General features: G+C 69.4%; 47 protein-coding genes and 2 pseudogenes (1 of these 49 only partly in view). 30 read left to right on the top strand and 19 right to left on the bottom strand.

Annotated features, from left to right (window positions below; genetic code table 11):
- Positions 1-623 carry the 5' portion of a DUF6807 domain-containing protein gene (locus ACYVF6_RS28625; protein ID WP_460525702.1) on the bottom strand. It extends 223 nt beyond the left edge of the window, so 623 of the gene's 846 nt are visible here — the first part of the coding sequence; its start codon is at positions 621-623; the stop codon falls past the left edge of the window.
- A gap of 106 nt (positions 624-729) precedes the next feature.
- Between ACYVF6_RS28625 and ACYVF6_RS28620 the strand changes: the two genes are divergently transcribed.
- The 7 genes from ACYVF6_RS28620 to ACYVF6_RS28590 all read left to right on the top strand — a co-directional run bounded on the left by ACYVF6_RS28620 (position 730) and on the right by ACYVF6_RS28590 (position 11,103).
- Positions 730-1,824, top strand: coding sequence for a pectate lyase family protein (locus ACYVF6_RS28620; protein ID WP_460525700.1), 1,095 nt, complete (start codon positions 730-732; stop codon positions 1,822-1,824).
- A 90-nt stretch (positions 1,825-1,914) separates the two neighbouring features.
- Positions 1,915-3,234 carry a sensor histidine kinase gene (locus ACYVF6_RS28615; protein WP_460525699.1) on the top strand — a complete coding sequence of 440 codons (1,320 nt, stop codon included), beginning with the start codon at positions 1,915-1,917 and terminating at the stop codon, positions 3,232-3,234.
- Positions 3,231-3,905, top strand: coding sequence for a response regulator transcription factor (locus ACYVF6_RS28610; RefSeq protein ID WP_460525698.1), 675 nt, complete (start codon positions 3,231-3,233; stop codon positions 3,903-3,905). Before ACYVF6_RS28615 ends, ACYVF6_RS28610 begins: the two co-directional genes overlap by 4 nt.
- A gap of 92 nt (positions 3,906-3,997) precedes the next feature.
- Complete coding sequence (locus ACYVF6_RS28605) at positions 3,998-4,402, top strand: VOC family protein (RefSeq protein WP_460525697.1); 405 nt, start codon at positions 3,998-4,000, stop codon at positions 4,400-4,402.
- Between the two features lie 104 nt (positions 4,403-4,506).
- On the top strand, positions 4,507-7,029 hold the full coding sequence (locus ACYVF6_RS28600; RefSeq protein WP_460525696.1) for a tetratricopeptide repeat protein: 2,523 nt from the start codon (positions 4,507-4,509) through the stop codon (positions 7,027-7,029).
- Between the two features lie 21 nt (positions 7,030-7,050).
- Complete coding sequence (locus ACYVF6_RS28595; RefSeq protein ID WP_460525695.1) at positions 7,051-7,902, top strand: PhzF family phenazine biosynthesis protein; 852 nt, start codon at positions 7,051-7,053, stop codon at positions 7,900-7,902.
- 138 nt (positions 7,903-8,040) lie between these two features.
- A complete protein-coding gene (locus tag ACYVF6_RS28590) occupies positions 8,041-11,103 on the top strand; it encodes an endo-1,4-beta-xylanase (protein ID WP_460525694.1) in 3,063 nt (1,020 codons plus the stop codon).
- Here ACYVF6_RS28590 and ACYVF6_RS28585 read toward each other — a convergent pair.
- The 5 genes and pseudogenes from ACYVF6_RS28585 to ACYVF6_RS28565 form a co-directional block, all read right to left on the bottom strand.
- Positions 11,074-12,312: an McrC family protein gene (locus ACYVF6_RS28585; RefSeq protein ID WP_460525693.1), complete on the bottom strand. Its 1,239-nt coding sequence runs from the start codon at positions 12,310-12,312 to the stop codon at positions 11,074-11,076. The genes ACYVF6_RS28590 and ACYVF6_RS28585 overlap by 30 nt on opposite strands.
- The gene (locus tag ACYVF6_RS28580; RefSeq protein WP_460526580.1) at positions 12,309-15,218 is read right to left on the bottom strand and encodes an AAA family ATPase; all 2,910 of its coding nucleotides are present in this window, start codon (positions 15,216-15,218) and stop codon (positions 12,309-12,311) included. The genes ACYVF6_RS28585 and ACYVF6_RS28580 overlap by 4 nt, the downstream gene beginning before the upstream one ends.
- A gap of 351 nt (positions 15,219-15,569) precedes the next feature.
- Positions 15,570-15,716 (bottom strand): annotated as a pseudogene (locus ACYVF6_RS28575) (hypothetical protein); the annotation flags it as partial.
- A gap of 169 nt (positions 15,717-15,885) precedes the next feature.
- A complete protein-coding gene (valS, locus tag ACYVF6_RS28570; RefSeq protein WP_460525692.1) occupies positions 15,886-18,387 on the bottom strand; it encodes a valine--tRNA ligase in 2,502 nt (833 codons plus the stop codon).
- Positions 18,388-18,586: 199 nt separating this feature from the next.
- A complete protein-coding gene (locus tag ACYVF6_RS28565; RefSeq protein ID WP_460525691.1) occupies positions 18,587-19,159 on the bottom strand; it encodes a winged helix-turn-helix domain-containing protein in 573 nt (190 codons plus the stop codon).
- 59 nt (positions 19,160-19,218) lie between these two features.
- Between ACYVF6_RS28565 and ACYVF6_RS28560 the strand changes: the two genes are divergently transcribed.
- The 5 genes from ACYVF6_RS28560 (at position 19,219) to ACYVF6_RS28540 (ending at position 22,831) form a co-directional block, all read left to right on the top strand.
- Positions 19,219-20,463, top strand: coding sequence for a transglutaminase domain-containing protein (locus ACYVF6_RS28560; protein ID WP_460525690.1), 1,245 nt, complete (start codon positions 19,219-19,221; stop codon positions 20,461-20,463).
- A gap of 12 nt (positions 20,464-20,475) precedes the next feature.
- Complete coding sequence (locus ACYVF6_RS28555; RefSeq protein WP_460525688.1) at positions 20,476-21,729, top strand: transglutaminase-like domain-containing protein; 1,254 nt, start codon at positions 20,476-20,478, stop codon at positions 21,727-21,729.
- Between the two features lie 109 nt (positions 21,730-21,838).
- Entirely contained in the window at positions 21,839-22,069 is a 231-nt protein-coding gene (locus ACYVF6_RS28550) for a hypothetical protein (protein ID WP_460525687.1), read from the top strand.
- Entirely contained in the window at positions 22,066-22,431 is a 366-nt protein-coding gene (locus ACYVF6_RS28545) for a hypothetical protein (protein ID WP_460525686.1), read from the top strand. Before ACYVF6_RS28550 ends, ACYVF6_RS28545 begins: the two co-directional genes overlap by 4 nt.
- On the top strand, positions 22,424-22,831 hold the full coding sequence (locus ACYVF6_RS28540; protein ID WP_460525685.1) for a hypothetical protein: 408 nt from the start codon (positions 22,424-22,426) through the stop codon (positions 22,829-22,831). The genes ACYVF6_RS28545 and ACYVF6_RS28540 overlap by 8 nt, the downstream gene beginning before the upstream one ends.
- Here the strand turns inward: ACYVF6_RS28540 and ACYVF6_RS28535 are convergent.
- Together ACYVF6_RS28535 and ACYVF6_RS28530 are read right to left on the bottom strand one after the other, a co-directional pair.
- Positions 22,807-23,520, bottom strand: a complete 714-nt coding sequence (locus ACYVF6_RS28535) for a protein phosphatase 2C domain-containing protein (RefSeq protein WP_460525684.1) — start codon at positions 23,518-23,520, stop codon at positions 22,807-22,809. The genes ACYVF6_RS28540 and ACYVF6_RS28535 overlap by 25 nt on opposite strands.
- 14 nt (positions 23,521-23,534) lie before the next feature.
- Positions 23,535-24,665: a ClpX C4-type zinc finger protein gene (locus ACYVF6_RS28530; protein WP_460525683.1), complete on the bottom strand. Its 1,131-nt coding sequence runs from the start codon at positions 24,663-24,665 to the stop codon at positions 23,535-23,537.
- Positions 24,666-24,772: 107 nt separating this feature from the next.
- Between ACYVF6_RS28530 and ACYVF6_RS28525 the strand changes: the two genes are divergently transcribed.
- The 8 genes from ACYVF6_RS28525 to rodA all read left to right on the top strand — a co-directional run bounded on the left by ACYVF6_RS28525 (position 24,773) and on the right by rodA (position 34,610).
- Positions 24,773-27,415: a valine--tRNA ligase gene (locus tag ACYVF6_RS28525; RefSeq protein ID WP_460525682.1), complete on the top strand. Its 2,643-nt coding sequence runs from the start codon at positions 24,773-24,775 to the stop codon at positions 27,413-27,415.
- Complete coding sequence (locus tag ACYVF6_RS28520) at positions 27,416-28,792, top strand: bifunctional folylpolyglutamate synthase/dihydrofolate synthase (RefSeq protein ID WP_460525681.1); 1,377 nt, start codon at positions 27,416-27,418, stop codon at positions 28,790-28,792.
- A gap of 218 nt (positions 28,793-29,010) precedes the next feature.
- Positions 29,011-29,337 carry a DUF4233 domain-containing protein gene (locus tag ACYVF6_RS28515; protein WP_460525679.1) on the top strand — a complete coding sequence of 109 codons (327 nt, stop codon included), beginning with the start codon at positions 29,011-29,013 and terminating at the stop codon, positions 29,335-29,337.
- Between the two features lie 117 nt (positions 29,338-29,454).
- Positions 29,455-30,483: a rod shape-determining protein gene (mreB, locus tag ACYVF6_RS28510; protein ID WP_460525678.1), complete on the top strand. Its 1,029-nt coding sequence runs from the start codon at positions 29,455-29,457 to the stop codon at positions 30,481-30,483.
- Entirely contained in the window at positions 30,480-31,211 is a 732-nt protein-coding gene (gene mreC / locus ACYVF6_RS28505; RefSeq protein WP_460525677.1) for a rod shape-determining protein MreC, read from the top strand. The genes mreB and mreC overlap by 4 nt, the downstream gene beginning before the upstream one ends.
- Positions 31,208-31,726: a rod shape-determining protein MreD gene (gene mreD, locus ACYVF6_RS28500; protein WP_460525676.1), complete on the top strand. Its 519-nt coding sequence runs from the start codon at positions 31,208-31,210 to the stop codon at positions 31,724-31,726. Before mreC ends, mreD begins: the two co-directional genes overlap by 4 nt.
- Complete coding sequence (locus ACYVF6_RS28495; protein WP_460525675.1) at positions 31,717-33,483, top strand: peptidoglycan D,D-transpeptidase FtsI family protein; 1,767 nt, start codon at positions 31,717-31,719, stop codon at positions 33,481-33,483. Before mreD ends, ACYVF6_RS28495 begins: the two co-directional genes overlap by 10 nt.
- On the top strand, positions 33,480-34,610 hold the full coding sequence (gene rodA, locus ACYVF6_RS28490; protein WP_460525674.1) for an FtsW/RodA/SpoVE family cell cycle protein: 1,131 nt from the start codon (positions 33,480-33,482) through the stop codon (positions 34,608-34,610). Before ACYVF6_RS28495 ends, rodA begins: the two co-directional genes overlap by 4 nt.
- Here the strand turns inward: rodA and ACYVF6_RS28485 are convergent.
- The 6 genes from ACYVF6_RS28485 to ACYVF6_RS28460 all read right to left on the bottom strand — a co-directional run bounded on the left by ACYVF6_RS28485 (position 34,519) and on the right by ACYVF6_RS28460 (position 41,391).
- Positions 34,519-35,814 (bottom strand): MFS transporter, encoded by a 1,296-nt coding sequence (locus ACYVF6_RS28485; RefSeq protein WP_460525673.1) that lies wholly within the window; start codon positions 35,812-35,814, stop codon positions 34,519-34,521. The genes rodA and ACYVF6_RS28485 overlap by 92 nt on opposite strands.
- Positions 35,815-35,877: 63 nt before the next feature.
- Positions 35,878-37,236 carry an alkaline phosphatase family protein gene (locus tag ACYVF6_RS28480; protein WP_460525672.1) on the bottom strand — a complete coding sequence of 453 codons (1,359 nt, stop codon included), beginning with the start codon at positions 37,234-37,236 and terminating at the stop codon, positions 35,878-35,880.
- 33 nt (positions 37,237-37,269) lie between these two features.
- On the bottom strand, positions 37,270-38,127 hold the full coding sequence (locus ACYVF6_RS28475) for a carbohydrate ABC transporter permease (RefSeq protein ID WP_460525671.1): 858 nt from the start codon (positions 38,125-38,127) through the stop codon (positions 37,270-37,272).
- Positions 38,127-38,999 carry a carbohydrate ABC transporter permease gene (locus tag ACYVF6_RS28470; RefSeq protein ID WP_460525670.1) on the bottom strand — a complete coding sequence of 291 codons (873 nt, stop codon included), beginning with the start codon at positions 38,997-38,999 and terminating at the stop codon, positions 38,127-38,129. Before ACYVF6_RS28470 ends, ACYVF6_RS28475 begins: the two co-directional genes overlap by 1 nt.
- A complete protein-coding gene (locus ACYVF6_RS28465; protein WP_460525669.1) occupies positions 38,999-40,300 on the bottom strand; it encodes an ABC transporter substrate-binding protein in 1,302 nt (433 codons plus the stop codon). The genes ACYVF6_RS28470 and ACYVF6_RS28465 overlap by 1 nt, the downstream gene beginning before the upstream one ends.
- 74 nt (positions 40,301-40,374) lie before the next feature.
- Positions 40,375-41,391, bottom strand: a complete 1,017-nt coding sequence (locus ACYVF6_RS28460; RefSeq protein WP_460525668.1) for a LacI family DNA-binding transcriptional regulator — start codon at positions 41,389-41,391, stop codon at positions 40,375-40,377.
- A gap of 90 nt (positions 41,392-41,481) precedes the next feature.
- On the opposite strand from ACYVF6_RS28460, the gene ACYVF6_RS28455 reads away from it, so the two are divergent.
- Entirely contained in the window at positions 41,482-42,258 is a 777-nt protein-coding gene (locus ACYVF6_RS28455; RefSeq protein WP_460525667.1) for an MBL fold metallo-hydrolase, read from the top strand.
- A gap of 196 nt (positions 42,259-42,454) precedes the next feature.
- Here ACYVF6_RS28455 and ACYVF6_RS28450 read toward each other — a convergent pair whose 3' ends face one another.
- Positions 42,455-42,790: a winged helix-turn-helix domain-containing protein gene (locus tag ACYVF6_RS28450; RefSeq protein WP_460526578.1), complete on the bottom strand. Its 336-nt coding sequence runs from the start codon at positions 42,788-42,790 to the stop codon at positions 42,455-42,457.
- Positions 42,791-42,945: 155 nt separating this feature from the next.
- Between ACYVF6_RS28450 and ACYVF6_RS28445 the strand changes: the two genes are divergently transcribed.
- From ACYVF6_RS28445 to ACYVF6_RS28420, 6 genes are all read left to right on the top strand, one after another.
- Positions 42,946-43,314 carry a DUF5655 domain-containing protein gene (locus tag ACYVF6_RS28445; protein ID WP_460525666.1) on the top strand — a complete coding sequence of 123 codons (369 nt, stop codon included), beginning with the start codon at positions 42,946-42,948 and terminating at the stop codon, positions 43,312-43,314.
- Positions 43,315-43,345: 31 nt separating this feature from the next.
- On the top strand, positions 43,346-44,917 hold the full coding sequence (locus tag ACYVF6_RS28440; RefSeq protein WP_460525665.1) for a periplasmic substrate-binding domain-containing protein: 1,572 nt from the start codon (positions 43,346-43,348) through the stop codon (positions 44,915-44,917).
- Entirely contained in the window at positions 44,914-45,843 is a 930-nt protein-coding gene (locus tag ACYVF6_RS28435; RefSeq protein ID WP_460525664.1) for an ABC transporter permease, read from the top strand. The genes ACYVF6_RS28440 and ACYVF6_RS28435 overlap by 4 nt, the downstream gene beginning before the upstream one ends.
- Positions 45,836-46,624 carry an ABC transporter permease gene (locus ACYVF6_RS28430; RefSeq protein WP_460525663.1) on the top strand — a complete coding sequence of 263 codons (789 nt, stop codon included), beginning with the start codon at positions 45,836-45,838 and terminating at the stop codon, positions 46,622-46,624. The genes ACYVF6_RS28435 and ACYVF6_RS28430 overlap by 8 nt, the downstream gene beginning before the upstream one ends.
- Positions 46,621-47,961, top strand: a complete 1,341-nt coding sequence (locus tag ACYVF6_RS28425) for an ABC transporter ATP-binding protein (RefSeq protein ID WP_460525662.1) — start codon at positions 46,621-46,623, stop codon at positions 47,959-47,961. The genes ACYVF6_RS28430 and ACYVF6_RS28425 overlap by 4 nt, the downstream gene beginning before the upstream one ends.
- A 77-nt stretch (positions 47,962-48,038) precedes the next feature.
- Positions 48,039-48,989, top strand: coding sequence for an ATP-binding protein (locus ACYVF6_RS28420; protein WP_460525661.1), 951 nt, complete (start codon positions 48,039-48,041; stop codon positions 48,987-48,989).
- On the opposite strand, the gene ACYVF6_RS28415 is transcribed toward ACYVF6_RS28420, so the two are convergent.
- The 3 genes from ACYVF6_RS28415 to corA form a co-directional block, all read right to left on the bottom strand.
- Positions 48,940-49,995, bottom strand: coding sequence for a hypothetical protein (locus tag ACYVF6_RS28415; RefSeq protein ID WP_460525660.1), 1,056 nt, complete (start codon positions 49,993-49,995; stop codon positions 48,940-48,942). The two genes, ACYVF6_RS28420 and ACYVF6_RS28415, sit on opposite strands and share 50 nt — an antisense overlap.
- A gap of 64 nt (positions 49,996-50,059) precedes the next feature.
- The gene (locus ACYVF6_RS28410; protein ID WP_460525659.1) at positions 50,060-51,169 is read right to left on the bottom strand and encodes a beta propeller repeat protein; all 1,110 of its coding nucleotides are present in this window, start codon (positions 51,167-51,169) and stop codon (positions 50,060-50,062) included.
- 77 nt (positions 51,170-51,246) lie between these two features.
- Entirely contained in the window at positions 51,247-52,260 is a 1,014-nt protein-coding gene (gene corA, locus ACYVF6_RS28405; RefSeq protein WP_460525658.1) for a magnesium and cobalt transport protein CorA, read from the bottom strand.
- Positions 52,261-52,319: 59 nt separating this feature from the next.
- Between corA and ACYVF6_RS28400 the strand changes: the two genes are divergently transcribed.
- A complete protein-coding gene (locus tag ACYVF6_RS28400; RefSeq protein WP_460525657.1) occupies positions 52,320-54,254 on the top strand; it encodes a radical SAM family protein in 1,935 nt (644 codons plus the stop codon).
- Positions 54,255-54,406: 152 nt separating this feature from the next.
- On the opposite strand, the gene ACYVF6_RS28395 is transcribed toward ACYVF6_RS28400, so the two are convergent.
- Positions 54,407-55,552, bottom strand: coding sequence for a hypothetical protein (locus ACYVF6_RS28395; RefSeq protein ID WP_460525656.1), 1,146 nt, complete (start codon positions 55,550-55,552; stop codon positions 54,407-54,409).
- 115 nt (positions 55,553-55,667) lie between these two features.
- Here ACYVF6_RS28395 and ACYVF6_RS28390 point away from each other — a divergent pair, with 115 nt between their 5' ends.
- Entirely contained in the window at positions 55,668-56,435 is a 768-nt protein-coding gene (locus ACYVF6_RS28390) for a TIGR03936 family radical SAM-associated protein (RefSeq protein ID WP_460525655.1), read from the top strand.
- 229 nt (positions 56,436-56,664) lie between these two features.
- Positions 56,665-57,394, top strand: a pseudogene (locus ACYVF6_RS28385) (hypothetical protein); the annotation flags it as partial.

Here is a 57,394-nt window from a genome sequence, read left to right as displayed (position 1 = left end):
CCCGTGCCGGGCGACACCGCGAGCCACGGCGCCGCCACACCATGCACCGCACCCACCGATGTCCCCTGCGGGCTGAGCAGCCGGACGTTGCCGGAGATGGCTGGGCCGCGCCAGAAGTAGCCGCCGTACCCGGCGCCCGCCCGTCCCGACGCCGCCGGTGTACGCAAGGCCAGCGCCTGCCCGGTCGCGTTGGTCAGCGACGTCGAGAGGTCGAGTATCCACGCCTCCGCACCGGCCACCAGCCGCGCGCTGATCGAACGCCGTTCCCGCAGCAGCTCAACGCCGTCATGCGCGCCGACCCAGCTGAGTGCGTGCTCGCAACCAGTCTCGGACGAGGACAGCCAGCGCTCGTGCCGCTGGATCCCGTGGTTGTCGAGCCAGGCCGGCCCGTGACCGGCGACGTAGGTCCGGCCGCCCCAGAAGTTGTACCCGCCGACGTCGGGCAGCGCGATGCTGATCCCGAGCTGGTGCTGGTGCGAGTCCGGCCGCGCGTCGGTGACGACGTGGCCGGCGAGCGTGCGTACGGGATGGAGGTACGGCCGAGGCGCGCTGGCCACCGGCAGCGAGGGCGCCCAGACGTACCGGGCCACCTCCCGTCCCAGAAGCCGCAGCACAGCCGCCATGCCCAAAGCGTAGTCGAATTAGGGAAAGCCATTGACTCTAATCGCTCGGCTACCTAGAGTCCCGAAACGAGGTGCCGGCCGGTAGCTACCGAGAGGAGCAAGGTCGATGAGATCGGTCCCGCTCGTACGCAGCACCAGCACCAGCACCAGCACCTGCACCCGCACCCGCCGGGCCGCCGCCATGGCAGCCGCGTCCGCCCTGCTGGCCGCGACCGCTCTGCTCGCGACACCGGCGGCCAGCAACGCCGCACCCGCCACCACGTCACAGGACGCCGTCACCCCACTGCGGACCTGGCCCAACACGCCCGACGGCTTCGCGGCCCAGTCCGGCCTGGGCCGCGGCCCCACGACCGGCGGCGCGGGTGGACAGACCGTCACGGTCACCACCCAGGCCCAGCTCAACCAGTACGTCACCGCGTCCGCGCCCTACATCATCCGCATCGCCGGCACGATCAACATCAGCCCGAAGGGCACAGAGTTGCGCGTCGCGTCCGACAAGACGATCGTCGGCGTCGGCACCAGCGGCCAGATCGTGGGCGGCGGCTTCTTCCTCAACGTCGGCGTGCACAACGTGATCATCCGCAACCTGACGATCTGCGACACCCGCATGCCCGACGACGACCCGGGCGACGACGCGTACGACTACGACGCGATCCAGCTCGACACGGCCGACCACATCTGGATCGACCACAACCGCCTGCAGCGGATGAACGACGGCCTGATCGACAGCCGCAAGGACACGACGTACCTCACCGTCTCGTGGAACCACCTGGTCGAGAACAACAAGACGTTCGGCATCGGCTGGACGAGCAACGTGACCGCGCGGATGACCCTGCACCACAACTGGTTCCAGAACACCAACTCGCGCAACCCGAGCGCGGACAACATCGCGCTGTGCCACATGTACAACAACTACCTGCAGAACATCACGGGGTACGGAAACTACGTGCGCGGCCTGACCAAGGCCGTCATCGAGAACAGCTACTACGACACCGTGCGCGACCCGTACTACGTCGAGGCCGGCGAACTCGTGCAGCGCGGCAACGTCGTCGTCAACAGCAGCTGGCGCGACGGCAAGGTGCGGCAGAAGGGCAGCGCCTTCAACCCGTCGAGCTACTACTCCTACACCCTCGACCCGGCCAGCGCGGTGCCCGACCTGCTGCGTACGTACGCCGGCCCGCAGTCCAACCTCGGCGTCTGATCGCCCAGGCGAGGGCGCGCACTCCCGGTTCGGGGTAGTTCACCCCTGGGTGGGAGGTCCACACCGGGGCGAGCTGTCAGGATCGGTGCTGTGGTTGTTCGTTGGGTTGCCCGGCTGCTGAGCCCGCTGCGGGCCCGGCTCACCTACCGGCGGTGGGCGGGGCTCATCGTCGGCGGTGCGCTGCTGATGCCGTACATGATGGCCGGCGAGCTGGTCTTTCGCAGCTGGCAGGACGCGAACGGGAGCGGCCTGCTGGTGGTGATCGACCCGGCGGTGTTCCTCGCCGTGTTGCCGGTCATCGCGCTCACCGGGCTGGTGCTGCCGATCCGCGTGGTCGCCATCAGCCTGTCGCGCGCGCTGCTCGGCGTCCGGCTGGAGGCTTCTGAGTCCGACGCCCGTACGTGGCCGCAGCGCTGGCGGACGGCGCTGTGGTTCACCGCGTTCCTCGGTGTCGGCGGTATCGTCAGCGGGCTCACGCTGGCGATGGCGCCGTTCGCGGCCTGGCTGTGCAGCTATCCGTTCACCGGCGACTGGCTGAACCCCGACCGGCCGCCGGGTGCGCCGGGCTGGTCGCTGGTGTGGACGATCCCGATCGGGCTCGCGATCCTGCCCGCGCTGGCCTACGTCGCCGCCGGCACCGGGGCGCTGCTCGGCTACCTCGCGTCGGCCCTGCTCGGGCCGACGCCTGGCGACCGGCTCGCGGCGGCCGAACGCCGGTCGGCCGAGCTCGCCGAACGCAACCGGCTCGCCCGCGAGCTGCACGACTCCGTGGGCCACGCGCTCTCGGTCGTCACCGTGCAGGCCGCGGCGGCGGGACGCGTGCTGGACGCCGACCCGGCCTTCGCCCGCCGCGCGCTCGGCGCGATCGAGGAGTCGGCCCGGGGCGCGCTGGAGGACCTCGACTACGTACTCGGCCTGCTGCGCGAGGACATTCTTCCGGCAGACAGCCCGGAGCTCACGCTGGCGGCGCTGCCGGAGCTGGTGGAGTCGACCGGACTCGACGTGGAGTATGTCGTCGACGGCGAGATCGCGCACGTGCCGCGTACCGTGTCCCGCGAGGCGTACCGGATCATCCAGGAAGGCCTGACCAACGCGCTGCGGCACGGCGGGCCGGTCGCGGGCGGCGTGGCCGGCGCCAGGGTCGTCGTCAATCTTCGGTTGGCGGTCGCCGACGACCGTCTGGAGGTGGAGATGTCGAACTCCGTAAGCAGTCTGGACGGCTCGGGCGGCGGCGGTCGGTCGCCGTCGCCGTCGTCTTCCCGGCCCGGTGGCGGGCGCGGGCTGCGCGGGATGGCCGAGCGGGTCCGCATGCTGCGTGGTGAGCTGGACGCGGGCCCGGCGGAGGCCGGCACCGACAGCTGGCGGCTGCACGTCAGCCTGCCGTTGCGTGCGTCGGCGGTACGCCTGTGAACTGCGCGCAGACCAGGGTCGTCCTGGTCGACGACGAGGACCTGATTCGCGCCGGCCTCCGCGCGATCATCGACGCCGAGCCGGACCTGTCGGTCGTCGGCGAGGCGTCCGACGGCGCGGCCGCGGTCACGACGATCCGTTCGCTCGTACCCGACGTGGTGCTGATGGACGTACGGATGCCGGCGCTCGACGGCCTGCAGGCCACGCGGCGCGTACTCGAGTCTGACGGCCCGGCACCGAAGATCGTCGTGCTGACGACGTTCGAGAACGACGACTACGTCTACGAGGCCCTGCGTTCGGGCGCGAGCGGCTTCCTGCTGAAGCGGGCGTCGCCGGACACGCTGGTGCACGCGATCCGCGTCGTCGCCCGGGGCGACTCGCTGCTGTTCCCGGCCGCGATCCGGGACCTGGCGGCGCGCCGCTCAGCCTCGCCGGACCGCTTTCGGTCGCCTGTGCGCGAGGACCTCGCGCGCCGGCTCACCGAGCGCGAGGCCGAGGTGCTCCGCCTGATGGCGCGCGGCCTGTCGAACGCGGAGATCGCGAGCCACCTGGTCGTCTCGCTCGAGACCGTGAAGACCCACGTGGGCAACGTGCTGGCGAAGCTGTCGGCGCGCGATCGCACCCAAGCGGTGATCGCGGCGTACGAGTCGGGGTTCATCACGCCGTCCTGATGACTTTTTACCTGCCGCCGGCGATGAGTTTTGCCTCGGTCAGCTGTCTAACTGGCGACCTCGACAAACTGATGAGCTGAAAGGCATCACTGATGTCCACCAAGATCTTTGTGAACCTGCCGGTCAAGGACCTCAACGCTTCCGTCGACTTCTTCACCAAGCTGGGCTTCGGCTTCGACGCCACCTTCAGCGACGAGAACGCTGCCAGCATGGTTGTGGGAGAGGACATCGTCGTGATGCTTCTGGCCGAGCCGTTCTTCAAGACGTTCACCAAGAAGGAGGTCGCGGACGCGACCAAGACCACCGAGGCGATCGTCGCCCTCGGCGTCGAGACCCGCGCGCGCGTCGACGAAATCGCCGACGCGGCGCTGGCGTCGGGCGGGTCGGAGGCCAACGAGGCCAACGACCAGGGCTTCATGTACGGCCGCAGCTTCAACGACCTCGACGGCCACCTGTGGGAGGTCGTCTACATGGACATGAGCGCCGTTCCGGCATAGCCCCCGCAGCTTGCGACGCTCGCTCCCGCCATCACGGTGCCCGGAGCGAGCGTCGTCCGCGTTGCGTAGGCTGGTTGTCCGGGACGTGAGCCGCAGGAGCGAGCATGGTCGCGGACATCTTTATCGGCTGGGCCATCGGCAAGCTGCTCGATCGCGGCACGGACGCGCTCAAGGCGAGCGACTCGGAGTACATCCTCACGGCGGCGACAATCGAGATCCGGTCCGAGTTCCCACCCGGATGGCGCGGCGATCGGCTGACCGAAGCGATCAAGGACCAGCTTCAAGGCCAGCTGGATCACGGCGGCGAGCTGCGGATCGCGTTCGAGGCTCAGCTCCTGCCGCTGCGAGACTTCGTTTTCGATCGCCCGGACCGCTCACGAGAGACCGCCGGCGAGTTGCTCGATCAGCTCGGACTCGACTTCGACGTCCTCGTCGCACTGGTCGTCGCGGGCTTCGAGCGAGCGGTCCGTACGGTGGCCGTCGAGCGGGCGAGCCTCCCGGAGAAGCTGCTCCTCGCCGAGGTCACGCAGCGGGCGGAGGCAGGATCCAGTGCCGTGCAGAACACGCTCGAGCGACCGCCCCGAACGATGGTCGGCCGCGATCACGAGCTTCGCCAGTTGCTCGCGATCGCCGACGTGGCGAGCACGCTTCTGGTCACCGCCGTCCACGGAATGGGTGGAGTAGGGAAGACAGCATTGGCTCGAAGGTTCGCAGCCAGTGTGCGAAAGCGGTTCCGCGACGCGACGTACGAGATCGACCTCCATGGCTTCACTCCCGGCCAGGAGCCTCGGCGACCGGACGACGCACTTGCCGACCTGCTGCGGCTTGCCGGCTTCCCTGCCACGTCGATTCCGTCCAGCCTGACGGGAAAGAGCGAACGTTGGAGGGGATGGCTCGCGTCGCATTCGGTGCTGCTGGTCATCGACAACGCCCGATCCGCAGGGCAGGTGGCGCCGCTGCTTCCGGGCGAGGCGCCCGGCTGTCTCGTCCTGGTCACCAGCCGTGAATCCCTGCCTGAGTTGGAGGTCGACCACAGGCTGCGACTCGACCTGCTCTCCGAAGCGGACTCGGTGGCCCTGCTCCAGAAGCTTTCCGGTCGTACCGACGAGGTGGAGCTGGCCGAGATAGCGCGCATCTGCGGCTGGCTGCCACTCGCGTTGCGCGCGATCGGCCCGCTGCTGAACAGCATGACCCCGAGCGATCTGGTCCAGGTGATGCGTTCGGCCGCGAACCCGCTTGAACATTTGGACGAGGTGGAACGTGCCGTACACGCCGCCCTCACCGTTTCCTATGAGGCCCTGGGGAATACGTCGCGGCAGCGGCTGCGGTGGCTCGCGATCCATCCCGGTCCGGATTTCGACGCCGCCTCGGCAGCCGCACTGTGGGACGTTCCGCCGGCATTCGCGATGGTCGAGCTGACTCGCCTGACGACAGCCAACCTCCTGCTCCGCACAGCCGGCGAACGGTTCGAGTTCCACGACCTGCTGCTGGCATACCTCCGCGACCTCGCCGCGCGGCATGACGCTGCCGTTCGCGCCGGGGTCATGGAGCGGCTGTTTCGCAGTCTGAACGAACGGCTCTGGGCGGCGAGGGAAGAACGCGGAATCCTCGGAGGTGACGCGCCCGCGTTCCGTTCGGCTCACATCTTCGGTGGTTCGAAAGCAGCCGTCGCTTGGCTGGAGGCCGCGGCGTCGGAGCTGGAGGCGGTCGCCAAGGCCGCGATCGAGTCGGCCTGGTCCGACGCTTTCACCTTCGCCAAGGAATCGGCCTACTGGCTTTGGCTGAACGGCCGGCTCCCCGCAGCGCAAGCGGTTCTGGCCACGATAGAGCGGGTCTCGGAGAGGCGGCAGGACAAGCTTGCACACGCGTACGCGCTGTGGGGACAGGCGGAGGTGCTGAGAGTCCTGGGCCGATTCTCCGCGGCGATCGACCTGTTCAGGCGATCCTACGACCTGGCCGTCGAGATCGATGATCCGCAGAGCATCGCGAGAGCACTGCGCGGGCAGGCCGAAGTCGACCGGTGCCGGGAACGGCACGAGGCGGCGGCCGAGATGTTCGCGGAATCGGCGGCCTTGTTCGCGTCTGCCGGCGACCGCTTCGGCGAAGCGAACGCCTTGCGAGGATCCGCCGAGATAGCCAGAGCGAGTGGCCGGCTTCAGCAGGCCACCGAACTGTACGACCGCTCGGAGAGGCTCTACGGCGAGATCGGCGAACGCCTCGGCGAGGCCGACATCCTGCGGGGACGGGCCGGCATCGCCCAGTGCACCGGAGACTACGCGGCGTCCGCCGAGCGGTATCGAAAGGCGCAGGACCTCTACGAGGAGGTCGGAGACTCCCGTGGCAAGGCGAACACGTTCGAAGGATTGGCCGAGTTCCATCGTTCGTTGGGCGGCTTGGCCGAGGCGGCGGAGGAATATCGATCTGCGATCGTCCTGTACGAGGAGGCCGGTGACTTGTTCGGACAGGCCCATGCCTGGTTCGGCTGGGCCCAGCTAGCCGAGGAGATGGGCGCATCGGGCGCGGCCCGGGAGGCCTACCGCAACGCGCTAAGCCAGTACGCAGCGATGGAGCTGACCGAGCGAGCGGGTCGTTGCGCCGAAGCGTTGTCCCGGCTGGATTCGGGGTGACTGGCGGATATGGTCGGGGGCATGGCGACGTACGCGTACGAGATCGTTGACGTGTTCACCGACCGGGCCTTCGCCGGCAATCCGCTGGCGGTCGTGCTCGAGGCTGAAGGGTTGGGGGATGCGCAGCTCGCGGCGATCGCGAGGGAGTTCAATCTTTCCGAGACCGCGTTCGTGCTGCCGCCCACGAGCGATGCCGACTATCGCGTACGTATCTTCACGCCCGCGCGCGAGCTGCCGTTCGCCGGGCATCCGAGCGTGGGCACCGCTGTCACGCTGGCGCGGCTCGGGCGGATCGGGCAGGGCGATGTCGTTCAGGAGTGTGGTGCCGGGCTGCTGCCGATCACGATCGACGGTGACCTGGCGACGCTGACCGGTGGGGTGCCCACGGTCGGCGAGGAGCTGGATCCCAAGGCTCTGCTCGCCACGGCCGGCCTCAGCGAGGCGGATCTGGTCGGGCTGCCCGCGCGGACGGCCGGTGCCGGGCTCGACCACACGTTCCTGCCGGTCTCCGACGAGGCGGTCGGCCGGGCCAGCCTCGACCTCGCGGCCGCGCGGGCGCACGGCATCGACAAGGTCTACGTCTTCTCCTGGAACGCCGCGACCGGCAAGGTGCACGGCCGGTTGTTCGGGCCAGGCGTGGGCGTGCTCGAGGACCCGGCGACGGGCTCGGCGGCGGTCGGGCTGGGTGTCTGGCTCGCCGCGAGCGGTCAGGTGCCTGCCGACGCCGAGACGCCGTACGTCATCTCACAGGGCGCCGAGATGGGTCGGCCGTCGGTGCTGAGCTGCACGGTGACGACCGCGGCCGGTGCGGTCGTGCGCACCACTGTTGCCGGGCAAGTGGTTCCGGTCGCGTCCGGACGGCTGACGGTCTAGCCAGCCCACACAAGGCCGAACTCCGCGATCTCGCTGACAAGTGGGCTCGCGTTCGGCCATGATGGGAGCGCTCCCGCGAGCGATGGGCGGATCACTCGACGGAGGTCCGTTCCGCTTCTGTCGTCTGGGAAGAAGACCATGCGCTTCCGCCGTCGCTTCCGGTTCGCCGCCGCCGCCGTCGTCGCCTTGTTCGGCCTCGTCGCCGTTTCGTTGTTCATACCGATCGCGGCCGGACAGGCCGCTCCACCCGAGGCCGTCGCCGGCTACTCGTTCGACGACGGCACCGCACAGGGCTGGTTCGCCCGCGGTGCCGCGACGGTCGCGGCCAGCCCGGACGCGGCCCGCAGCGGTACGCACGGCCTCCGAACCACCGGCCGAGCGGACACCTGGCAGGGCCCGGGCGTCCAGCTCGCCGACCGGCTGGTGACCCGCGCGACCTACACCGTCGAGGCCTACGTCCGGCTCGGCGCCGGCGAGGCCGACACGCCCGTCTTCCTCACCATGCAGCGCACGCCGGCCGGCGGTACGACCGCGTTCGACCGCATAGCCTCCGGGTCGGCGACCGCCGGCGGCTGGACCAGGCTGTTCGGCGAGTACGTCGTGCCGAGCGAGTCGACCGAGCTCCAGCTGTACGTCGAGAGCGAGAGCGCCACCGCTGCGTACGACCTCGACGACGTGACGGTCACGCTCACCGCGAACCCGCCCGAGGGCCCGCCGGACGAGGCGCCGATCTCCGGCGACTTCGAGTCCGGCAGCCTGCAGGGCTGGGCGCCGCGGATCAGCTCCGAGACGCTGACCGTCACCACGGCCGACGCGCACAGCGGGCAGGCGAGCCTGCTGACGACGAACCGCACCCAGCCGTACGCCGGTCCGACGCTGAACCTGCTCGGGCGTACGACGAAGGGCAAGAAGTACGCGTTCACGGCATGGGTGAAGCTCGCGCCCGGCGAGGCGCCGGCCGACCTCCGGCTGAGCCTGGAACGTCGTACGGCCGGAACGCCGAGCTACCAGACGCTCGCGTCCGCGCCCGGCGTGACCGACGCCGCCTGGGTACGGCTGACCGCGACGTACACGCTCGCGGTCGACGTGGACTTCTTCGCCGTCTACGTCGAGACCGCGAGCGGCACGGCGTCGTTCTACCTGGACGACTTCACGCGTGAGTACATCCGGCCGAAGCCGATCCAGACCGACATCCCTTCGCTGAGAGACGTTTTCGCCGACGACTTCCGGATCGGCACGGCGATCTCACCGAGCGACACGGTTGGTGTGGCGAGCGAGCTGGCCGTCAAGCACTTCAACTCCGTCACGCCCGGCAACGCGATGAAGTGGGACGCGACCGAGCCGGCCGAGGGGGAGTTCCGGTTCACCGACGCGGATCAGGTGGCGTCGTTCGCTGCATCCAACGGTCTTGCGTTGCGCGGGCACACGTTGATCTGGCACAGCCAGACACCGGCGTGGGTCTTCCAGGACGCGTCGGGCCGCGAGCTCACCAACAGCCCCGCGGACAAGGCGTTGCTGCTGGCGCGGGTGGAGAACCACGTTCGTGCGGTCGCCGGCCGGTATGCCGGCCAGATCTACGCGTGGGACGTCGCGAACGAGGTGATCGACGAGTCGCAGCCGGACGGGTTGCGCCGCAGCCGGTGGTACGAGATCGCCGGGGACGACTACCTGCGTACGGCGTTCCGGGTCGCGCGGGAGGTCGCACCCGGCGCCAAGTTGTACATCAACGACTACGGCACCGAGGCTCCGCGTAAACGACAGGCGCTGTATTCGGTGGTCGCGCGGCTGCGTGCCGCGGGCGTGCCGATCGATGGCGTGGGACACCAGCTGCACATCAACAGCGACCGGCAGAGTGTGGCCGAGGTCGAGGCGACGTTCCGCTTGTTTGCCTCGCTGGGGGTGGAGCAACAGGTGACGGAGCTGGACATCAGCGCGTACACGAACTTCGTGGAGTCTTCGCCTGCGGTGTCGGCCGAAACGCTTGCGGAGCAGGGATATCGCTATCGAGACCTGTTCGACCTGTTCCGGCGGTATCGCTCGGCGCTGACGACGGTGACGATCTGGGGGATGTCGGACGGCGGGACGTGGTTGCGGAGCTTCCCGTTCCCGCGGCTGGACTGGCCGCTGCTGTTCGACGAGGACCTGCAGGCGAAACCCGCGTACTGGGGCGTGGTCGATCCGGCGCACCTGCCTGCGCTGGATCTTCGGATGTCCGTGCCGAAGGGCTCGCCTGTTGTCGACGGGCGTCCGGAGCTGGAGTGGGACCTGCTGCCGGGGGCGTCGGTGTACTCGCCGGGCGTGGTGTCCGGAACCTTCAAGCTGCGTTGGGATTCGCGGTGGCTCTACGTCCTCGCGGACGTACGTGATCCGGTCCGGAACGCCTCGGATGCTTTGGAGGTCGTCGTCGACGGAACTCCGTATCGGATCGGCCGATCCGGCACGTGCACGTCGGGCGTACGGGCGCGTACGTCGTCGCTCGCGAGCGGCTATCGCGTCGAGGCGGCAATCCCGTTGGCGTCGACTGGGGCGGTGGATCGCGTTCTGCCGTTCGACATCCGCTTCCGCGACGGTGCTGGGAGTGGTGTGGTGGCGGATGGTAACTGGAGCTCGGTGCAGCTCGCGAACCCGGTCGCCCGTACGGACGCCTCGCGCGCCACACCGGTCGTCGACGGCGTCGCCGAGCCGGCCTGGGCCCGTGCGCCGCGCGTGGCAACCGGTGTGCAGGTGTCGGGCAACGGCGGAGCAACGGCCACCGCCCGCCTCCTCTGGGACTCGGACCACCTGTACGTCCTGGCGGAGGTGACCGACCCAGTGCTGGACGAGTCCAGCCCGAACACCTACGAACAGGACTCGATCGAAATCTTCCTCGACCCGGACAACACCAAGGACTCCGGCTACATCGACGACGACGGCCAGTACCGGATCTCGTTCACCAACCACCAGACGATCACCGGCAACCGTTTCACCCAGCCCCTGATCGCCGACAACCTGGTGAGCGCGACCCGCACCACGCCGACGGGCTACATCGTCGAGGCGTCGATCGCGTTCGAAACCCCGAAGCCGCGCAACTCCCTGCTCGGCTTCGACCTCCAAGTCAACGACGCAACGGCTGGCACCCGCACAGCCGCCCGGACCTGGTACGACGGCACCGGCCGTTCCTTCGTCGACACCTCACACTGGGGAGTGCTCCAGCTGAAGTAGCTCACGCTGATGGCGCCTGGCCATCAGCTGGACGTGTTCGGCGATCGCACCTACGTGGGCCAGGACGTCGGCGGGTGCTTGTGTGACGTCGACGACCCGCAGGTGGATCCGCTGCCCGGTTCGGCCGATGGTGACGACAGGCGGTGTGCCCAGTGCCGAGGCGTACAACAACATTCCGTCGGACATGTCGAGTGCCGTCATGTAGGCGAGCAGCTGATAGATGTCGTCGTTGGGGGCGCTTGTGTTCATGCGCTTGTACTTGCAGTCGCCGACGAACAGGCAGCGCCTCCCGGCCCACCATGACAGGTCCGGCTCGAGGCGTACGGTCCGTTCGACGTCCAGCCAGGTTCGACGTACCGACTTACCCGAGGGGAAGGCGCTTTGATCGAGCCGAAGCTGTTCCCGGAGCGCAGTGCGGACGAACTGTTCGAAGACGTCGTTCATGTCGATGAGAAACGCACTCGCGGCTTGGCTGCCCGAGCGTGCCTCGACACCGATGCCGGCAAGGATCATCCGGGCCAAGGAGACGGCGGGCCGGTAGTGCTCGTTCAGGCGCGTCCATCGTGGCTCCGGCACGTCGCGCCCGTCCGGCACGACGGTGCTGATGCCGTTCAGCTGCTGGTGCAGGCCGGCCAGCCGAGCACGCGAACTCGGGTGGCGAAGGCGCAGCCGGCCGAGGGTGTCGACAGCGGACCGCAGCAGCTGGTTCTCGAGGATGTCGGGTGTGAAGTCGTCGTAGGCGACCTCGACCGGCAGCGCGAGCCCAGTCCGAGCGCGCATCTGGTCGGCGATCCGAATCCGCCCTCGCACCGTGGGCAAGGTGTCGGCGAAGTTGCGGTAGTCGTGGAGGAGCCCGCGGCGTAAGGCCACCTCCACCGTTGTCGCGAAGAGCGGAACGATCGCCTCGGCAAGGCCGGCGGCCTGCTCGACCTGCGCACTCGACGGACGCCAACCACGAGGATCCAGTGCGTACGAGACCAGGAAGAGCACGGGCGCGATGCCGACCTTCGGCCGTAGCTCGACGGTCAGATCGCCCACACTGACGACGCCGACGCTCGAACCGCTCGTCAGGGTGTACGTGTCGGTGCTCGACGGGCACGGCTGCACTGTCAGGTCGGGCACCAGATCTCGCAAGACGTCGCGCTCGACGGTCGTGAGCGGAAACGGCTCGGACGGCACGTACTCCGTGAGCACGAGTTCGCGGGTCATGACTCGGAAGGGTCCGTCTCTTCGACGGCCGCCGGCTGGGCTGAAGGCTTGCGAAGCACATCGAGCTTGAACCGGTCGAGCTCGTCCGGGTTGGAGAAGAAGTGTTCCTCGAGAAACGGCATGACCGAGTGGTTCCAGGCCATCGCCACGGAGTCTTCGTCCAGCGCCGGTTTCATGAAGTGGCTCGGGCCGATGGCCACATGCCGGTCGTCGAGCTCCTTGTTTGCGCGATCCACTACGTCCGCGACCCACTGCAGGTCCCGGTGATGATCGGCGAGCCAGCGCCGGAGCACGTCGTTGATGGGCGGCTTGTCGGGGAAGAACTCGACGAAGTGGAAGCGGCGCCGCAGGGCGGTGTCGACGAGCGCGATGGATCTGTCCGCCGTGTTCATGGTGGCGATGATTCGCAGGTTCTTCGGGAGCGCGAACGAGACATCGGAGTACTGCAGACGGATCTCCTCGTCGCGGTACTCCATCAGGAAGAGCAGCTCGCCGAGAACCTTCGCCACGTTCGCGCGGTTCAGCTCGTCGATCAACAAGACGTGGGTGACGTCCGGCCGCTCCTGTGCCGTCGCCGCGATCCGCTTGAGCGGGCCGTCGACGACTTCGTAGGTCACCTGGCCGCTCTCCTCGGCAAGCCTCGGGCGGTAGCCCTCGACGAAGTCCTCATAGGCGTAGGACGGATGGAACTGGACCTTCTCGACCGTGCCGCCTCCGCGCGCGATGTGGCCGGCCAACTTGCGCGCGACGTAGGTCTTGCCGGTGCCTGGCGGGCCGTAGAAGACGACCTGGCCCTTGTCGTCGAGCAGTCGAAGAGTCTGGTTGAGGAAGTCCTCCGTGAGATAGAGCTCTTCCGCAAGTGTCTTCAGAGTGGCTTCCGGAACGCGCCGGCGCAGCCGCCACCAGGTGAACTCTTGGACGCCCCATGGGTCATCGGGCAGATACGGCTCGAGACGCGAACGGATCTGGTCGTTGCAGGCGGCAGCCAGCCCGCCCGGGGTGAGACCGGTCGGCGGCTCCTCACCGAGCAGCTCGAGGATCTGCAGCTTGCCGACCTTGCCGGCTGTCACGTAGCAAGGAATCCACCGTTGGGGGTCGGCCACAGCGAGCGCCTTGACGAGCATCGCCTCGCCCACGCCAGGCAACTTGTAGTCACCGCCGAGACAGTCGTCGAGCCGCTGCTCGACCTCGCCCGGGCCGTGGAGAAGGTGTCGCAACGTCGACATCAGCCGCGCGGTTGTCTCCTCGGACTGAAGCAATCGGTTGAACCCTGGCTGGGAACCTGGCGAACCGTAGGCAGGTCCGGCGAGCCTGCGCAGTAGAGGAAGGGCTGGTTCGTCGAGTGCCGTGAGCGTCAGCGCGGCAGCCAGTTCGGCCCGCTCGCGAGCGCGTTCCTCCCTGCCGTTAACGGGATAGTCGACCTCTTTGCGGAACGCCTCAACCAGGTCAGCCAGCTGGTCCACTTCCTGCCCTCTCATGAACCGCTCGTACATCTCGATCTCGCGTGGGGACCAGCCGTCGGGTGCTGCACCCGACATCAGCCGCCACAACACGCCCTGCGCGTCCAGCCGGTCGCGCATCCGCTCGACCCCGCCTGCCCGGCAAGCGGCCGCGAAGGCGTCGAGGAACTCCAGGGCTTCGCCGTATCTCTCACCAGGGCTCGGATTCGAACCCTGCGGCCATTCGGCGAGCTGGTACGCCTTCGCGAACGGTGTCGCGCGATAGATGGGATGGTGCTCCGCACCCCGGGCCACGGCGAGATAGGACGCCAGGTTGGTCTGCGTGCCAGCCCCGGACACCTCAGCCGGAAGGGCCGCACAGAAGGCTGCGACGGCGTCGGCGGCTTCCCGCTGTTCGTCCCACAACGCGAGGAGAGCCTGCCGTGCGTCCTCCTGGTTCGCGTCCACCCAGTTGAGCAGCGGGCCGTGGGCGTAGAACGTCGTGAGGTTGTTGGGCGAGCCGAACGCTTGCCGCAGAAGCTGGGGCCACTCCGGCTCGTTCGAACGTACGGAATTGGCGGCCGCCGTGACCTTCTCGGCGATCCGAAGCTTGTACTGGCGTTCCTCGGCATCGAAGTCGATCGACTCGGCGAACCGCCGCGCCCAACGGACGAGGTCGTCCCATCGGCCGGTGCGGGCCGGCTCAGGCTCCAGCGGTGCGATGGACAGGATCGCACGCCATTGGTCCCGGGTGACCGCGAAGTCCGTTCCATGCCAGGGCCGGAGCAGGACGTCCAATCCAGCCAGAACGGGATCTGTTCGCGCCTGGTCTCGGGTGATCGGCGGCAGAACATGCCGCTCGATCCGCAGGTCGACCCGATGCTCCTCCGCGCCTACCGTCTCCGGGCGGAAGTCGGCGGTCGGCGCCAAGCGGGGCGTGCCGGTGAGGCGTGCCAACGCATAGATGCCGGCGCGGGCGCCGGACTGCCAGAGAACGACGCCGTCACCTGGGCGCATCTCGTCGCGATACCGGGTGACCACCCAACTGTCGTTCGTGCCTGGCGGCAGCTGCGGCAGGTGCTCGAAGAGGTCGTACTGCTTCGGGTTGCACTGGAACATCCAGTACCGTCGCTCGCCCGCGGCCCAAGGCGAGCCGGCCGGCCAGCGGTCGGCGAAGCGCTCGCGTACCTGCGCCGCGTAGCCCGTGTCGATCGGGAACAGGTAGCCCATCTTCGGCTTGCCGTGGAGGTTGAACGGCCCTTCGCCGCCATCGCGGGGCGGCAACTCGACCAGCGGGATTCCGTCGTCGAGCGGGAAGTATTCGACCCTCGTCAACCAGCCTCTGTCGCGTTCGGAGGCTGGACCATAGGTCCGTTCGACGTCGCCCGGGGAACCACCGGAGACCACCTCGCCCAAGGCAAGGATCACTCCGTGGCGGTAGTGCAGTACGACGTCGCCGGGCGTCATCCGTGCCACGTTCGTGTGGTGGGCCACTTGGGCACCGGCGCTGCCTGCGAAAACGACCCCGGTAGCGCTTTCCTCGGCAAACGACTTCCCTTGATTCACCCACCAGACTCCGGTGGGCGGTTGCTCGACGGCTCGGTTGAACCTCGGCCGGAGGATGGCTACGAGTTGCGCCTTCAGCGCCGGTGGATCGTCGGTCGTCTGCCAGCGCACGGTGCAGGCGGCCAGCCAGGCCCGGATCTCCTCCGCGGTGGCCACGTGGCCGGCGGTGTCGAGTTGCTCGCCAACCTGCTGGTGCAGGACGGAAGCCAGCCGGTCTCCGCTCAGATGCTGGCGAAGGCGTTGGCGCAGCTGACTGGTCTGTCCGACATATACCAGTTCACCTTCGCCGTCGATCACAACGTGTACACCTGGAGCAGCCGGAGCTGAACTCACAGTGTCGCCCGTAAAGGGAGCTGCCTCGCTGAACCCCGCCAATCGCGGTGCCAGGTCCTGATCCATACCCATCCTCCGAGGCCTGCCGGCCTCGCTCGCCTCGTACCCCCACCCTCGCACAACTGCGTCACCTCTATCCGGCGAAACAGGGACTTGGGTGGGTTGCCGGCTCGGCGGGTGGCACCCGGATGGTGGGTGAGCTGCAGGCTGGAGGGTGCAGCTCACCCACGTTCGATCAGGCGACGACGATGGTGAGGGACTCCTGCGCGGGATCCGAGCGCAGGACGAACTCCGCGATCCGGCCGGCGGCGGAGAGGTCGGCTTTGGCCTGCTCCAGTTGGGCGATCTCGGCCTCGGGGCCGCTGATTTCCACGCGTTCCAGCTCGGCGCGCATGGAGAGTTTGCGGTCGGACTTGGCGCCGCGGATGGACGACAGCGCCGCGCTCACGGTTGACAGGATCTCAGGGTCCCCGCCGGAAGGGAGCTCGTCCGCCGTTGGCCAGGGCGCACGGTGGATGGAGTCGTCGTGCCACCAGGACCAGACCTCTTCCGTCACGTACGGCATGATCGGCGCAAACAGCCGCAGCAACGCGGACAGGGCCACCGTCAACGTCGCCTTGGCGGACGAGGATCCTGCGTAGGCGCGATCCTTCACCAGCTCGAGATAGTCGTCGCAGAAGGACCAGAAGAGTTTCTCCGTCGCCTCCAGCGCGCTCGTGTAGTCGAATGCCTCGAACGACGACGTTGCCTGCGTGATCACCGACGACAGCTGCGCGAGCAGGGACAGGTCGAGTGGTTCGGTCACGTCGGCAGCGGACAGGTCGGCGCCGCCGAACGACAGGGCGAACTTGCTGGCGTTCAGGATCTTGATCGCCAGCCGCCGGCCGATCTTCATCTGGGTTTCGTCGAACGGGGAGTCCATCCCCGGCCGCGCACCTGCCGCGCGCCAGCGCACCGCGTCGGACCCGAACTGGGAGAGCACGGCCATCGGCGTCGTCGCGTTGCCGGTCGACTTGCCCATCTTCTTCCGGTCCGGATCCACCACGAAACCGGAGATCGCGCACACCCGCCAGGGCAGGCTGTCGTGTTCGTAGTGTGCGCGCAGCACCCTGGTGAACAACCAGGTGCGGATGATGTCGTGTGCTTGTGCCTGCATGTCCATCGGGAACGTCCGTGCGAACAGATCCGGGTCGCGTTCCCAGCCGCAGGCGATCTGGGGCGTGAGCGATGACGTGGCCCACGTGTCCATGATGTCCGGGTCGCCGATGAAGCCGTCCGGCTTGCCGCGCTGGTCCTCGGTGTACCCGGAAGGCACGTCGGACGCAGGGTCGATCGGCAACTCGTCCTCGGACGGCAGCAGCGGGCGCGAGTGGTCGGGCTCGCCCGACGCGGACAGGGGATACCACACCGGGAAGGGCACGCCGAAGTAGCGCTGCCGGCTGATCAGCCAGTCGCCGGTGAGGCCGTTGGCCCAGTGCTCGTAACGATGCCGCATGAACTCCGGCACCCACGTGATGTCGCGGCCGCGGGCGAGCAGCCCCTGCCGCAAGTCAGCGTCCCGGCCGCCGTTGCGAATGTACCACTGCCGGCTGGACACGATCTCGAGCGGCAGGTCGCCCTTCTCGTAGAACTTCACCGGATGCGTGATTTCCCGCGGCTCACCGAGCAGTTCGCCGGACGCCCGCAACAGCTCTTCCACCCGCCGCCGCGCCTGCTTGACGGTCAGTCCGGCGAGCTCGTCGTACGCCGACTCGGGCACGCCGGCCGGTGGCTCGAGCAGGAACCGCCCGTCACGGCCGATGACGGTACGGGTGGGCAGGGCGAGCTCTCGCCACCACGTCACGTCGGTGATGTCGCCGAACGTACAGATCATCGCGATGCCGCTGCCCTTGCCGGGATCGGCGAGCTGGTGCGCGAGGATCGGGATCTCCACCCCGAACAGGGGTGTCCGCGCGGTCTTGCCGACCAACGCCTGGTAGCGCGAGTCGTCCGGGTGCGCCACCAGCGCCACGCACGCCGGCAGCAGCTCCGGCCGCGTCGTGTCGATGGACAGATCATCGGCGCCGACGTGGAACGCCAACCGGTAGTACGCACCTGGCCGTTCGTGATCCTCCATCTCGGCTTGCGCGACCGCCGTCTGGAACGTGACGTCCCACATCGTCGGCGCCTCGGCCTGGTAGGCCTCGCCGCGCGCGAGGTTGCGCAGGAACGCCCGCTGCGACACCGCTCGTGAGACCTCGCCGATCGTCGTGTACAGCAGCGACCAGTCGACGGAGAGCCCGAGCCGGCGCCAGAGCTCCTCGAAAGACTTCTCGTCCTCTGCTGTCAGCTGCTCGCACAGCTCTGTGAAGTTGCGCCGCGAGATCGGAATCTGTTGTTTTCCAGGCCTGTCCGGCGGCTGGAACGCCGGGTCGTACGGCACCGACGGGTCGCAGCGCACGCCGTAGTAGTTCTGCACGCGCCGCTCGGTGGGTAGACCGTTGTCGTCCCACCCCATCGGATAGAAGACCTCGTGTCCACGCATCCGCCGGAACCGCGCGACGAGGTCGGTGTGGGTGTAGGAGAACACGCTCCCGACATGCAGGTTGCCGGACGCGGTGGGTGGGGGAGTGTCGATGGAGAACACCTGGTCGCGGGTCGCCGTGCGGTCGAACCGGTAGGTGCCGCGCTCTTCCCAGCGGCGCGACCAGCGTTCCTCGAGCCCGTCCAGGCTCGGCTTGTCAGGGATATCGATCATGATGACTCACCTGTAGGTGGTGACGAGCGCACACGGCTCGGTTCAGCCGGGTGTACGCGAAAAGGACACGGTCAGGGGCGGAGAGCGCTCAAAGGCGCGCGGGTACTCGTGCCCGCGCGCTGCCTGCGCAGCCCAAACCGTAGGTAGTCATCGCGACGATGATAGGCCAATCCCGCGGCGCCGCGCCACCGGCTTGCGATCAGGGCCGGCTGGGCCCGGCCCAGAAGAACGCGAAGACGTCGCCGCGCTCGCGCCCGTCGTCGGGAGCTGCGCGGAGCTTCCACTTGCCGAAGACGCGGTTGAGGTCCGCTGTCAGCTCGCGCAGCTCGCCGGGGGTGAGCTTGAACCAGTTGTTGCTGGCCAGTGCGGCATCGGCCCACTCCTCGGGCAGGCTGTCCCGCTCCGCCCGGAAGTTCTGCATGCGGTCGACGAGCTGGCCGAGGAAGACATCGGAAGCTGCCTCCGCCGCGGCCAGACCCGCCGGATCGCCGGCGAAGTCGGCGCGCCGCCAGGAGAACGAGCCGGTCGCCTGCCACCAGCGCTCGCGCCCGTCCTTGGCGAGCTCCGGCACCTCGACGATGAAGTCGAACCGGGCCAGCTGGGTGAGGTGGTACGACAGCAGCCCGACCGGCTCCTCCAGCCGCTTGGACAGCAGCGAAGCCGTCGCCGGACCGTCGACGGTCAGGACGTGGTAGAGCCGCATCCGCAGCGGGTGAGCGAGTGCCTTCAGCGCTGCCGGGTCGGTGACGTAACGCTTCTTGGGGCTTGACATCGCAATTCAGTATAGATGTATAACGTTTCTTGTATATCGTTCCAGACAAGGGGAAGTCGATGGAGGACGGCGATGTCAACGAGCTGCGGGTCCGCGCGATCGATCTGGCCCGGCTCGAGGCCGACGGTGACAAGGAGCTGATCGAGCTGCGGCCGCGGCTCGAACGCGACACGTTCTGGTGGGCGCCCGCCTGGGCGCCGGCGCTGGCACTCGCCTACCTCCGCAGCGGTCAGGCCGACGTTGCGTGGGAGGTGCTTCAGGCTGCGGCGGCCGACGGGTTCCACCAGCCCGAGTCGTTCCGGCTGGAACGCTGGTTCGGCTCCGACCCGCGCTGGCCGGGCCTGCTGAAGCTGATGCGCGACAGCGTTCCGCCGCCGAAGCTCGAGCTGCTCGACTGGCCGGACCCGGTGCCGAGCCTGTCGCCGAAGCTGATGCGCGCCGCGCCCGAGCGAGAGGCTCTGCTCCGCGAGCGCCTGCCCGAGCCGAAGTCCACAGCCTGGGAGACGGCGGTCGGCCTGCTGCACTGGGCGCAGGGCAGCTGGGAGCACACCGGAGGCAACCACGCCTACCAGGCCGACGCGGTCGAGATCCTCGACCGGGTGGGGAGCGGCGAGCGCTTCGCGTGCGTGGAGTTCACCATCGTGCTGTCCCACGCGCTCAACGCGGCGGGCATCCCGGCGCGCGGTGTGAGCCTCTACGGCGCCCACCACCACGTCGGCATCGGCAAGGGGCACCGCGTCTCCGAGGCGTGGATCGACGAGCTCGGCCGCTGGGTACTGCTCGACGGCCAGAACGGCGCGATCTGGACCGACGGCAACACCGACGAAGCCCTGGGGGTACGCGAGCTGCACCAGCGGTTTCTCGCCGGAGAGCCGCGGCCGCGGCTGGTCGGTTCGGCCAAGGAGTTCGGCGAGGACGACATGGACGAGTGGTGGTCGTACTTCGCCGGCATCGCGCCGACCGGCGTCCTGGTCGCGGACCGGACCTTCGTACCCCACTTCGAGAACGCCCTGCTGATGACGACCGACCGCCTCCTCCGCGACGACGCGCAGGCCTACCCCGAGCTCGGCCAGGTCTCGATCGGCTTCGCCGGTACGCCGGAGGCGCCCGCGGTCACGCTGGACACGATTCACCCGTACGCCAAGGGATTCGAGGTCGAATGCAGGGGGCAGCGCACCGTGCTGCCGCGCACCGAGGCTCAGTGGCCGGTCGACCTCACGCCGGGCGAGCAGGTCGCGGAGATCAAGCTGGTCACGAACTACGGCGAGTACGACGCGGGCCGGATCACCTACGTCGCGCGTTGAGAGGACATCCGGATGGAGGAGCTGACCGGGCTGCGGCTGCGGGCCGAACGACTGCTGAACGACGACTACGCCCGCGGCCTGCTCGACCTCGTGCCAGAGCTGCGGGAGGACACACAGCAGTGGCCGCATGTGTGGGCTCCCGCCGCGGCGATCGCTGCGCACCGGGCCGGACAGCCGGATGCGATCCGCTTCCTGCGCGAGGCGATCGACGCCGGCTTCAGCCAGCCCGAGTTCTTCGAAGGCGACCTGGAACGCAGCTTCGACACCCACGCCGACTGGCCGGCGCTGCTGGAACGGATGCGGGCGAACGTCCCACCACCGCCGATCGAGCTGCTGGCCTGGCCGGCGCCACCTCCGTCCCTCCAGGTCGAGCTCTGTCGGATCGACGGTGGGCCGGTTCGCGAAGCGGAGTTGCGGAAACGCCTGCCTGAGCCCGGGCCGGGCGCCTGGGAGACGGCTCGCGACCTGTTGCGATGGGTCGCGCAGCGGTGGAAGCACGCGAACGACCACGTGGCTCCAGACGCGCTGGAGATCCTGGATCGCGTCGACGGCGGCTCGCGGTTCGCCTGCGACGAGTACGCCGTCGTTCTCGCGCAGGGCCTGAACGCACTCGGCATTCCGGCCCGCCGCGTCGGCCTGTTCCAGCGCGACCACTACTTCGGCGTCGGGCGGGCGCACTCGGTTGCGGAAGCCTGGATCGACGACCTCGACTCCTGGGTGCTGCTCGACGGGCAGAACGGGGCCTACTGGCGCGCTGAAGCCGGCCGCCCGCTCAGCACACACGAGCTCCACGGAATCTTCTCGGCAGGCGGCCGGCGGCCGGAGTTGGTCTGTCTGGCCGATCCGCTGAGCGAGCAGGCGAGCGAGTTCTGGTGGACGTACTTCGCTGCGATCTCGACGACCGGTGCCAACTGGATGGGCGGTCCGTTCAGCCCGATCTTCCAGGAGCGCTTCCTGCTCGGCACCGACCGGCTGGTCGCCAAGCCCGAGGACGCGTACCCCAGGCTGTCCGACACCTGGGTCAGCGTCACCGGCACGCGCGAGGCGCCCGCGCTGACGTTCGGCACAACGCATCCGTACGCCCGCGGCTTCGTCGTCGCCTGCTGTGGCCGGAGGACGGAGCTGGCCACAGGAGACCCGGAGTGGTGCCTCGATCTCATGGCGGGTGGCCACGAAGCGACCGTCTCGATCGTTACGGACTATGGCGAGAACCCGGCCGGAACCGTGGCTTATCGCGTGCGTCCAAGTACCCCCCAAGGGCCTTGACCGACAAGCTGGGCAAGGTGTACTACTTCACGTAGTATTTCTACTTGTCGTAGTAGGCGAAGCTGGAGGGCTGATGGTTGCGGGCTCGGCTGGGTCAGCCGCGTTGGCGATGGCGAGAGTCAAGGGGCAGGGCCGACGGATCATCGAGGCGGAGCTGAGCCGGTTGATACGCCGAAGTCCGCACCTGAGCGATGCCGACGTCGCGGCGATCGACCAGGCCCTCGATCACCTGCACACCCGGCTGGTCCTCGCGCGCATCCAACAGCTCGCCGACCGGCGGCCCGACCTCGTGGACGTCGCGGTGGCGCTGTTCGAGACCGGCATTAAGCTGCCCGAGTGATCGCAGCACTGGCAACCGGCCTGATCCTGGCGTGCTTGGCGTTCGCGCTGTTCGCGTTCGGTACGGCCGTCGCCCAGCGCGCGCCCGGCACCATCAACTTCTACCTCGCGCTTCTCGCCGAGGTCGGGCTGCTCGTACAGCTGGTGATCGGGATCGTCAAGCTGGCCGGACCCGCGCAGGCGGCCGAGCCGGGCACGTTCGTCGGCTACCTGATCACGTCCGTGCTGATCCTACCGCTCGCCGTGTTCTGGATGATCGCCGAACGTACGAAGTGGGGCGCGGTCGTGCTCGGGATCGCCTACCTCGTGCAGGTGGTCGTGACCTACCGGCTGTTCGACACCTGGGGACTGGTCGGTGGCTGAACGCTCCACGAGCACAGGCCCCGGCCGCGTCGTCGTACTCGTCTACGGCGTGTTCGCGCTGGCCGCCAGCGCGCGGGCCGGCTTCCAGCTCGCGACGCAGTTCCACGAAGCGCCGGTGGCGTACCTGCTGTCGGCGTTCTCGGCGGCCGTCTACATCGTCGCGACGATCGCGTTCGCGCGGAACGCCCGCCGGCTCGCACTGGTAACGGTCAGCATCGAACTGGCGGGCGTCCTGCTGATCGGGACGCTGAGCCTGGTCTGGCCCGCGGAGTTCCCGGACGCGACGGTGTGGTCGACCTACGGCATCGGGTACGGCTTCGTGCCGCTCGTGCTCCCGATCGTGGGCCTGCTCTGGTTGCGCCGCACCCGAGCAGCTCAGCCGGCCACCTCGGAGCAGTAGGCGATCGTCGCGTCGTCGTCCGCCTGAAACCGGCGGATCACTTCGGCAGGCCCCACCTCGTCGAGCAGCACCAGCAGGCCGGGCCAGTCGGTGGCGCTGTTGGCGACGCCGTTGCTGAGCAACGCCACGGCCGCCAGGCCCTCGAGCGGCCGGCTACCGGTGACCGCTTCGGCTGCTACGCGCGGGTCGTCTTTCGCGATGAAGTAGCCGCCCGGACGGTTGCGGTTCGCGCGGAACACCTTGATGGCCTCGGGCCTCGGGAGGGTCTGGACGCGTCGGCGCAGGTCGACCTCGCGGTGATCGGTGACGACTTCCGGAGCGGCGCCGGTCGGCTCGAAGACGACGAACGAGTCAGACAGCACGAGATAGTCCGCTCGTTCGCCGTCGATCCGGAACAGCGCGACCGTCGCTTGCGGGCTGCTGGGGTCTTCCACGTCGCAGGTGTCGCGATGGGCGTCGGTCACCTCGGAGATGGCTCCGGCCAGCAGGTCGGCCAATGGCAGGCCGTCGCCACGGGACAGCCGGCCGACCAACGCGCCGCCGAGCCGGTGGGTGTACCACGCCGTGCCGTGCCGGCAGAGCGCCTCCGCACCGCGGATACCGGCGCCGTCGAGCAGGACGACGGCACCGGGTAGGGCGGCCACGAAGTCCTCGTTCTCCCGCCCGGCGGTGCCGGGCCTGGTCGCCATCGCCACGCGCACAGTCAGGCCCTGGCTTCCTCGGCCAGGATCTCCTCGCACATGTCGACGCACGAGTCGCAGATCGCGGCGTCGGTGGGTGCGGAGTCGGGGCTGGCGTAGAGCTGGTCGCTGTGCTTGCCGCAGAAGCTGCAGGTGCCGTCGATGTGCTCGGCGTCGGAGGCGAGCTGTACGCAGTCGTCGCAGATGTAGACCGTCGGGCCGGCGATCAGGCGCCCGACGTCCAGGCCCGTACGTTCGCAGAACGAGCACTGCAGGCGTGACTGCCCCAACCATCGATACACGTCGTCGTAGCGGCTCACGCCCAGCTTGGCCAGCACCTGCGCCGCCACGCCCTGCCCCTCACGAAGCAGTGCGAGCAGCAGGTGCTCGGTGCGAACGTGCGACGCGTGGTCGCGCTTCGCCTCCCGAACCGCCAGGTCGAGCACCTTCTTGGTCCGCGGGACCAGCGCGATCGGCCCGTCGGGTACGGGCTCGGCGCCGCGGTCGATGATCTGCAGGACCTCGGCACGCGCCCGGCCGAGCTCGACCTCCTTGCTCTTCAGCAGTCGTGCCGCCAGCCCAGGCTCGACACGCAGCAGGCCGAGCAGGATGTGCTCGGTGCCGACGAAGTCGTGCTGCAGCTCCCGGGCTTCCTCCTCGGCGTAGACCATCGCCTGGCGGGAGTCGGGGAAGAACTCGCCGAGCTTGGCGGGTTCGAGGATCTCGTCGCGGTCGCGGTCGCGGTCGCGCCGCCCGCGTCCGATCCCGTCGCGGCGTTCACCACGGCGCTCACCACGGCGTTCGCCGCGCCGCTCACCCCGGCGCTCGCCACGGCCTTCGTGGCGGTCGCGTTCGACCCGCTCCGCCCGCTCGGACCGGCGTTCGCGCCGCTCCCGTTCCCGCTCGGTGCCGGCGGGGCCGGCAGAGCCCGCGGAGCCGGCAGGGGAGTCGCCTGTGGTGTCGACGATCTGATGAACGCGCTGGTGGCTGAGGTCGAGCGCCTCGGCGATCTCGCGCATGGACCCGCCCGCGAAGTGCAGCCGGCGAATCGTGTGGTGGTAGTCGGCCTTGGCCAGGTCGGAGTCGTGCTGCAGGTTGAGCAGCTTCTCCCGGGCCTGTCTGGCCTGGTCCAGCAGTTCCTCGTCCAATGTCATGTGTCTACTGTGGTAGACGAAGTGTCTAGTGTCAATAGGCATAGACAACGGCGAGCAGGACCGGTCGCGTGCGGGCACCGGGACGTCCGCTCCTAGACTTCACCGCTATGAGCCAGCCGAGCCAGCCAGCGTCGGACCTGCCGCAGACGTTCGTGCCCGCCGAGATCGAAGGGCCGTTGTACGAGCGCTGGGCGGAGCGTGGTTACTACGGAACCACCGGCAAGGCGGACGCCAAGCCGTACTGCATCGTGATCCCGCCGCCGAACGTCACCGGCTCGCTGCACGTCGGCCACGCGCTCGACCACACCATCCAGGACATCCTGATCCGCCGCCGCCGGATGCAGGGCTACGACGCGCTCTGGCTGCCGGGCATGGACCACGCCGGCATCGCGACCCAGAACGTCGTCGAACGTGAGCTCGCCAAGGACGGCCAGTCCCGCCACGACCTCGGCCGCGACGCGTTCGTGAAGCGCGTGTGGGACTGGAAAGCACAGTCCGGCGGCCAGATCCTGGCCCAGATGCGCCGACTCGGCGACTCGGTCGACTGGAGCCGTGAGCGCTTCACGATGGACGAGGGCCTGTCCCGCGCCGTCCTGACGATGTTCAAGCGCCTCTACGACGACGGGCTGATCTACCGCGCCGAGCGGATCATCAACTGGTGCCCGCGCTGCCTCACCGCGCTGTCCGACATCGAGGTCGAGCACTCCGACGACGACGGCGAGCTGGTCTACATGCGCTACGGCGACGGTGACGACGCGATCGTCGTCGCCACGACCCGGGCGGAGACGATGCTCGGCGACACGGCGGTCGCCGTCCATCCGGACGACGAGCGTTACCAGCACCTCGTGGGCCGCGAGATCACACTGCCGCTCACCGGCCGGCGGATCCCGGTGGTCGCCGACTCCCACGTCGATCCGGAGTTCGGCACCGGAGCGGTGAAGGTCACGCCCGCGCACGACCCCAACGACTTCGAGATCGGCCAGCGGCACAGCCTGCCGAATCTCACGATCATGGACGAGCACGGCACGGTCACCGCACACGGACCGTTCCAGGGGCTCGACCGGTTCGAGGCCCGGCCGGCCGTCGTCGCAGCGATGCGCGCCGAAGGCCGGATCGTCAAGGAGACCAGGCCTTACAAGCACGCGGTCGGCCACTGCCAGCGCTGCTCGACCGTCGTCGAGCCGCGCGTGTCGCTGCAGTGGTTCGTGCAGGTCGGCCCGCTGGCCAAGGCCGCCGGTGACGCCGTACGCGACGGCCGGATCAAGGTCCACCCGCAGGAGATGGCCAAGCGCTACTTCTCGTGGGTCGACAACATGCACGACTGGTGCATCTCGCGCCAGCTGTGGTGGGGTCACCGGATCCCCGTCTGGTACGGCCCGGACGGCGAGACGGTCTGCGTCGGGCCGGGAGAGGAGCCGCCGGCCGGCGAGGGCTGGACCCAGGACCCCGACGTCCTCGACACCTGGTTCTCCTCGGGCCTGTGGCCGTTCTCGACGCTCGGCTGGCCGGACGAAACCCCTGACCTGGAACGCTTCTATCCCACGTCGGTGCTGGTGACCGGCTACGACATCCTGTTCTTCTGGGTCGCGCGGATGGCGATGTTCGGCCTGTACGCCATGGCCGACCGCGGGCCGGAGGCCAGCGTGCCGTTCCAGGAGATCGTGCTGCACGGCATGGTGCGCGACGAGCACGGCAAGAAGATGTCGAAGTCGTTCGGCAACGTCGTCGACCCGCTCGACTGGATCGACCGCTACGGCGCCGACGCGACGCGCTTCACGCTGGCTCGTGGCGCCAACCCCGGCACGGACGTCCCGGTAAGCGAGGACTGGGCACAGGGCGCGCGCAACTTCGGCACCAAGCTGTGGAACGCCACGCGGTTCGCGTTGCTCAACGGCGCGAACGCGGCGGCCGAAGTTCCTCCGGCGGACGCGCTCACGACCGCCGACCGCTGGATCCTGTCGCGGCTGCACCGCCTGATCGCGGAGGTCGACGGCTACTACGAGGCCTACGAGTTCGCCAAGGTCTGCGAGTCGATCCAGCAGTTCGCGTGGAGCGAGTTCTGCGACTGGTACGTCGAGCTCTCCAAGCCTGAGCTCCAGGCCGGCGGCGCGGCGGCCGCGGCGTGCCGCGCCGTGCTCGGGCACGTACTCGACCGGCTGCTGCGCCTGCTGCACCCGGTCATGCCGTTCGTCACCGAGCAGCTCTGGCTCTCGGTGACCGACGGCGAGTCGCTGGTGGTCTCCGACTGGCCGGCCGCCCAGCTGTCGTACGTCGACGCGTCCGCCGAGCACGAGATCGAGTCGCTGCAGCGGCTGGTCACCGAGGTCCGGCGGTTCCGTTCGGACCAGGGCGTGAAGCCGACCCAGAAGGTGCCTGCCCGGCTGGCCGGCATCGAGGCGACGGCGCTGGCGAGTCACGAGCCGGCGATCCGTTCGCTGCTGCGCCTGGACGAGCCCGGCGACGGCTTCGGCCGGACGGCCTCGCTGCCGGTGGAGGGCGTGACCGTCGAGCTCGACACGGCCGGAACCATCGACCTGGCCGCCGAGCTCAAGCGGCTCGACAAGGATCTGGCGGCCGCGACCAAGCTCGCCGACCAGGCACGACGTAAGTTGGACAATCCGGAGTTCCTGGCGAAGGCGCCGGAGCAGGTCGTCGAGAAGGTGCGCGGTCAGCTCACCTCCGCGACGGCGGACATCGAGCGGCTGCGAGGACACCTTGATCGTTTGTCCGCGCAGCGGGAGGACTCATAGATGACAAGCCACGACGGCGGGGGCGAAGCGCTCTACGCCGATGTGGAGAAGGCGCTGTACGCACGGCTGCCCGAACACAAGTCGGTCGCGAGCCCCAACCTCGGGCGGATGCGCCGGCTCGTCGACCTGATGGGCCAGCCGCAGCACTCCGCACCGGTCGTCCACATCGCCGGCACCAACGGCAAGACGTCCACCACACGCCTGGTCGACGCGCTCCTCGTCGCGTTCGGCTTGCGTACCGGGCGGCACACCAGCCCGCACCTGTCGGAGATCCGGGAGCGGATCTGCCTGTCCGGCGAGCCGATCGGCAAGGAGCGGTTCGTCGAGGTCTACCAGGAGGTCATGCCGTACGTCGATCTCGCCGACCAGCAGGCCGTTGCCGAGGGCGACCGGGCGCTGTCGCTGTTCGAGATCACCACGGCGATGACGTTCGCGGCGTTCTCCGACGCGCCGGTCGACGTCTCGATCCTCGAGGTCGGGATGGGCGGTACCCACGACTCGACGAACGTCGCCGACGGCAAGGTGGCGGTGGTGACGCCCATCGCGGTCGACCACGTACGCTTCCTCGGCTCGACGCCGGCGGAGATCGCCGTGGAGAAGGCCGGAATCATCAAGCCCGGCTCGATCGCGGTGCTGTCGCAGCAGGACCTCGACGTCGCCGAGGTGCTGATGCGGCGGGTCGCCGAGGTCGGTGCGACGGTCGCGCGTGAGGGCATCGAGTTCGGCGTGCTCAACCGCGAGCTCGCCGTCGGCGGCCAGATGCTCACGCTGCAAGGACTTTCCGGCGTCTACGAAGAGGTCTACGTCCCGCTGCACGGCATGCACCAGGCGCACAACGCGTCGGTGGCGCTGGCCGCGGTCGAGGCGTTCCTGGCCGGTGGCGCGACCGAGGGCGAAGGGCTGGACGCCGAGATCGTCCGGCAGGGCTTCGCCGCGGTGACCTCGCCCGCCCGGCTCGAAGTCGTACGCCGCAGCCCGACGGTCCTGCTCGACGCGGCGCACAACCCGCACGGCGCCGCCGCCACGGCCGAAGCGCTGACCGAGGCGTTCACGTTCGAGCCGCTGATCGGTGTGATCGGGTCGATGTCCGACAAGGACGTCGAAGGGTTGCTGGAGGCGTTCGAGCCGGTGATGGACCGCGTGGTGGTGACGCAGAACTCCACGATGCGCGCGATGCCGGCGGCCGAGCTCGCCGAGATCGCGATCGACGTCTTCGGCGAGGACCGCGTGATCGTACGCCCACGGCTCGACGAGGCGATCGAGGAAGCGGTCCGGCAGGTCGAGGAAGAGGAGTCGGCGGTCGGCGCTGGCGGCGTCGTCGTCACCGGATCCGTCATCACGGCGGGCGAGGCGCGCGTGCTGCTGGGGAACCGATGAGCGAGGGCCGGCCGGAAGCTACGGGCGAACCGCAGCAAGCGGGCGCGGCAGCCGAGCCGGATCAGCCGGAGCAAGCGGAGCAAGCGGATCAGCCGGAGCAAGCGGGCGAGGCCGTGCAGGCAGCTCAGCCGCTCCAATCGGCTCAGGCAGCCGAGTCGGCTCAGACCGCCCGGTCGGCCCAGACGGCTCGGGCCGCCCAGCGCAAGACGATGCGGGCGGTGCATTCCGCGGTCCTCGTCTTCGAGGCGGTCGTGGTGGGCCTCGCGATCCCGGTGGCGATCACGTTGAACGGCGTCTCCGGAGCGGTCGCCGGCACCGTCGGCGGCGTGGTCGCGGTCTGCTGCCTGGTGGCGGCCGGCCTGCTGCGATCCCCGATTGGCTACACGATCGGCTCGGTCCTGCAGGTCGTGACGTTCGCGCTGGGCTTCGTCGTGCCGCTGATGTTCGTGCTGGGCGCCGCGTTCGGCGCGTTGTGGTTCTACTGCCTGGTCCTCGACCGCCGCCTGCGCCGGCGGCAGCAGCCGAGCAGGGCTCCGGCTCAGTAGCCCCGAGGTCGTCAAGTCCCCTGGTCGCGTCGGCGTGTCACCGGCGTCGATCACGTACTGAGCATGGGAAGCTACCCACCGTACTGTTTCGGCGACTAGGTGGGATCACAGGCGGGGATGGCCAGCAACTTCATCGGCCGCGACATGGCGGTCGACCTCGGCACGGCCAACACGCTCGTCTACGTTCGCGGGCGGGGCGTGGTGCTCAACGAGCCCTCCGTCGTGGCGACGGAGACCTCCACCGGTTCGGTTGTCGCCGTCGGTACCAAGGCCAAGCAGATGATCGGCCGCACGCCGGGCACGATCACCGCGGTCCGGCCGCTGAAGGACGGCGTGATCGCCGACTTCGACGGCGCGGAGAAGATGCTGCGCTACTTCATCCAGCGGGTCCACCGCCGTCGCTACTTCGCCAAGCCACGCCTGGTCGTCTGCGTTCCCTCCGGCATCACACCGGTCGAGCAGCGCGCGGTCCGCGACGCCGGCTACCAAGCCGGCGCCCGAGCCGTCTACATCATCGAGGAGCCGATGGCCGCCGCGATCGGCGCCGGGCTGCCGGTCCACGAGCCGGCCGGCGCGATGGTCGTCGACATAGGTGGCGGCACCACCGAGGTCGCGGTCATCTCGCTCGGCGGCATCGTCGTGAGCCGCTCGATCCGGGTCGGCGGTGACGAGCTCGACGAGGCGATCGTCGCCTACATGAAGAAGCAACACACGCTTCTGGTCGGCGAGCGGACGGCCGAGGACATCAAGATGACGGTCGGCTCGGCCTATCCGATGCCGGAGCTGCCGAAGGCCGAGATCCGCGGCCGCGACCTGGTGAGCGGCCTGCCCAAGACCGTTCGCATCGACGCGGCCGAGATCCGCGACGCGCTGGAGGAGCCGGTCGCGCAGATCCTCGACGCCGTACGCGACACCCTCGACGGCTGCCCGCCGGAGCTCGTCGGCGACGTGATGGACCGCGGCATCGTGCTGACCGGTGGCGGCGCGTTGCTGAGCGGACTTTCCCGGCGCCTGCAGGAAGAAACCGGCGTACCCATCCAGGTCACCGACGACCCGCTCAACTCCGTCGCGGTCGGCGCCGGCATGTGTGTCGAGGAGTTCGAGACGCTGCGGCGCGTCCTGGTGTCGGAGCCGCGGCGGCGATGAAGCCGGTCAAACGCCGGGGCCGGCCTGGGGTCGTGCTCGCACTGCTGGTCCTCGTCTCCCTGACGTTGATGACGGTGGACGCGGGACCCGGCGTGCTGCGCTCGGCCACCTCGTCGGTGCTCGGCGAGCTGCAGGCGCTCGGCACGTCGGTGAGCCGGCCCGACACCGAGGCCCACCGGCTGCGTACGGAGAACCAGCGACTGCGCTGGGAGAACACCAGGCTGCAAGCAGGCCTCGACCCTGGCCGGCGGCAGCAGGCCAGGGTGATCGGATACGGCCCGGCACAGGCGTACGCCCGTACGATCGCGCTCGACGCCGGCAGCGGCGACGGCGTTCAGCGCGACGCGACGGTCTTGTCTGCCGAAGGTCTGGTCGGCCGGGTCGTCGCCGTCGGCCGGCACACGAGCACGGTGCTGCTGATCTGCGACGCCGAGTCCACCGTGGGTGCCCGGGTCGAGGGCAACCGCGAGCTGGGCCTGCTGACCGGACGTGGTGACGCCACCGGCAAGGGCCGGTTGACGTTCCGGCTGCTCGACACAACCGCTGACGTCCAGGTCGGCGATCGCCTGGTCAGCTGGGGCTCGCCGCACGGCCGGCCGTATCTGCCGGACGTGCCGATCGGTGTCGTGACCGCCGTGCACACCGCCGCCGACGGTCTGACACCCGTCGCGGACGTCAAGCCCCTGGTCGACTTCACCACGCTCGATGCCCTGGACGTGGTGCGTTGAGCGCCGGCCAGGAAGGCAAAGCGCTCCGGCAGGTCGCGTTCCCGGCGCTGCTGGCGGCCGTTTGCTGTCTGGCCTTCGTCCTGCAGACCAGCGTGCGCGCGTTCAGCGTGGTCTCGCCGGATCTCCAGCTGCTGTTGGTGGTCGCGGTCGCGATCGTGCGTGGGCCGACGGCCGGAGCGGTGACCGGGTTCGCCTGTGGGCTGCTGGTCGACCTCGCGCCCGGGTCCGTGTACGCCGTCGGCGCCGGCGCGCTGGCGCACGCACTGGCGGGCTACGTCGCCGGAATCGTCAACGAGGCCGACAAGAACGAGCGCCGGCGGCTCTGGTTCCCGGTCGTGCTGGTGTCGGCGACGCTGGTGGCGTTCGGTGCGTTCGGAGGGCTGGTCGCCGTCCTCGACGAGCGCAGGCTGGTGCTCCCGACCGTCACGGTGTCGGCTACGGCGGCGGCGTCGACACTGCTGCTCGGGCTCCTCGCCGTTCCGTTGCTGGCTGGAGCGTTCCGCCGATGGAGCTGAGACGCCGGCTTCGTACGATGCAGGCGGTCGTGTTCGGGTTGGTGGCCGTCCTGCTCGGCCAGCTGTGGCACCTGCAGCTCGCGGACGGCGGGGCGCCCCAGCAACGTGCGGCCGCGGACCGGGGAACGATCCGGCAGGTGAGCCTGCCCGCTGTTCGCGGCCGGATCCTCGACCGCGCCGGCACGCCGCTGGCCGCCAACAGCAGCCGGGTGGTGCTGACCGCCGACTACAACACGCTGCGCCGGCTGGACAAACCCGCACGCGAGGCCGTCTACGCGAGGCTCGGCAAGCTGCTGCGCGTCGATCCGGTGGAGCTGTCCGACAAGGTGGGCCCGTCCCTGCTGCCGGTGCCGCTGGTCTACGACGTCGACCCGAACGTCTCGATGGAGGTCTCCGAACGGCAGGAGCTGTACCCCGGCATCGCGGTCGAGCTGCGGCCGACGAGGTACGCGCCCAAGCCGTACGGCGCGAACGCGGCGCAGGTGATCGGCTACCTCGGTGTCGACGGGCAGGAGCTCGGCGGGCGGGCCGGCCTGGAGCAGGCCTACGACGCCGACCTGCGCGGCAAGCCGGGGCGGCGCACGCTGAAGGTGAACGCTGCCGGCCGGGTGATCGGTGTCCAGGGAGAGCAGGCCGCCTTGCGCGGCTCGGATCTCGTTACCAGCTTGGACGCCCGCGTGCAGGCGACCACCGAACGCGAGCTGCGGGCCGCGATGCGGCGGGCACGCGGCACCGTCGACCGGGTGACCAAGCGGCCGTACGAGGCCGACACCGGCGCAGCCGTCGTACTGGAGGCTCGCACCGGCCGGGTGGTCGCGCTGGCCAGCGAGCCGACGTACGACCTCGGGGTCTGGACGGGCGGGCTGTCCGCGCGTGAGCGCAAAGCCTTGTTCGGCGAGGATTCCGGCTCCCCACTGCTGTCGCGGGCGACCCAGGGCGAGTACGCGCCCGGGTCGACGTTCAAGCCGATCACGACGGTCGCGGCGCTGGATCAGGGCTATCCGCCGTCGACGACGCTGCCGTGCCCGGGGACGATGCGGATCGGCGGCCGGACGTTTCGCAACTACGGCTCGAAGGCCTACGGCCAGGCGTCGTTCGCGAAGGCGCTCGCCGTCTCGTGCGACACGTTCTTCTACCGCATCGGCGTCGACCTGTGGAAGCGCGGCGGCTCCTCGGCCTCGGCGGTCGCCGACACGGCAGCGGAGTTCGGGCTCGGCCGGCGGACGGGCATCGACCTGCCGGGCGAGGGCAACGGCCGGCTGCCCGATCGCGCGCCGTATGCCGGCAACGCGGCACTGGGCGCGATCGGCCAGGCCGACCTCACGGTCACGCCCCTGCAGCTGGCCTCGGCCTACGCCGCGCTGGCCAACGGCGGGAAGCTCTGGAAACCGAGCGTGGGCCTGGAGGTCCGGCGTCCGGACGGATCGGTCGACCGAAGGACAGAGCCACAGCAGACCGGGCGGATCCCGCTCACCAGGACAGAGATCTCCCTGCTGGGCAAGGCGTTGCGGGAGACGACCAGAACCGGCACCGGCGCCGCGCCGTTCGCGGGGTTTCCGCTGGACCGGATCCAGGTGGCGTCCAAGACCGGGACCGCGGAGGTCGCGGGCCGGCAGACCACGTCGTGGTTCGCGTCCTACGACAAGCGATACGTCGTCGTCATGATGGTCACGCAGGGCGGCACCGGCTCGGGGACGTCGGGGCCGTCGGTGCGCCGGATCTGGGAGGCCCTTTACGGCTTGGGGGATCGGCGGTGAAGCCGTGGTCGCTGCGATCACTCGACTGGTCGCTGCTGGTGGCCGTGCTGGCGCTGGCGATGCTCGGAACGCTGCTGGTGTGGTCGGCCACCGCTGAGCGGCCCGACGTCCTGGCAGCGGACTCGACCGGCTACCTCGCCCGCCACCTGGTGAGCATCGTGGCCGGTGTCGCGCTCGCGGTGCCGTTGGTGTTCGTCCGGCACCGGCAGCTGCGCGCGTTCGCGCCGGTCGGCTACGTCGCGGTCGTGGCCGGTCTGGCCGCGGTCCTGTTCCTCGGAGTCCGGATCAACGGCTCGCAGGCCTGGATCGCCTTGCCGGGTGGGTTTTCGCTGCAGCCAGGCGAGTTCGCCAAGGTGGCGCTGGTGATCGGGATGGCCGTCGCCCTGACCGAACGCCGCGACGCCGATCCGTTGCGGCCGCGACCCGGTGTGGCCGATGTGGGCTGGATGCTCCTGGTGGCCGTGATACCGATCGGGCTGGTGGCGCTGCAGCCCGACATCGGCACGGTGATGGTGCTCGGTGCGATGACGTTCGCCGTGCTCGCGCTCGGCGGCGTACGGCTGTGGTGGCTGGGCTCGCTGGTCCTGGCCGGAGCCGCGGCCGCGGCCGCGGCCGTGTGGTTCGGGCTGGTGGCCGACTACCAGCTCGACCGGCTGACGGCCTTCGCCAGCCCGGACCTCGATCCGCAGGGCGCGGGCTACAACGTCGCGCAGGCCCGGCTCGCGATCGCGGGTGGCGGCCTGCTGGGACAGGGGCTGTTCCACGGCGTGCGGACGGGCGGCGGGTTCGTACCCGAGCAGCACACCGACTTCGTCTTCACCGTGGCCGGCGAGGAATGGGGCTTCGCGGGCGCCGCAGCAGTGCTCCTGCTGATCGGCTTCGTGCTGTGGCGCGGCATGCAGATCGCGGGCCGGGCACCGGACCTGTTCGGGCGCCTGGTGGCGGCGGGCGTCGTCTGCTGGTTCGCGGTGCAGACGTTCGAGAACGTCGGGATGTCGCTCGGCTTGGCGCCGGTGACAGGTGTGCCGTTGCCGTTCATCTCCTACGGGGGTTCGTCGATGATGGCGTGTCTGCTCGCGGTCGGTCTGTTGCAGAACATCCACCTGCGCGCGTCGGCCGGCGACTGACGGCGGCCAGCAGCAGGCCTGCGCCGGGAAGCGCTGCCAGCGTGACCATGACGGCGGCGGTCAGTCCCAGGGCGTCGCGAGCGAGCAGGGGAGCGGCGAGTGCGGCGCCGAGTGGTGGAGTGAACTGCATGCACGTACGCAGGATCGTGAAGATCCGGCCGCGCTGTTCGGCCGGGAGCCGAAGCATCCGGATGCTCTGTGCCCACACGGTCATCGGCGCGCTGGCGACACCGAGGACCACGAGCAGCCCGGCCGCGAGTGGGACGGCGGGCAGGAGCACCGCCAGGAACCCACCAGCGGCGACCAGTTGCGCGAGAGCGACGTACCGCAACAGGTTCGACGTCGTGTGTACACGAGTGGCTCCGATCGACCCGGCCAGCTCACCGACGGCGATCGCGGTGAGGAGCGTGCCGAGGCTGGTAGCCCCACCGTCCCAGTGCTCCTTCGCAAGCCAGGGCAGCGCGACGAGCAGCATCCCTTCGGCAACGTTGAACGCCATGAACGCGACCGTCGTGGCCAGGATCGTCCGGTCCGTGCGGATCGACCGGATCGACGGCGCCCAGCCCGCGCCACCACTGCCATCAGTGCCATCGCCACTGCCGCCGGGCCGGGCGGCGGGCGGAGGCAGCGCAGAGCCCATGCGCAGCAGGAAGAACGCGAACACGAGATAGCTCGCCGCGTCGACCGCGAGCACGTTCTCCGCGCCGGCCAACGGGATCAGCAGCCCGGCGATCGCCGGGCCGGCGAGGCCGGCGACGCCGTATCCGAACGTCTCGAGCCCGTTGGCGGCCGACAGCTCACGCTCGGGCAGCAGATCGGGAATCGCCGCCGGTACGCCGGCCAGCGGCAGCATCTTCAGCAGCCCATAGACACCGGCCGCGACGTACACCAGGCCCAGCGGAGTCCTGCCGGCGAACGCGAGCAGCGGGATCGATCCGATGACAACCGCACGCACGAGGCTGTCCGCCAGCAGCAACGTCCGCTTGGGAAACCGGTCGAGCAGCGGCCCGAGCGCCGCCCCACCGAGCAGGACGGGCGCGGTGTAACAGATCGCGAGCCAGCCGAGCGCGCCCGGGCTGCCGGCCCGGGTGAGCACGATCCACGCGAACGCGGTCCACGTCATCCCGTCACCGAGCGCGGACAGGCTCGAGCCCAGCCAGAGCCGGCGAAAGTCGGCATACCGAAGAGCAGAGAAGGCAGACATGACGCGATCCAAGCGCGCCGAGCCTGCCTGCGCTGGCGGGTTCCGGACGAGGTCGTCGGGCGCTCAGACCCGCAGGGTGAGACCGTTCGGGTCGACCCGGCGCTGCCCGCTGGGCCGTTCCAGCGCGGGTTCGATGGCAGGCTCCGCCTCTCCCGCCTCGACGATCCGCTGGATCAGCCGCTCGCGCAACGCCGTCGCCACTTCCTGGTGCGAGACGAACCCCACCAGGTTGTCGAGCTCGTAGGGATCGTTGGCCAGGTCGTACAACGCCGACTCGACGTATCGGTGTCCGGAGGCGTCGGCCCAGCCGTCGGCTGCCGGGTCGACGACGTGGTACTTCCATCGCGACGTCCGCAACGTCCGCCCGCACTCGGACTCACTGACCTGAACGAACACATCGTCCGGCCAGGCGGCGCCCGGATCCCTTACCAGCGGCAGGAACGAGCGGCCCTGCATGTCGTCCGGTACGTCCAGGCCGGCGGCGTCGAGCAGGGTCGGTGGCAGGTCGATCGTGCTGACCGGCTGGTCGAGGTAGCGTCCGCCGTGGAAGCCGGGCCCGCGCAACGCCAGCGGCACGCGGATCGACCCGTCGTGGCAGGACCGCTTGTACTCCGCGTTCCGCGTCTTGAAGTGGCTCCCGTGATCCGAGGTGTACGCGACGATCGTGTCGTCGTGCAACCCTGAGCTGCGCAGCGCGTCGAACAACCGCCCGAGCCCTTCGTCGACTCGGCGGATCTGCCCGAGATAGCCGCCCATGTGCCGGTGCGCCGTTCCGCCCTGCGTCGACAGCGCCGCGAGGTCCGGCGGCATCCACCGGCCCTGATAGCGCTGCTCATAACCTTCGGGCGCGGGGTAGCTGTCGGTCTCGTTCTGGTGGTGCGGCTCGATCAGCGAGAGGAACAGATAGAAGGGCTCCTCGCGCGGTGAGGTCACGAACCGGATCGCCGCGTCGAAGCAGGCGTCGGAACGATAGCCGGGCAGCAGCACCGGCTTCCCGTCGCCGTCGTACATCACCGTGCGGTACGGATCCGACGTGAACTCGAGCGTGTTCGAGGCCAGCCAGTAGTCGTACCCACCCCGCTGGTCCGGGGGCACCGGCTCGGACGCGGCCAGGTGCCACTTGCCGATGTAGCCGGTGGCATAGCCTGCCGAGCCGAAGTACTGGGCCAGCGTCCGCACGTCCGACGGCAGCGGCCGGCTGTTGGTGAAGCAACCGGTCGACGTCGGCCAGCGTCCGGTCTGCAACGCCGACCGCGCCGGCCCGCACACCGGGTTGGACGTGAACGCCTGCACCGCATGCGTCCCGGTCCGGGCCATCCGGTCGAAGTTCGGCGTGAGATCGAGCGGGTTACCGTGTGCCCCCGTGGTGTCCCATCTCTGCTGGTCGGTGAACACGACGATGACGTTTGGCCGCTTGGGCATCTTCCACCTTTGCTGTTGGGTACTGTCGGTCTGTTACTTGAGGCCGCTGAGCGTGATCCCGCGGACGAAGTAGCGCTGGCTGAACACGAACAACAACGCCGTCGGTACGAACAGGATCACCGAGCCCGCCGCGGTCAGGTGCCACAGGGTGAAGTACTCCTGGTTGAACAACGTCAGTCCGACCGGGATCGTCCGCATCTCCTCGGTCGTCGTCGCCACCAGCGGCCAGAGGAACTCGTTCCACTGGTGCACGAACGTGAACAGGCCGAGCACGGCCAGCGCCGGCCGCGCCTGGGGCAGGATGATCCGCCAGTAGATGCCGAGCTCCGACGCACCATCGATCCGCGCGGCCTGGATCAGGTCGTCCGGGATCGGCTGGATGAACTGGCGCATCAGGAAGATGCCGAACGCGTCCATCAGGAACGGTGTGATCAGCGCCTGGTAGGAGTTCAGCCAGCCGAGATTGGACATCATCACGTACAGCGGAATCATCCGGACGAAGAACGGCACCATCAGCGTCGCCAGCAGCAGGATGAACAGCGTGTTCTTGAACGGGAACCGGAACTTCGCGAACACGTAGCCGACCAGCGGGTCGAACACCAGGTGCGCCACGGTGATCCCGCCCGCCACCACCAGGCTGTTGACGATGAAGTGCCCGAACGGCGCCTTCGCGAACAGCTCGGCGTAGTTGCCCCACTGCGCGACCGAGGGCCACAGCACCGGATCGCCGGACAGCGTTTCGCCCTCGGTCTGCAGCGACAGCGAGACCATGTAGAGCAGCGGAACGATCGTGAGCGCGCAGGCCAGCCCGAGCACGACGTACGTCACGGCCTTGCGTACGGGCGAGATCACGGCCGAGGTACCGGCCGTCGAGGTGTTGGCGGCGGGCATCAGTACTGCACCTCCCCACGCCGTCCGGCGCGCAACTGCACCAGCGTGAACACCACGATCACGATCAACAGCAGCACCGAGAGTGCTGAGGAGAAGCCGAAGTCGCGCGCGTTGAACGCCGTGATGAAGACGTGGTAGACGTACAGGTCGGTCTTCCCGGCCGGTCCACCGCCGGTGATGATGTAGGCCTGCCCGAACGCCTGCAACCCGCTGATCACCGCCATCACCGAGACGAACAACGTCGTCGGCGCGAGCAGCGGCAGCGTGATGTGCCAGAACTGCTGCCGTTTGGTCGCACCGTCGACGTGGGACGCCTCGTAGTACTCCTCCGGAATGCCCTGCAGGCCGGCCAGGAACAGCACCATCGTGTACCCCACGCTCTGCCACAGGCTGACCGCGATGATCGTGGCCAGCGGATGCGTGTTGAGCCACGACTGGGCAGGCAGGCCGAGCGAGAGCAGCACCCGGTTGAGGATGCCCAGCTGCGGGTCGAGAATGTTGCGCCACAGCAGGCCGACGATCGCGATCGAGGTGAGGTACGGCACCAGCAACGCGACCCGGAACACCACGCGTCCGCGGAATGGCTGGTTGACGAGCAATGCCAGGCCCAGCCCGATCGCGATCGACCCCAGCGTGGTCCCCACCGCGAACAGCAACGTGACCACGAACGAGTTGCGCGCGGCCGGATCACCGAACGCGTCGGCGTAGTTGCCGAGGCCGCTGAACACGTCGGCCCGCGGCCCGGAGTACATGCTCGTCGTCAGGATGTTCGCGATCGGACCGTAGAAGAAGACGCCGAAGAACACCAGCGCGGGCAGGAGGAACAGATACGCGGTCCGGGCCTCCCGCCGGCGCGTCACCGAGCCGGCCATCAGCCGCCCAGGACCTTCGCCGCGGCGTCGGCGTACTGCTGAACCGCCTTCGCAGCGGGCTGGTTCTGCATCACGATTCCCTGGTACATCGTCTTGAACGCCTCGGTGAGCTCACCGCTCTTGCCGGTCAGTCGGAGCCGTTCGCTGGTGTCCACAGCCGTTCCGAGTGCGTCCGCGAACGGCTTGAACTTCTCGTCGGACTGGACGGACGCGTCCCGCACCCACGACTTGCGAGGCATCAGCATCCCGGCTTCCTTGGTCGCGGCGAGCTCGACCTTCAGCGCGGTGATGCGCTTGATGAAGTCCCACGAGAGATCGGGCCGCTTCGCCTTGGCCGGAACGAACACGCTGGTGCCCGCCGCGCTCGTGATCTTCTCCTTGTGGCGCAGCGGAGCCGTGATGCCGAGCTTCAGGTCGGGGCTGGTCTGCGCGATCGGCTGCAGGTCCCAGGGGCCGGTCACGATCATCGCCGCCCGCTTGGCCGACAGCAGCTTCTGTGGTCCGGAGAAGTCCGTTCCGGGCGTCGGAACGGGCGACACCTTGTGCTTGTGCACCAGGTCGGCCTGGAACTGCAGGGCCTCGATGGCGGCGTCCTGGGGTGTCAGCACCTGCTTGGTCTTCGGGTCGTAGTCGCGGACGCCGTTCTGCAGCAGCCACGGCCAGGTGTAGCCCGGATCCTGGTTGAGCGCGATGCCGTGCACACCGTCCTTCGTGAGCTCCTTGGCCGCCGACAACAGGTCGTCCCAGGTGGTGGGCGGCTGGACACCGGCCGCATCGAGCATCTCCTGGTTGTAGAACAGCAGCATGCAGGTCAGGTGCAGCTGAATGCCGTAAACCTTGTCCTGGTAGGAGTTTCGCGTGACGGTGTTCGGCTGCCAGTCGGACGGGAAGCCCATGGCGGAGCCGTCCGCGTCGACGTACTTCTGCAGCGACAGCACGTCGCCGGTCAGCGCGAACTCCTGCACCCAGCCGCCCGGCTCCTCGCACACGTCCGGGACGTTGCCGCTGGCGAAGTCGGCGAGGATCCGCGTGCGCATGTCGGGCCACTGGAACTTCTGCAGCTGCACCTTCACGCCGTGCGCCTTCTCGAACTCGTCGATGACCTTCTGGTACGCCGCGTAGCCGTGCCCGGCGTTCCAGTAGACCGTGAACGTGCCGCCGTCGCCCTTGTCTTCAGAGCCGGCATCGTCGCCGGGCGCGGGCTCCTTCGGTGCACCCGCTCCACACGCGGCGAGCACGGGGAGAACGGCCGCCGATCCGGCGAGTCCGAGGAGGCTGCGACGCGTTATCTGGTTGGACATTCCTTACTCCTGCTTAGTCCATCGGTTGAATAGGAATTGTAGGCGGCTCGACAAGGGCCCGTTGAGGTGCCGGGTCAGGCCGAGTCGCGCTGGATGAAGCTCCAGGGCAGCAGGTGTTCCCGGCCGCCAAGCTCTGATTCGGTTGTTCCCAGGCGGTCGAACAGCAGCTCGGCAACCTTGGTGAAGTCAAGCCGGGGTTGCCCGACGGTCGTCAGCGCCGGCTTGGTGATGAGTCCTTCCTCGAGGTTGCCCACGCCGACGACCGCGACGTCACCCGGTACGTCGCGGCCGGAGTCGCGGATCGCCCAGATCGCGCTGATCGCGGCGCGATCGGTCGCGGCGAAGATGGCGTCGGGCGGCTCGGCCAGCTCCAGCAGGCGTGCCGTGGCGCGGTAGCCGCTCACGCGATCGTCCGCACCGGTCACGATCAGCTCGTCGTCGCGTTCGACGCCGTGCCGCCGCAACGCGTCGAGGTAGGCATCGAGCCGTTCGGACGACTCCGCCTCGACCTCGGCGTGCCGGCCGAGGAACGCGACCCGCCGCCTGCCGGTGCCGAACAGGTGGTCGAACGCCACGCCACAGGTTTCGCGTTCGGGTGTGCGAACGACGTCGAATCCCTGCGGTGCGAGGGAGTTCGCCATCGCCACCAGCGGCAGTCCGGCGCGGGCCAGCTCGGCGAGCTGCTGTCCGTCGATGTACTCGGCCGGAGCCGCCACGATCGCGCCGTCGGCGATCCGCTGCCGCAGGAGCTCGAGGGTTTTCCCCGCTCGCAGCGGCGAGTCGACGACCATCGTGATCACGCCGTAGCCCGCGGCGTCGGCCGCCGCGTGCAGGTCGCGCGTCAGCTGGTCGAACGTCGGCACGCCGATCTCGCTCACGACCAGGCAGACGCGTTCGGTACGGCGCTGCCGAAGCCCGCGAGCCGAGGTGTTCGGCGCATATCCAAGGTGCCGGGCCGCTTCGAGCACGCGCTCGCGCGTCTCGGCGCTCACCCGGTTGAGCCGGCCGTTCACGACGTACGACACCGTCGCGACGGACACGCCTGCCATAGCGGCGACATCTCGCGACGTTGCGTTACGCCGGATCGACACGTTATACGTTTAACCACCTTGTGGGTAACGCGTCAAGACGGTGTCCGCCACCGGACACCTCAGCGGTCCCAATTGTGAGAGCCTTTCCGGATGGCGAGGCTCACCGTTTTAGGAAGTTGTGGCGCGCGACCCGAAGCCGGCCGGGCGACGGCCGGATTCCTGCTGGAGTACGAAGGCCTGCGAGTCGTGCTCGACCTGGGGTTCGCGACGCTGCCGCGGCTGCTCGAGCACTGCCCGCTCGGCGACGTCGACGCCGTCGTCATCACCCACGAGCATTCCGACCACTGCGTCGACCTGAACGCGCTCTACCGCGTGCGCTACTACGGTGAGTTCGACGGCAGTCCGCCCGCCGATCGGAACCAGCGGCGAATTCCGTTGCTCTGCACGCCGGGTGTGGTCGAGCGGGTCGAGCCGCTGGAGCCCAACGGCGTTCTGGAGGACGTGTTCGAGATCGGTGAGCTGCCCGGCACGTACGAGATCGGGCCGTTCACGATCACGGGAACGTTGTTACCGCACTTCGTTCCGAACGCCGGAATTCGTATTACCGCACCGGGCCTGACGATCGCCTATACCGGCGACACCGGCCCGACGGAGGCGCTGGCCGAACTCGGAAGGGACGCCGACCTGTTCATCATGGACTCGTCGTTCGACGGAGAGCCGAATCCGGAACTCGACCTGGGCTTGGAACGTTATCTACTGACCGCCCAGGAGGCCGGTGAGTTCGCCACGGCCGCGGCCGCGAAAAAGCTCCTGCTCACGCATTTCCTGCCCGGAAACAACCGCGAAATATCGGCCGCTCGTGCTGGCGCGGCGTTTGAGGGCATGGTGATAGTCGCCGAAGAGAACCTCACGCTGGAAATAGCGTAAACAAACTTCGCTTACGAAGGGAGGGTTCGCCGCTATCCCGCGGTCGGCAGCACGGTTCGCGTCACGTTCACCGGAACGCTAAGCGTGGTTCCGGATTGGCGAGCGGCGGGTGGAGCTTCGCCGAGTTGGACAGGTGACTCCTCGGTGGCGCCGAGCGCACGGGCGCGGTGTACCCAAGCCTCGATGTCGCCCAAAGTCAGGTCTGTCCCAGTGGGAAGCAGAAGGAAAGCGGCCATGTAAGCATTCTGCCATGGCGAGTCGGGGTTCGAATCGGTAGCCCATGCCGGGTTCTGTGATGAGGCCTCGGATGGGCCGGATCGGGTTCGAGCTCGCGGCGCGGACCGGCGAGGTCGACCTGCGGATAATTCGTCTCGGTGGAGTACGTCGGCCCCCACACCTCCTGGAGGAGTTGTTTTTGCGGAACTAGTTGCCCGGGCGAACGTGCAAGCACCTCGAGCAGGTGCCATTCCTCCGCCCCGCCCGGCTGGGCCCGCCGGCGAGCGGCTCTCAATCGCGCCAGTAATTCATCCATTCCGAACGGTTTGGTCACATAATCATCGGCGCCCGCGTCCAGAGCCCGCACCTTTTCCTGAGATGAATGCCGTGCCGACAACACGATCGAAACCCGCCATGATGGTGCCTGTGAGCCGTTGGGTGTGTCCCGCCTGTGACCGAGAGTTCGACCGCATGCACCAGTCGCATGTCTGCGTGCCCGGCTGCACTCTCGACGAGACGTTCGCCGGCCGGCCGCCGGTGCAACGGGAGATCTACGACGCGATCGCGAGCTTCCTCGACTCGCTCGGACCGCTGCATCTCGACATCGTGAGCGTCGGGGTGTTCCTGAAGGCCGAGCGGAAGCTCGCGGAAATCCGTCCGATGGCCCGCGCGTTGTCGGTGGCGTTCGTCCTGCCGCGGACGGTCCGCGACCCGCGCATCACCCGCACGTACGGAGGGGGCAGTGATCGGGTCTGGCACCTGATGCGGTTGACCGAGCCCAGCCAGGTCGACGAGCAACTGTGCGACTGGCTGGCCGAGGCGTATGACGCGGCGAGTTGAACATGAGTATCATCTTCGCCGAGGAGGGTCAATGATCGGTGTCGTGCGGCGCGTGCTTGCCGCGATCGTGTGTGTCGCCACCCTGGCGGTTGGCGGTGTGGGCTGTGGTGAGGGCTTCGATCGTGGGGACGACGGGCAGGGCCTGGCGGCGAAGGTCATCCGCTTCGTCACGCCGTTCCAGGTGAAGAGCCTCGACCCGATCCAGCAAGGGCTCTGGGCCCCGGAGTGGGGATACGGCGAGCTGCTGATGCGTGCGACCGAGATGGGCACCGTCGAGCCCTGGCTGCTGCAGAGCCTCGACCGTGAGGCAGCCACCCGCTGGCGGCTCACGCTGCGTCCGGACGTCACGTTCGCCAACGGCGACCCGCTGGACGCCGCGACGCTGAAGGTTGTCTTCGACCGGCACGTCAAGGACAACCCGGCCGTCGCCGCCAAGCTCCCCGGCACCAAGGTCGATGTCATCGACGATCGGTCGCTGCGGTTGACCACGTCCGCCGCGATGGCGAACCTGCCGAACCTGCTCGCGGACGAGCAGCTCATCTCGGTCTTCGATCCCAAGGCCGTCGACGAGGCGGACGGCAAGCCGGAAGACCTGCTCGACAAGGGGATCTACACCGGGCCGTTCGACGTCACCGAGCTCGATGCCGACCACATGGTGCTGAAGCGCAACGACGACTACTGGGGCGGCGACGTCGCGCTCGAAGGTGCCGAGGTGCGGTTCGTTCCCGACGGGCAGGCGCGCGTGCTGGCCGTACGCAGCGGTGAGGCCGACGTCGCGCTCTATCCGCCGACCGAGTCGCTGCGGCCCTTGCGCAGCGGGCGATCCTGGCCGCGTGCGGAGGTCGCGGCCCAGCCGCTGCAGCAGCTGCGTGCGTTCCTCAACCTGCGTAAAGCACCGATGAACGACGTCGCGGTGCGGCGTGCGTTCGCCGCCACGCTCGACTGCGAGCAGATCGCGAAGCAGGTGCTCGACGGCATCTACACCACGCCTACCGGGCTCTTCCCGGACGCCGTGCCGTACGCCGAACCGACTCAGCACACCGACCTCGCGGCCGCCGGCCGGCTGCTCGACCGGGCCGGCTGGCGCCCGGGCAAGGACGGAATCCGGCAGAAGGGCAAGACGAAACTCGCGATCCGGGTGCTGACCTATCCCCAGCAGCCCGACACCGGCACAATCGCGGTCGCCATGCAGGCCCAGCTGAAGCAGGCCGGCTTCGACGTCCACATCGACGAGGTGCCCAACAACTACGACGCGATGGCCAAACCCACCACCTGGGACGTCGGCCTGTCGTTCGACGGCACGCTCGGCTACACCTACGACCCGATCGCGCCGCTCCGGGACTTCCTTACCAGCAAGGGCGCGCACAACTTCGGTGGCGTTGCCGACCCGGCGCTCGACCAGGCGGTCGCGAGGCTGCAGGCCACCGGCGACGACGGAACGCGGAACGACCTGCTCGCCGCGGTGCAGCAGCGGATCGCGGCGAACGTCTACACCGTGATCGTCGCCCAGCGAGCTTCGCCGGCCGTGGTCGGGGAGGGGTTCGCCGGGTATCGCCCGTCGTCGGTCCTGCACCATCTGGACGCGAACACCAAAGCGGGATGAGGCGGCTGCTCGCCAGGCTGGGCCAGGGGATCGCCACCATAGCCGGCGCGGCTGTCCTGGTCTGGTCGCTGCAGCTGCTGGCGCCGGGCGATCCGGCGCGGGAAGTCCTGATCGCCAGGGGATTCGACCGGCCGACGCCGGAACAGGTCGCGGCCACGCGTTCGGCACTCGGGTTGGACGAGCCGGCGCCGCTGCGATTCGGGCGGTGGCTACTGGGTCTGGTGCACGGTGACCTCGGCACGTCGTGGGCAACCAGCCGGCCGGTGGCGTCGGAAATCGGCGAACGGCTGCCTGCCACCGTAAGGCTCGCCGTCGTCGCACTGGGCCTCGCGCTGCTGATCGCCGTTCCGCTCGCCCTGGTCGCCGTCGCGGGCCGCGGCGGCTTGGTCGACCTGGTGGCTCGTGGCGTGATGTTCGTGGGCGCCGCGGTGCCGAGCTTCGTCGTGGCCACGGTGGTGCTCGAGTTCGTGGTGCTGCGGCTCGGGTGGGGCACTGTCCTCGCGGACGGAACGTGGAGTGCGGCTGTGCTACCAGCGGTCCCGCTCGCGGTCGGCGCGGCCGCGGTGTGGGCGCGCGTGCTGCGTACCGTGATGCTGGGTCGGGCGGGCGCCTCGTACGTCTCGGTCGCCCGGGCCAGGGGAGCCTCGGCGCTGCGGCGGCTGCTGGTGCACGTGTTGCCAGGTGCCGTGCCCGCGTTGCTGACCGCCGCGGGCATGACCGTCGGGATGCTGCTCGCGGGTGCGGCGGTCGTCGAGACGGTGTTCACCTGGCCGGGCATCGGACGGCAGCTGGTCGCCGCGATCCAGGCCCGCGATGTGCCTGTCGTGCAAGGGATCGTGTTGTTCGGCGTGCTCGCGTACGTCGTGGTGAGCACGCTCGCGGACGCCGTGGCCGACCTGATCGAGCCGAGGTCCGCCGATGCGTAGGCCGTCGTTGGCGGTGGGGCTGTTCCTGCTGCTTGTGCTACTGGCGCTGACCGCGGTCGTACCGCTGCTGACCGCCGATCCGAACGCGACGGACTACGCCGCCAAGCTGCTGCCGCCGAGCCTCGCGCACCCGCTCGGGACCGACGAGGCCGGACGGGACGTGCTGTCCCGGCTGGCTGCAGGCGCACGGATCTCGCTCGGGACGGCCTTGCTGGTCGGCGTTCTGGGCTTCGTGGCCGGGCTGCTGATCGGCTTGCTGGCGGCGACGGCCGGCGGACTGCTCGACGCGACGATCGCCCGGCTGACCGACGTGACGCTCGCCGTCCCGCACGTCGTGCTGGCGCTGGCGATCGTGGGTGTGCTCGGGCCGGGACTGGCCAACCTCGTGCTGGCGATGGCGCTGGCCGGGTGGGCGCCGATGGCCCGGTATGCGCGGCGGTTCGGCCGGGAGCAGCTCGGTCAGCCGTACGTGCTGGCCACTCGGCTGGCGGGCGTGTCGCGGTGGCGTGCGGTTGTGCGGCACGTCGTGCCGACGTCCGGCCTGCAGTTGCTCGCGATCGCGACGCTCGGGCTGGGCGAGATCGTGCTGAGCCTGTCGGCGTTGTCGTTCCTCGGGTTGGGAGTCGCGCCGCCGACGGCCGAGTGGGGACGGCTGGTGGCGGACTCGCGTACTTATGCCGGGCAGGCGCCGTGGCTCGTGGTCGCGCCGGGCTGCGCGATCGTCGTCGCCGTGGCGTGTGCCGCCCTGCTGGCGGACTCCGTCCGGGGTGATCGCGGATGACACTGCTGGTAAGGGATCTCAGCGTCCGATATGGCTCCGGCCGGCTCGCGTTGCAGGGCGTGTCGCTCGCGGTCGAGCCGGGGCAGGTGGTCGCGGTCGTGGGGGAGTCCGGGTCGGGCAAGAGCACGTTGTTGCGTGCGTTGCTCGGCGTGTTGCCGCGAGACGCCGAGGTGAGCGGCGAGGTGCTGACCGGTCGCCGGCTGGGCGTCGACGTCGGCTATGTCGGCCAGGACCCGTACGCCGCGGCCGATCCGTCGTGGAGCGTCGGGCACCACGTCGCGGAGGCGTGGCGCGCGGTTCGCCGCCGGCCTGGGCGGGGCGAGATCGCCGGACGGCTGACCTCGCTCGGTATCTCGCACGCCGTTGCCCGCTTGAGGAACCGGCCCGCTGCGTGGTCGGGCGGCATGCTGCAGCGGGCCGATCTGGTCGCGGCCACCGCGCACGACCCGCCGCTCGTACTCGCCGACGAGCCGACGTCGGCGCTGGACGCGGAGCTCGCGGAGTCGGCGATGGAGGCGCTGGTCGGGTCGTCGCGTTCGCTGCTGATCGTGAGTCACGACGTCGAGCTGGTGAGCCGGTACGCCGACCAGGTGCTGGTGCTGCGGGACTCCGGGCGGGCGGGTGGTTGCGTCGACGAGAGCCCAACGCGGCCCGGGGCTCTGCTCGCGCCGCCCGTGCTCCCGGACGATGCGCCCGTGATCGCTGCGTTGGAGCAGGTGACGCTGGCCTACCGGCGTTCCGGCCGCCGCGGGCCCGTGCTGCGGGACGTCGATCTGACGGTTCGGGCCGGGGAGATCGTCGGCCTGCTCGGACGTTCGGGCTCGGGCAAGACGACGTTGCTGCGAGCGTTCACCGGCCAGGTGGCGCCGGTGAGCGGCCGGATCGTGCTCGACCCGCGGCCGGGCTTCGTGATGCCGGTGTTCCAGGACTCGGCTGCGAGCCTCGACCCCCGCTGGCCGATCTGGCGTACGGTCGCCGAAGCCGCGGCCGGGAACCGCCGGATCACCCCTGCCGACCGTGAGCCGGCGGTCGAGGTGCTCGCGAATCTCGGCCTGCGCGAGGTCGACCCGGACACTCGTCCGCGGGAGCTCTCGGGCGGCCAGCGGCAGCGGGTGGCCGTCGCCCGGGCGCTGGCCGGACAGGCCCGGCTGGTGGTCGCCGACGAGCCGACCGCCGCACTCGATCCGTCGGTCGGCGCCGAGGTCGCTCGCGCGCTGGTCGCGCTGGCCGCGCGTGGAGTCGCTCTGGTCGTCGCCAGCCATGACGAGCGCCGCTTGCGGGAGCTGGCCCACCGCGTGCTGCGCGTCGAGGGCGACCGGCTCGTGCCGGTGGCCTGACGCGATGGTGTCGGCACGATGGGCTACGCTCTGAAACTGAAAACCGGTACCAAAGTCATCCGAGGGTTGAAAGCATCATGAAGATCGCGTTCGTTGGCAAAGGCGGCAGCGGCAAGACGACGTTGAGCTCGCTGCTGGTCAGATATCTCGCCGACCTCGGCCGGCCGCTGCTCGCGGTCGACGCCGACATCAACCAGCACCTGGTCCAGGCGCTCGACCCGGCGGTCGACCCGGAGTCGCTGCCCACGCTCGGCGAGCACCTCGGGCTGATCAAGCGCCACCTCCGCGGCGACAATCCGCGTATCCGCGACGAAGCCGCGATGACGAAGACCACGCCGGCCGGCTCGGGGTCGCGGCTGCTGCGGGTCGCCGAGCCGAACCCGATCTGGGACGCGTGCGTTCGCACAGCTGGGGGAGTGCGGCTCGCCGTCACCGGGCCGTTCACCGAGGCCGACCTCGGCGTGGCGTGCTACCACTCCAAGGTCGGCGCGGTCGAGCTGATCCTCAACCACCTGGTCGACTTCCCGGACGAATACGTCGTCGTCGACATGACGGCCGGAGCCGACTCGTTCGCCTCGGGGCTGTTCACGCGGTTCGACGTGACGTTCCTGGTCTGCGAGCCGACGTTGCGCTCGATCGGGGTGTTCCGGCAATACCAGGACTACGCCAAGGAGTTCGGCGTCCGGATCGCGGTGATCGGCAACAAGATCGCCGACGCCGACGACCTGGCGTTCCTGCGCGACCAGCTGGGTGCGGACCTCTACGCCTGGATCGGGCGCTCGTCGCTGGTGCGCGCCGCCGAGCGTGGCGACGTCCGGCCGATCGGCGAGCTCGAACCCGACAACCTCAAGACGCTGGCCGCGATGGTCGATCTGGTCGACCAGACACCCAAGGACTGGGCGATGTTCCAGCAGCAGGCCGCGGAGTTCCACCGCCGGAACGCCCTGGCGTGGGCCAACGAGCGTTCCGGCGCGGACCTCACCAAGCAGATCGACGAGACGTTCGTGATGGGTCCGGCTGCTCTCTGACATCCGGGGCCCCGCAGCCGCCGCATGCGGGCCGGGTCATGGCGCGATAGGCGAACGCCGCGATGCCCAGGCCGGCGCCCCAGGCGACGTACGCCGGAACGGCCACCCAGAAGAACCAGCCAGGCAGCGCGTCCGTGCTCTCGAACGGGTCGATGATCATCTGGATCATGCCGGTGCCGAAGTACGCCACGAGACCGGCCGACAGCGCGAACGCCGGGCCGAGTACCAGCCAGCGCGGAACCTTCCTGCCGGACAGGAACAGCGTCCAGCGCGGCCAGATCCGCCCGAAGCGGTGGACCAGCGCGAGCGGGAGCAGGATGCCGGCCAGCGCCGTGCCGATCAGGAAGGCCCACTCGGAGATGGTGGCGGCCAGGTCGCCCTCGCCGCGGATCGGTGCTGCCTGCTCGCCGAAGCCGACCGCGTACTGCGCCCCGATCCGGGTGAGGTAGGCCAGCACCGCGGCGTAGGCAGCGGCGTACGCCCAGCGCGGCGTGCGGGCCGGCGTCGGGGAGGCGTCGGTGCGACCGCAGGTCAGGCACCCGCCGCGCAGTGTGCGCTGGTAGGTCACGGCGAGCCTGGCGAGCAGCAGCCCGCCGGCCAGGCAACCGGCACGGCTCGCGGCGCCCGTGAGCGAGTGGAACATGCCGAGTCCGCCGAACAGCGTGCCCACCACGTCGAGCAGGATCAGCCCGGCGCCGGCGACGAGCCCGGCGCTGACCACGCCGGCCAGCCCGGTCAGCGTCCAGCCGAGCGGCTTGGACCGCGGCTGCCGGGCCAGCGCCGGTGCGAGGCCGGCAGCCAGCGCGCACAGCACGACCACCGGCCAGCCGGTGATGCCCAGCAGGTCGTACCCCATCGGCGGGATGTCGGGCTGGCCGCCGAGCGCCCACCAGAGCCGCAGGCTCCCGTAGGCGAGCGCCCAGACCAGCACGGCGTACGGCAGCCAGGCGGTCCGGCGCAGTGGGAGCCGCTGCCGCTGGAGGGGAGGAGCAAGCGTCGTCGTCATGCCCCGAGCCTGCGCGAACCGCACCGGGTCCCGCGTCCCGCGTGGGGTGGAAGCGCCTCCCTCCTCAGGGTGAGCCGCGGAGGGTCAGCGTGGCGCGGGTTGTCGTCTGCTGGTTGCCTACGGCCCACAGGGCGTCGGGGCCGGCGGCGTCGGTGCCTTCGAGCTCGACGTTGCCGGGCAGGGTGGGTACGGGTGCCGAGGTCCAGGTCGTTCCGTCCCAGTGCAGGGCGAGTGCCTGCCGGTTGTTGATGCCGCTGAATCCGACCGCGTCCACCGACTGCGGCGAGGTCGCTGTGACGCCGCGCAGCTCACCGGCCGTTACCGGCGCGGCGGCCTGCTGCCAGCCGGCGCCGTCCCAGTGCAGGAGCAGCGGCGCCCACGGCCCGCCCGCGCTGCTCGCCTTGGAGCCGACCGCCCACACGTCGTTCGCCGCGAGCGCGACGACACCCTCGAGCCGGGCGCTCGGGGCGATCGCCGGCAGCTGTTCGAGGGTCCAGGCCTGGCCGGTCCAGTGCAGGACGACCGGATGGTACGAGCCGATCGGGAACACGCTGTCGAGCTGCAGCCCCACCGCCCACACGTTATCCGGCGAAACGCCGTCCACGTCGTAGAGATTGCTGATGTCGGCGATTGGTGCCGGGGTGGGTATTTCCGTCCAGCTCGTCCCGTTCCAGCGCATCGTGAGTAACGATCCGTCGAAGTTGCCGAGGTTGGTTCCGCCCACCGCCCAGGCACGGTTGCCGCTGAACGTCCGGACGCCGCTCAGGCTGCTGGCGATACCCGGCCGCGGGCTCGCCGCAGTGGTCCACCGCGCCCCGTTCCAGTGCGTCGTGAACGGGAACCCGCCGGCCGAGCCGACGGCCCAGACATCGTTGCCTGTCAGGGCATCGACCGCGTTCAGCCGGTTGTTGGCCACCGGCCGAGGGTGGTCGGTCAGGCTCCATTGCTGCCCGTTCCAGTGCAGCAGGATGCTCACCTGGTCCGACTGGTTCGCCGGTATGCCGAAACCCGCCGCCCAGGCGTCGCTCGAGGCGACGGCGGTGACATCCAGCAGCCGGTTCTCGGCCGGATTCTGGTTGGGACTGGGGACGACCGACCAGCTCGGCTGAACGGCGGCCGCCGGAGCCGCGAGGAGCACAACGAGGACAAAACCGAGTGCGAGGCGATATCTCATGCCCTCAGGCTTTGTGACCCGCCTACGTTTGTCATCGGGTATTCCTCACGACTTCTCCCCGATTCGAGGAGCGCGGATCACAGCCAGCCGCGGAGCTTGAAGAACACCCACAGCACCACGCCCGACAGCAGCATCAGCCCGAGCGCGAACGGATAGCCGAACGCCCAGTGCAGCTCGGGAATGCGGTCGAAGTTCATGCCGTAGACACCGCCGATCACGGTCGGCGTGAACAGGATCGCCGCCCACGACGACAGGCGTTTGACCTCCTCGCCCTGCGCGATGCTGATCTCGGAGAGCCGCTTCATCTCCTCGTTCTGCCGCTGGGCGATCAGCGTGGCGTTCAGGTTGAGCAGGTTCTGCAGCAGGTCGCGCTGGCTCTGCACCCGTTCGACGACGCGCACGGTGTGGTCCTCGATATCGCGCAGCAGGCGCTGCAGCTCGACGTCCACACCGTATTTGGTGAACCCGGCCGCCAGCGAGTGCAGTACGTCGAGCAGAGGAGCGCAGGCCCGCTGGAACTCGATCACCTCGCGGGTCAGCTCGTAGACGCGGCGCGAGACATCGGTCTCGTCGGCGAACGTAACGGTCTCGATCTCGTCGATGTCGTTGTGGACTCCGGCCAGCACGGGGAGGTAGCCGTCGACCACCTCGTCGAGGATCTCGTACAGAACGCCCTCGGGCCCGAGCAGCAGCAGTTCCGGGTTGGTCTCGAACTTGCGGCGCACCGGAGCCAGGTTGGGATAGTCGCTGTGCCGGATCGTCACCACGAAGTCCGCGCCGAGGAAGACGTGCAGCTCACCGATCTCCACGACCTCGTTGGAGTCGACGTAACGCGCCGGCCGCAGGACGACGAACAGCGTGTCGCCGTAGCGTTCCAGCTTGGGCCGCTGGTGCGCGTGCAGGGCATCCTCCACGGCCAGCTCGTGCAGCCCGAACTCCTGCGCCACCGAGGCCAGCTCGGCCTCGTCCGGGCGAACCAGGCCGATCCACCCGATGCCCCGCTGCTCGCGGAGCAGCTCGTACGTCTGCTCCAGCGACTCCGGCTCGATCCGTTGGCCGTCGACGTAGACGGCGTTGTCGATGACGGTCACGAGGGAGCAGGTTACGCTGTCCTTTTGTCCGGAACCCCGACGGAGGCTGACCAACGACCATGGCCGTGGAATCGCTGTTTCCGCGTCTGGAGCCACTGCTCGCGCTGGTGCAGAAGCCGATCCAGTACGTCGGCGGTGAGCTCAACTCGACCGTCAAGGACTGGGACGCCGCGACGGTGCGGTGGGCGCTGATGTACCCCGACGCGTACGAAGTGGGTCTGCCCAACCAGGGAGTCCAGATCCTCTACGAGGTGCTCAACGAGCGTGACTGGATCCTCGCGGAGCGTACCTACGCCGTCTGGCCGGACCTCGAGAAGCTGATGCGCGAGCACGGCGTCTCCCAGTTCACTGTCGACGGGCACCGGCCGGTGGGGGCGTTCGACGTGCTCGGCGTCTCGTTCGCCACCGAGCTGGGCTACACCAACCTGCTGACGGCTCTCGACCTCGCCGGGATCCCGCTGGAGTCGCGCGACCGTACCGACGAGCACCCGATCGTGCTCGCCGGCGGCCACTCCGCGTTCAACCCCGAGCCGATCGCCGACTTCCTCGACGCCGCCGTGCTCGGCGACGGTGAAGAGGTCGTGCTGGCGATCAGCGAGGTGATCCGGGAGTGGAAGTCCGAGGGTTCGCCGGGCGGCCGCGACGAGCTGCTGCGGCGGCTGGCGGCGTCGGGTGCGGTCTACGTGCCGCGGTTCTTCGACGTCGAGTATCTGCCGGACGGGCGGATCAAGCGTGTCGTACCCAACCGCAACGGCATCCCGTGGCGCGTCGTCAAGCACACGCTGATGGACCTCGACGAGTGGCCGTATCCGAAGAAACCCCTTGTGCCATTGGCCGAAACGGTGCACGAGCGGTTCTCGGTCGAGATCTTCCGCGGCTGCACGCGCGGCTGCCGGTTCTGCCAGGCCGGCATGATCACGCGGCCCGTACGCGAGCGTTCGATCACCACGATCGGCGACATGGTGCAGAACGGCATCCAGTCGTCCGGCTTCGAGGAGGTCGGGCTGCTGTCGCTGTCGTCGGCCGACCACTCGGAGATCGGCGACGTCGCCAAGGGACTCGCGGACCGCTACGAAGGCAGCAACGTCTCGCTGTCGCTGCCGTCGACGCGCGTCGACGCGTTCAACATCACGCTGGCCAACGAGCTGTCGCGCAACGGACGGCGGTCGGGGCTCACGTTCGCTCCCGAGGGTGGCTCGGAGCGGATGCGCAAGGTCATCAACAAGATGGTCTCCGAGAACGACCTGATCCGTACGGTCGAGACGGCGTACGCCAACGGCTGGCGGCAGGTGAAGCTCTACTTCATGTGCGGCCTCCCGACCGAGACCGACGAGGACGTGCTGGAGATCGCCGACCTGGCGCGCAAGGTGATCGCAGCCGGGCGCGCGGCGTCCGGACGGCGCGACATCCGTTGCACCGTTTCCATTGGCGGCTTCGTGCCGAAGCCGCACACGCCGTTCCAGTGGGCGGCGCAGTGCGCGTGGGAGACGGTCGACGATCGGCTCACGAAGCTGAAGCAGGCGATCCGGTCCGATCGCGAGTACGGCAAGGCGATCGGCATCCGCTACCACGACGGCCAGCCGTCGATCGTCGAGGGCCTGTTGTCCCGCGGCGACCGCCGGGTGGGGCGCGTGATCCGTACGGTCTGGGAGAACGGCGCCCGCTTCGACGGCTGGAGCGAGCACTTCTCCTACGACGCCTGGGTCTCGGCGTGCTCGTCGGTCTTCGCTGACGAGCCGGTGTCGCTGGAGTGGTACACCACGCGAGAGCGCGAAGAGCACGAGGTGCTCCCGTGGGACCACCTCGACGCCGGCCTCGACCGCGAGTGGCTGTGGCAGGACTGGCAGGAAGCCATCGACCCGGCCGGCGCGGCCGAGGTCGAAGACTGCCGCTGGACCCCCTGCTTCGACTGCGGTGTCTGCCCGCAGATGGGCACCGAAATCCAGATCGGCCCGACGGGCGCCAAGCTCCTGCCGATCGCCTCGGTCAGCTGACGCCACGGGCACGGCCTGGCAGGCTGTGCCCGTGACCGACATCGACGCCCGTGACCGGCATCGACGCACATGGCGTTCATCGAGATCCGCTACCTCGCTGCCTGCGAACGGAAGCTACGCCGGGACTGCATGACAGAGCGCCACCAGGACTTCTACGGTGGCGCCTGGCCGACGACCAGCATGTAGCCGCCGTAGACCGCGGACACCAGCGTCAACCCCACGAGCACGCCCACCGCCACCCCGCGCCGTGAACGGGCCAGCGCCACCGCGAACGGCAGCAACAGCGCGAACGCCGGCACCAGCAGGCGCGGGCGTGAGTTGAAGTAGCCCGTGCCGAACAGCGCCAGGTAGACGTTGCCCGCGGTGTACGCCACCAGCGCCGCCACCGGGAACCGCACCGCCGACCAGGCGAACAACGCCAGGACCAGCACATACGCCAGCAGCACCAGCACGCCCACCCACGGCAGCGGCCCGCTCAGCATCGTCCAGATCTGGCGGGCGGCGGCCTGGCCCAGGTCCAGCGACTTGTTCCACTGCGCCTGCACCTCGAAGTACCCCGTCACGCTGCCGACCCGCGCCCCCACCCAGCCGACGTACGCCAGGAAGCCCAGCGGCGACAGCGCCGCCCCCAGGAACGGCCGCACGCACTCACGCCACGAGCCCGCCCGCAACGAGCGCACGATCGAGATCAGCGCCGTCAGCCCCACCGCCGCGATCAGGGCGACCGCCGCCGGCCGGGTCAGCCCGGCCACGAGGGTCAGCAGCCCCGCGACCAGCCACCTCCGCGTCAGCACGGCGTACAGCGCCCACGCCGAAAGCGCCGTGAACAGCGTCTCCGTGTACGCCATCGACTCGACGATCGCGATCGGCAGCGCGCCCCACAGGATCGCCAGGACGATCCCGGCTCGCCGCCCCGCCACGTGCGCCCCGACCGCGAACAGGCCCCAGGCCGCCGCCACCGACGCCAGCCACGACAGCACCAGCCCCGACGCCTGCAGCGACAGCGGCGTCACGGCCGCCACCAGCCGCATCAGCCACGGGAACAGCGGGAAGAACGCGTAGTCCGGGTGCACGATGTCCGGCGGCACCCGCGCGACGAAGCCATAGCCATCGGCCGCGATCCGGCCGTACCAGACCGCGTCCCAGCGTCCGGACAGCAGCGTGTACGGGTCCTCGCCGGCCAGCCATGCCCACCCCGCGAACAGAAGGACGCAAAACACCCGTACCGCCACGTACCCGGCCAGAGCCGGCGCGGCGTACCGCAAAGCCGACTTCCAGCGGGGTGGGAGCGTGAGCATCGCAGGAGATCATTGCCTAGAGGCGCCGACCGCACGCAGGAAGCCCCTCCACCCGCATGCCGCCGACGACCCGCACGATGTTCTGTGCGCCGACCCACAGCTAGAGTCACGCTTGATGAGTCCTCGCAACGCCCCTCCCGAGCGGCACACACCCCCGGCCGTGCAGCGGCTCCGGCTGCGGTACGCCCGTCGCGGCCGGCTGCGGTTCAGCAGCCACCGCGACTTCCAGCGGGCGCTCGAACGGGCGGTCCGCCGGGCCGGCATCCCGATTGCCTACTCCGCGGGGTTCAGCCCGCACCCGAAGATCTCGTACGCCGGCGCCGCGCCGACCGGCACGGCGAGCGAGGCGGAATACGTAGAGATCGCCGTTGTTGAACATTGTGAGCCGCACGACATCCGGCAGGCGCTGGACGAGGCACTGCCGGACGGGCTGGACGTTCTGGACGTCGTGACGGCCGGTTCCGGAAACCTCGCGGAGCGCCTCCAGGCATCGTCCTGGCGGATCGAGCTGCCGGGGGTCGAAACCGCCGAGCTCGACCGTGCGACCACGGAGTTTCTGGCTCGCGAGAGCATCGAGGTCGAGCGGCTCACAAAGAACGGACGACGGGTTTTCGACATCCGTGGCGCCGTGCGAAGACTCGCCACGACCGGCGGAAACGTTGGGTCCACAGAATCGTGTGCGATACTTCAGCTGGTGGTACGGCACGAGACGCCCGCCGTACGACCCGACGACGTCCTCGCCGGGCTTCGCCTGGTAGCAGGCCTCGTGCTTTCGGTCCCTCCTCGAGCGACCAGACTGGCGCAAGGCCTCTGGGACGAGGAGTCCGGCACCGTAGGCGACCCGCTGGCGCCCGACCGCGACGCCGCTGTCACATCCGTGTGACAGCCGGCTGTGGCGCGGTCGTTCACCGCGGAGGGGCCCGCGTTGGGGTTCACGCCTAGCGGTGCGGGAGGCGTGGCGCCGTCGAGGGCTCCGCGAGCGAACCCCATCGCCCGCGAGCGTGCCCAAACCGGACTTACGCCGGCGACCAGGCCCGTACTGGCCTGGGGCCGACGTTGAACACACGTCCTCGTGTGGCTTCGTGCCCGAGGACCGACAGGAGACAGACTGCATGCTCGACAACGAGCAAGGCGCCGAACCGGGTGCCGAGACCCCCAAGAAGACAACGACCAGAACCAGACGTCGTACGACCAAGAAGGCCGACGCTCCACCTGAGTCGACTGTCCAGCCCACACTTGACGACGCCGCGGCCGCTGAGGCCTCCGACGTCCAGCCATCCGACGACGCTCCGGCCAAGCCGGCCCGCCGTACCCGGAAGCGGGCCGCGGCGGTAGCCGCCGCACCGCCGGAGGCGTCCGCCGAGACCGGCGCCGACACCTCCGCAGCGCCCGAGGCCGGTGCCGGCAGCGACCAGCCGGCCGAGAAGCCTGCCCGGAAGCGGACCCGCAAGAGCGCCAAGACGGCCGCGGCCCCCGAGCCTGTGGCGGCCACCGAGGTTGCCGCCGAGGCCGTCCCCGTGACCGACGCCAAGGCTTCCGCCGCGCCCAGCACCTCCGCAGGGTCCGGCGACTCCGCCGCGTCGGCCACCCGGCAGGCGGCGGCATCCGTCACGTTCCAGCCGCCGAGCGTCCTCTTCCAGGCGCCTGACCTGGCCGCCGAGGCCGCGGCCGCCGCGCGCGCCACCGAGGCCGCGCCGGCCGGCACAGACGACGACGAGCAGGCGCCCAAGTCGAGCCGGCGCCGCCGCGCCCGTACGCGCGGTGACCGCACGGCCGACGAGACCGCGGAGGCGACCGAAGACACCGAGACCACGAGCCGCGCTGCCGAGGAGTCCGACTCCA

Source organism: Flindersiella endophytica (assembly GCF_054779015.1).
This window is presented reverse-complemented; position numbering and strand designations above follow the sequence as displayed.

What these genes read in the sequence shown, in the direction of transcription:
- ACYVF6_RS28620 (WP_460525700.1), top strand. Translation starts at nt 730, where the DNA reads ATGAGATCGGTCCCGCTCGTACGCAGCACCAGCACCAGCACCAGCACC.
- ACYVF6_RS28605 (WP_460525697.1), top strand. Translation starts at nt 3,998, where the DNA reads ATGTCCACCAAGATCTTTGTGAACCTGCCGGTCAAGGACCTCAACGCT.
- ACYVF6_RS28600 (WP_460525696.1), top strand. Translation starts at nt 4,507, where the DNA reads ATGGTCGCGGACATCTTTATCGGCTGGGCCATCGGCAAGCTGCTCGAT.
- ACYVF6_RS28595 (WP_460525695.1), top strand. Translation starts at nt 7,051, where the DNA reads ATGGCGACGTACGCGTACGAGATCGTTGACGTGTTCACCGACCGGGCC.
- ACYVF6_RS28590 (WP_460525694.1), top strand. Translation starts at nt 8,041, where the DNA reads ATGCGCTTCCGCCGTCGCTTCCGGTTCGCCGCCGCCGCCGTCGTCGCC.
- ACYVF6_RS28585 (WP_460525693.1), bottom strand. Translation starts at nt 12,312, where the DNA reads ATGACCCGCGAACTCGTGCTCACGGAGTACGTGCCGTCCGAGCCGTTT.
- ACYVF6_RS28580 (WP_460526580.1), bottom strand. Translation starts at nt 15,218, where the DNA reads ATGACGCCCGGCGACGTCGTACTGCACTACCGCCACGGAGTGATCCTT.
- valS (WP_460525692.1), bottom strand. Translation starts at nt 18,387, where the DNA reads ATGATCGATATCCCTGACAAGCCGAGCCTGGACGGGCTCGAGGAACGC.
- ACYVF6_RS28565 (WP_460525691.1), bottom strand. Translation starts at nt 19,159, where the DNA reads ATGTCAAGCCCCAAGAAGCGTTACGTCACCGACCCGGCAGCGCTGAAG.
- ACYVF6_RS28560 (WP_460525690.1), top strand. Translation starts at nt 19,219, where the DNA reads ATGGAGGACGGCGATGTCAACGAGCTGCGGGTCCGCGCGATCGATCTG.
- ACYVF6_RS28555 (WP_460525688.1), top strand. Translation starts at nt 20,476, where the DNA reads ATGGAGGAGCTGACCGGGCTGCGGCTGCGGGCCGAACGACTGCTGAAC.
- ACYVF6_RS28550 (WP_460525687.1), top strand. Translation starts at nt 21,839, where the DNA reads ATGGCGAGAGTCAAGGGGCAGGGCCGACGGATCATCGAGGCGGAGCTG.
- ACYVF6_RS28535 (WP_460525684.1), bottom strand. Translation starts at nt 23,520, where the DNA reads ATGGCGACCAGGCCCGGCACCGCCGGGCGGGAGAACGAGGACTTCGTG.
- ACYVF6_RS28530 (WP_460525683.1), bottom strand. Translation starts at nt 24,665, where the DNA reads ATGACATTGGACGAGGAACTGCTGGACCAGGCCAGACAGGCCCGGGAG.
- ACYVF6_RS28525 (WP_460525682.1), top strand. Translation starts at nt 24,773, where the DNA reads ATGAGCCAGCCGAGCCAGCCAGCGTCGGACCTGCCGCAGACGTTCGTG.
- ACYVF6_RS28520 (WP_460525681.1), top strand. Translation starts at nt 27,416, where the DNA reads ATGACAAGCCACGACGGCGGGGGCGAAGCGCTCTACGCCGATGTGGAG.
- mreB (WP_460525678.1), top strand. Translation starts at nt 29,455, where the DNA reads ATGGCCAGCAACTTCATCGGCCGCGACATGGCGGTCGACCTCGGCACG.
- mreC (WP_460525677.1), top strand. Translation starts at nt 30,480, where the DNA reads ATGAAGCCGGTCAAACGCCGGGGCCGGCCTGGGGTCGTGCTCGCACTG.
- ACYVF6_RS28495 (WP_460525675.1), top strand. Translation starts at nt 31,717, where the DNA reads ATGGAGCTGAGACGCCGGCTTCGTACGATGCAGGCGGTCGTGTTCGGG.
- ACYVF6_RS28485 (WP_460525673.1), bottom strand. Translation starts at nt 35,814, where the DNA reads ATGTCTGCCTTCTCTGCTCTTCGGTATGCCGACTTTCGCCGGCTCTGG.
- ACYVF6_RS28480 (WP_460525672.1), bottom strand. Translation starts at nt 37,236, where the DNA reads ATGCCCAAGCGGCCAAACGTCATCGTCGTGTTCACCGACCAGCAGAGA.
- ACYVF6_RS28475 (WP_460525671.1), bottom strand. Translation starts at nt 38,127, where the DNA reads ATGCCCGCCGCCAACACCTCGACGGCCGGTACCTCGGCCGTGATCTCG.
- ACYVF6_RS28470 (WP_460525670.1), bottom strand. Translation starts at nt 38,999, where the DNA reads ATGGCCGGCTCGGTGACGCGCCGGCGGGAGGCCCGGACCGCGTATCTG.
- ACYVF6_RS28465 (WP_460525669.1), bottom strand. Translation starts at nt 40,300, where the DNA reads ATGTCCAACCAGATAACGCGTCGCAGCCTCCTCGGACTCGCCGGATCG.
- ACYVF6_RS28455 (WP_460525667.1), top strand. Translation starts at nt 41,482, where the DNA reads ATGGCGAGGCTCACCGTTTTAGGAAGTTGTGGCGCGCGACCCGAAGCC.
- ACYVF6_RS28450 (WP_460526578.1), bottom strand. Translation starts at nt 42,790, where the DNA reads ATGGATGAATTACTGGCGCGATTGAGAGCCGCTCGCCGGCGGGCCCAG.
- ACYVF6_RS28445 (WP_460525666.1), top strand. Translation starts at nt 42,946, where the DNA reads ATGCACCAGTCGCATGTCTGCGTGCCCGGCTGCACTCTCGACGAGACG.
- ACYVF6_RS28440 (WP_460525665.1), top strand. Translation starts at nt 43,346, where the DNA reads ATGATCGGTGTCGTGCGGCGCGTGCTTGCCGCGATCGTGTGTGTCGCC.
- ACYVF6_RS28435 (WP_460525664.1), top strand. Translation starts at nt 44,914, where the DNA reads ATGAGGCGGCTGCTCGCCAGGCTGGGCCAGGGGATCGCCACCATAGCC.
- ACYVF6_RS28430 (WP_460525663.1), top strand. Translation starts at nt 45,836, where the DNA reads ATGCGTAGGCCGTCGTTGGCGGTGGGGCTGTTCCTGCTGCTTGTGCTA.
- ACYVF6_RS28425 (WP_460525662.1), top strand. Translation starts at nt 46,621, where the DNA reads ATGACACTGCTGGTAAGGGATCTCAGCGTCCGATATGGCTCCGGCCGG.
- ACYVF6_RS28420 (WP_460525661.1), top strand. Translation starts at nt 48,039, where the DNA reads ATGAAGATCGCGTTCGTTGGCAAAGGCGGCAGCGGCAAGACGACGTTG.
- ACYVF6_RS28415 (WP_460525660.1), bottom strand. Translation starts at nt 49,995, where the DNA reads ATGACGACGACGCTTGCTCCTCCCCTCCAGCGGCAGCGGCTCCCACTG.
- ACYVF6_RS28410 (WP_460525659.1), bottom strand. Translation starts at nt 51,169, where the DNA reads ATGAGATATCGCCTCGCACTCGGTTTTGTCCTCGTTGTGCTCCTCGCG.
- ACYVF6_RS28400 (WP_460525657.1), top strand. Translation starts at nt 52,320, where the DNA reads ATGGCCGTGGAATCGCTGTTTCCGCGTCTGGAGCCACTGCTCGCGCTG.
- ACYVF6_RS28395 (WP_460525656.1), bottom strand. Translation starts at nt 55,552, where the DNA reads ATGCTCACGCTCCCACCCCGCTGGAAGTCGGCTTTGCGGTACGCCGCG.
- ACYVF6_RS28390 (WP_460525655.1), top strand. Translation starts at nt 55,668, where the DNA reads ATGAGTCCTCGCAACGCCCCTCCCGAGCGGCACACACCCCCGGCCGTG.